At 70.6% G+C, this 56,964-nt stretch carries 50 protein-coding genes and 5 pseudogenes (1 of these 55 cut by a window edge); 40 read left to right on the forward strand and 15 right to left on the reverse strand.

Annotation, left to right across the window (positions count from 1 at the left end; genetic code table 11):
• Positions 1 to 279: 279 nt before the first annotated feature.
• Positions 280 to 846, forward strand: a complete 567-nt coding sequence (locus tag ACF08M_RS15005; RefSeq protein ID WP_392185672.1) for a hypothetical protein — start codon at positions 280 to 282, stop codon at positions 844 to 846.
• Between the two features lie 39 nt (positions 847 to 885).
• Here the strand turns inward: ACF08M_RS15005 and ACF08M_RS15010 are convergent, their stop codons facing one another.
• A complete protein-coding gene (locus ACF08M_RS15010) occupies positions 886 to 1,197 on the reverse strand; it encodes a ferredoxin (RefSeq protein WP_392185673.1) in 312 nt (103 codons plus the stop codon).
• Between the two features lie 241 nt (positions 1,198 to 1,438).
• On the opposite strand from ACF08M_RS15010, the gene arc reads away from it, so the two are divergent.
• The 6 genes and pseudogenes from arc to prcA all read left to right on the forward strand — a co-directional run bounded on the left by arc (position 1,439) and on the right by prcA (position 7,259).
• A complete protein-coding gene (gene arc, locus ACF08M_RS15015; protein WP_392185674.1) occupies positions 1,439 to 3,205 on the forward strand; it encodes a proteasome ATPase in 1,767 nt (588 codons plus the stop codon).
• Between the two features lie 233 nt (positions 3,206 to 3,438).
• Entirely contained in the window at positions 3,439 to 4,950 is a 1,512-nt protein-coding gene (dop, locus tag ACF08M_RS15020) for a depupylase/deamidase Dop (protein ID WP_392185675.1), read from the forward strand.
• Positions 4,951 to 5,070: 120 nt separating this feature from the next.
• Positions 5,071 to 5,289, forward strand: coding sequence for a ubiquitin-like protein Pup (locus tag ACF08M_RS15025; RefSeq protein WP_016325855.1), 219 nt, complete (start codon positions 5,071 to 5,073; stop codon positions 5,287 to 5,289).
• A gap of 99 nt (positions 5,290 to 5,388) precedes the next feature.
• Positions 5,389 to 5,579 (forward strand): annotated as a pseudogene (locus tag ACF08M_RS15030) (endonuclease domain-containing protein); the annotation flags it as partial.
• Positions 5,531 to 6,376: a proteasome subunit beta gene (gene prcB / locus ACF08M_RS15035; protein WP_392185676.1), complete on the forward strand. Its 846-nt coding sequence runs from the start codon at positions 5,531 to 5,533 to the stop codon at positions 6,374 to 6,376. The pseudogene ACF08M_RS15030 and the gene prcB, both read left to right, overlap by 49 nt.
• Positions 6,377 to 6,434: 58 nt before the next feature.
• Positions 6,435 to 7,259 carry a proteasome subunit alpha gene (gene prcA, locus ACF08M_RS15040; RefSeq protein ID WP_392185677.1) on the forward strand — a complete coding sequence of 275 codons (825 nt, stop codon included), beginning with the start codon at positions 6,435 to 6,437 and terminating at the stop codon, positions 7,257 to 7,259.
• A 45-nt stretch (positions 7,260 to 7,304) separates the two neighbouring features.
• Here prcA and ACF08M_RS15045 read toward each other — a convergent pair whose 3' ends face one another.
• A complete protein-coding gene (locus ACF08M_RS15045; RefSeq protein WP_392185678.1) occupies positions 7,305 to 8,411 on the reverse strand; it encodes a LacI family DNA-binding transcriptional regulator in 1,107 nt (368 codons plus the stop codon).
• A 73-nt stretch (positions 8,412 to 8,484) separates the two neighbouring features.
• Here ACF08M_RS15045 and ACF08M_RS15050 point away from each other — a divergent pair, with 73 nt between their 5' ends.
• The 12 genes from ACF08M_RS15050 to ACF08M_RS15105 all read left to right on the forward strand — a co-directional run bounded on the left by ACF08M_RS15050 (position 8,485) and on the right by ACF08M_RS15105 (position 20,568).
• Complete coding sequence (locus ACF08M_RS15050; RefSeq protein ID WP_392185679.1) at positions 8,485 to 9,744, forward strand: MFS transporter; 1,260 nt, start codon at positions 8,485 to 8,487, stop codon at positions 9,742 to 9,744.
• Positions 9,745 to 9,753: 9 nt separating this feature from the next.
• Complete coding sequence (gene pafA / locus ACF08M_RS15055) at positions 9,754 to 11,115, forward strand: Pup--protein ligase (protein WP_072484408.1); 1,362 nt, start codon at positions 9,754 to 9,756, stop codon at positions 11,113 to 11,115.
• 127 nt (positions 11,116 to 11,242) lie between these two features.
• Complete coding sequence (locus tag ACF08M_RS15060; protein ID WP_392185680.1) at positions 11,243 to 12,196, forward strand: FKBP-type peptidyl-prolyl cis-trans isomerase; 954 nt, start codon at positions 11,243 to 11,245, stop codon at positions 12,194 to 12,196.
• A 42-nt stretch (positions 12,197 to 12,238) separates the two neighbouring features.
• The gene (locus tag ACF08M_RS15065) at positions 12,239 to 12,613 is read left to right on the forward strand and encodes an FKBP-type peptidyl-prolyl cis-trans isomerase (protein WP_093894155.1); all 375 of its coding nucleotides are present in this window, start codon (positions 12,239 to 12,241) and stop codon (positions 12,611 to 12,613) included.
• Positions 12,614 to 12,726: 113 nt separating this feature from the next.
• Entirely contained in the window at positions 12,727 to 13,680 is a 954-nt protein-coding gene (locus ACF08M_RS15070; protein WP_392185681.1) for a helix-turn-helix transcriptional regulator, read from the forward strand.
• Between the two features lie 12 nt (positions 13,681 to 13,692).
• Positions 13,693 to 14,649: a helix-turn-helix transcriptional regulator gene (locus ACF08M_RS15075; RefSeq protein ID WP_392185682.1), complete on the forward strand. Its 957-nt coding sequence runs from the start codon at positions 13,693 to 13,695 to the stop codon at positions 14,647 to 14,649.
• 17 nt (positions 14,650 to 14,666) lie between these two features.
• Positions 14,667 to 14,936: a hypothetical protein gene (locus tag ACF08M_RS15080; protein WP_351204547.1), complete on the forward strand. Its 270-nt coding sequence runs from the start codon at positions 14,667 to 14,669 to the stop codon at positions 14,934 to 14,936.
• Positions 14,937 to 14,971: 35 nt separating this feature from the next.
• Positions 14,972 to 15,169 (forward strand): hypothetical protein, encoded by a 198-nt coding sequence (locus ACF08M_RS15085; protein WP_392185683.1) that lies wholly within the window; start codon positions 14,972 to 14,974, stop codon positions 15,167 to 15,169.
• A gap of 283 nt (positions 15,170 to 15,452) precedes the next feature.
• Complete coding sequence (tatA, locus tag ACF08M_RS15090; RefSeq protein WP_392185684.1) at positions 15,453 to 15,746, forward strand: Sec-independent protein translocase subunit TatA; 294 nt, start codon at positions 15,453 to 15,455, stop codon at positions 15,744 to 15,746.
• Between the two features lie 65 nt (positions 15,747 to 15,811).
• Positions 15,812 to 16,762: a twin-arginine translocase subunit TatC gene (gene tatC, locus ACF08M_RS15095; RefSeq protein WP_392185685.1), complete on the forward strand. Its 951-nt coding sequence runs from the start codon at positions 15,812 to 15,814 to the stop codon at positions 16,760 to 16,762.
• Between the two features lie 18 nt (positions 16,763 to 16,780).
• Positions 16,781 to 17,689 carry a diacylglycerol kinase gene (locus ACF08M_RS15100; RefSeq protein WP_392185686.1) on the forward strand — a complete coding sequence of 303 codons (909 nt, stop codon included), beginning with the start codon at positions 16,781 to 16,783 and terminating at the stop codon, positions 17,687 to 17,689.
• 44 nt (positions 17,690 to 17,733) lie between these two features.
• A complete protein-coding gene (locus tag ACF08M_RS15105) occupies positions 17,734 to 20,568 on the forward strand; it encodes a DEAD/DEAH box helicase (protein WP_392185687.1) in 2,835 nt (944 codons plus the stop codon).
• A 65-nt stretch (positions 20,569 to 20,633) separates the two neighbouring features.
• Here the strand turns inward: ACF08M_RS15105 and ACF08M_RS15110 are convergent.
• The 6 genes and pseudogenes from ACF08M_RS15110 to ACF08M_RS15135 form a co-directional block, all read right to left on the reverse strand.
• Positions 20,634 to 20,744: pseudogene (locus tag ACF08M_RS15110) on the reverse strand (alkanesulfonate monooxygenase); the annotation flags it as partial.
• Positions 20,745 to 20,941: 197 nt separating this feature from the next.
• Entirely contained in the window at positions 20,942 to 21,385 is a 444-nt protein-coding gene (locus tag ACF08M_RS15115) for an SPW repeat protein (RefSeq protein WP_392185688.1), read from the reverse strand.
• A gap of 203 nt (positions 21,386 to 21,588) precedes the next feature.
• Positions 21,589 to 23,208 (reverse strand): molybdopterin-dependent oxidoreductase, encoded by a 1,620-nt coding sequence (locus tag ACF08M_RS15120; RefSeq protein ID WP_392185689.1) that lies wholly within the window; start codon positions 23,206 to 23,208, stop codon positions 21,589 to 21,591.
• On the reverse strand, positions 23,205 to 24,641 hold the full coding sequence (locus tag ACF08M_RS15125; RefSeq protein WP_392185690.1) for a cryptochrome/photolyase family protein: 1,437 nt from the start codon (positions 24,639 to 24,641) through the stop codon (positions 23,205 to 23,207). The genes ACF08M_RS15120 and ACF08M_RS15125 overlap by 4 nt, the downstream gene beginning before the upstream one ends.
• A gap of 57 nt (positions 24,642 to 24,698) precedes the next feature.
• Entirely contained in the window at positions 24,699 to 25,463 is a 765-nt protein-coding gene (locus tag ACF08M_RS15130) for an anti-sigma factor domain-containing protein (protein ID WP_392185691.1), read from the reverse strand.
• Entirely contained in the window at positions 25,460 to 26,044 is a 585-nt protein-coding gene (locus tag ACF08M_RS15135) for a sigma-70 family RNA polymerase sigma factor (protein ID WP_392185692.1), read from the reverse strand. Before ACF08M_RS15135 ends, ACF08M_RS15130 begins: the two co-directional genes overlap by 4 nt.
• Before the next feature lie 341 nt (positions 26,045 to 26,385).
• On the opposite strand from ACF08M_RS15135, the pseudogene ACF08M_RS15140 reads away from it, so the two are divergent.
• Both ACF08M_RS15140 and ACF08M_RS15145 read left to right on the forward strand, forming a co-directional pair.
• Positions 26,386 to 27,152 (forward strand): annotated as a pseudogene (locus ACF08M_RS15140) (ABC transporter ATP-binding protein).
• Positions 27,149 to 27,926, forward strand: a pseudogene (locus tag ACF08M_RS15145) (ABC transporter permease). The pseudogenes ACF08M_RS15140 and ACF08M_RS15145 overlap by 4 nt, the downstream one beginning before the upstream one ends.
• A 100-nt stretch (positions 27,927 to 28,026) precedes the next feature.
• Here the strand turns inward: ACF08M_RS15145 and ACF08M_RS15150 are convergent.
• Both ACF08M_RS15150 and ACF08M_RS15155 read right to left on the reverse strand, forming a co-directional pair.
• The gene (locus ACF08M_RS15150; protein ID WP_392185693.1) at positions 28,027 to 28,869 is read right to left on the reverse strand and encodes a siderophore-interacting protein; all 843 of its coding nucleotides are present in this window, start codon (positions 28,867 to 28,869) and stop codon (positions 28,027 to 28,029) included.
• Between the two features lie 81 nt (positions 28,870 to 28,950).
• Positions 28,951 to 29,859 (reverse strand): 5'-3' exonuclease H3TH domain-containing protein, encoded by a 909-nt coding sequence (locus tag ACF08M_RS15155; RefSeq protein WP_392185742.1) that lies wholly within the window; start codon positions 29,857 to 29,859, stop codon positions 28,951 to 28,953.
• A 452-nt stretch (positions 29,860 to 30,311) separates the two neighbouring features.
• Here ACF08M_RS15155 and ACF08M_RS15160 point away from each other — a divergent pair, with 452 nt between their 5' ends.
• From ACF08M_RS15160 to ACF08M_RS15175, 4 genes are all read left to right on the forward strand, one after another.
• A complete protein-coding gene (locus tag ACF08M_RS15160) occupies positions 30,312 to 31,385 on the forward strand; it encodes a glycine betaine/L-proline ABC transporter ATP-binding protein (RefSeq protein ID WP_392185694.1) in 1,074 nt (357 codons plus the stop codon).
• Positions 31,378 to 34,011, forward strand: coding sequence for an ABC transporter permease/substrate binding protein (locus ACF08M_RS15165; protein WP_392185695.1), 2,634 nt, complete (start codon positions 31,378 to 31,380; stop codon positions 34,009 to 34,011). The genes ACF08M_RS15160 and ACF08M_RS15165 overlap by 8 nt, the downstream gene beginning before the upstream one ends.
• Positions 34,012 to 34,173: 162 nt before the next feature.
• Positions 34,174 to 34,719 (forward strand): helix-turn-helix domain-containing protein, encoded by a 546-nt coding sequence (locus tag ACF08M_RS15170; RefSeq protein WP_392185696.1) that lies wholly within the window; start codon positions 34,174 to 34,176, stop codon positions 34,717 to 34,719.
• A 15-nt stretch (positions 34,720 to 34,734) separates the two neighbouring features.
• Complete coding sequence (locus ACF08M_RS15175) at positions 34,735 to 35,442, forward strand: helical backbone metal receptor (RefSeq protein ID WP_392185697.1); 708 nt, start codon at positions 34,735 to 34,737, stop codon at positions 35,440 to 35,442.
• On the opposite strand, the gene ACF08M_RS15180 is transcribed toward ACF08M_RS15175, so the two are convergent.
• Positions 35,381 to 36,532: a TDT family transporter gene (locus tag ACF08M_RS15180; RefSeq protein ID WP_392185698.1), complete on the reverse strand. Its 1,152-nt coding sequence runs from the start codon at positions 36,530 to 36,532 to the stop codon at positions 35,381 to 35,383. The genes ACF08M_RS15175 and ACF08M_RS15180 overlap by 62 nt on opposite strands.
• A gap of 70 nt (positions 36,533 to 36,602) precedes the next feature.
• Between ACF08M_RS15180 and ACF08M_RS15185 the strand changes: the two genes are divergently transcribed.
• A complete protein-coding gene (locus ACF08M_RS15185) occupies positions 36,603 to 37,526 on the forward strand; it encodes a LysR family transcriptional regulator (protein ID WP_392185699.1) in 924 nt (307 codons plus the stop codon).
• A gap of 154 nt (positions 37,527 to 37,680) precedes the next feature.
• Here ACF08M_RS15185 and ACF08M_RS15190 read toward each other — a convergent pair whose 3' ends face one another.
• Both ACF08M_RS15190 and ACF08M_RS15195 read right to left on the reverse strand, forming a co-directional pair.
• On the reverse strand, positions 37,681 to 38,451 hold the full coding sequence (locus ACF08M_RS15190) for a gamma-glutamyl-gamma-aminobutyrate hydrolase family protein (protein WP_392185700.1): 771 nt from the start codon (positions 38,449 to 38,451) through the stop codon (positions 37,681 to 37,683).
• A gap of 120 nt (positions 38,452 to 38,571) precedes the next feature.
• Positions 38,572 to 39,300 carry a FadR/GntR family transcriptional regulator gene (locus ACF08M_RS15195; protein ID WP_392185701.1) on the reverse strand — a complete coding sequence of 243 codons (729 nt, stop codon included), beginning with the start codon at positions 39,298 to 39,300 and terminating at the stop codon, positions 38,572 to 38,574.
• A gap of 77 nt (positions 39,301 to 39,377) precedes the next feature.
• On the opposite strand from ACF08M_RS15195, the gene ACF08M_RS15200 reads away from it, so the two are divergent.
• From ACF08M_RS15200 to ACF08M_RS15210, 3 genes are read left to right on the forward strand one after another with little or no spacing between them, the layout of a single operon-like run.
• Complete coding sequence (locus ACF08M_RS15200) at positions 39,378 to 40,745, forward strand: glutamine synthetase family protein (protein ID WP_392185702.1); 1,368 nt, start codon at positions 39,378 to 39,380, stop codon at positions 40,743 to 40,745.
• Positions 40,746 to 40,753: 8 nt separating this feature from the next.
• Positions 40,754 to 42,133, forward strand: a complete 1,380-nt coding sequence (locus ACF08M_RS15205; protein ID WP_392185703.1) for an aldehyde dehydrogenase family protein — start codon at positions 40,754 to 40,756, stop codon at positions 42,131 to 42,133.
• A 6-nt stretch (positions 42,134 to 42,139) separates the two neighbouring features.
• A complete protein-coding gene (locus tag ACF08M_RS15210; RefSeq protein ID WP_392185704.1) occupies positions 42,140 to 42,931 on the forward strand; it encodes a 3-oxoacyl-ACP reductase in 792 nt (263 codons plus the stop codon).
• A gap of 404 nt (positions 42,932 to 43,335) precedes the next feature.
• Here ACF08M_RS15210 and ACF08M_RS15215 read toward each other — a convergent pair whose 3' ends face one another.
• Positions 43,336 to 44,538 carry an amino acid deaminase/aldolase gene (locus ACF08M_RS15215; RefSeq protein ID WP_392185705.1) on the reverse strand — a complete coding sequence of 401 codons (1,203 nt, stop codon included), beginning with the start codon at positions 44,536 to 44,538 and terminating at the stop codon, positions 43,336 to 43,338.
• 631 nt (positions 44,539 to 45,169) lie between these two features.
• Here ACF08M_RS15215 and ACF08M_RS15220 point away from each other — a divergent pair.
• The 4 genes and pseudogenes from ACF08M_RS15220 to ACF08M_RS15235 all read left to right on the forward strand — a co-directional run.
• Complete coding sequence (locus ACF08M_RS15220) at positions 45,170 to 46,072, forward strand: hypothetical protein (protein WP_392185743.1); 903 nt, start codon at positions 45,170 to 45,172, stop codon at positions 46,070 to 46,072.
• Positions 46,069 to 47,268, forward strand: a complete 1,200-nt coding sequence (gene mycP / locus ACF08M_RS15225) for a type VII secretion-associated serine protease mycosin (protein WP_392185706.1) — start codon at positions 46,069 to 46,071, stop codon at positions 47,266 to 47,268. The genes ACF08M_RS15220 and mycP overlap by 4 nt, the downstream gene beginning before the upstream one ends.
• A gap of 210 nt (positions 47,269 to 47,478) precedes the next feature.
• Positions 47,479 to 48,207: an SseB family protein gene (locus ACF08M_RS15230; protein WP_392185707.1), complete on the forward strand. Its 729-nt coding sequence runs from the start codon at positions 47,479 to 47,481 to the stop codon at positions 48,205 to 48,207.
• Between the two features lie 32 nt (positions 48,208 to 48,239).
• Positions 48,240 to 48,652, forward strand: a pseudogene (locus ACF08M_RS15235) (aquaporin); the annotation flags it as partial.
• A gap of 81 nt (positions 48,653 to 48,733) precedes the next feature.
• Here ACF08M_RS15235 and ACF08M_RS15240 read toward each other — a convergent pair.
• Positions 48,734 to 49,096, reverse strand: coding sequence for a DUF1844 domain-containing protein (locus ACF08M_RS15240; protein ID WP_392185708.1), 363 nt, complete (start codon positions 49,094 to 49,096; stop codon positions 48,734 to 48,736).
• Between the two features lie 343 nt (positions 49,097 to 49,439).
• On the opposite strand from ACF08M_RS15240, the gene infC reads away from it, so the two are divergent.
• The 7 genes from infC to pheT all read left to right on the forward strand — a co-directional run.
• On the forward strand, positions 49,440 to 50,138 hold the full coding sequence (infC, locus tag ACF08M_RS15245; protein ID WP_392185709.1) for a translation initiation factor IF-3: 699 nt from the start codon (positions 49,440 to 49,442) through the stop codon (positions 50,136 to 50,138).
• A gap of 121 nt (positions 50,139 to 50,259) precedes the next feature.
• Positions 50,260 to 50,454, forward strand: a complete 195-nt coding sequence (gene rpmI / locus ACF08M_RS15250) for a 50S ribosomal protein L35 (RefSeq protein ID WP_114243588.1) — start codon at positions 50,260 to 50,262, stop codon at positions 50,452 to 50,454.
• A 110-nt stretch (positions 50,455 to 50,564) separates the two neighbouring features.
• Positions 50,565 to 50,948: a 50S ribosomal protein L20 gene (gene rplT, locus ACF08M_RS15255; protein ID WP_030879305.1), complete on the forward strand. Its 384-nt coding sequence runs from the start codon at positions 50,565 to 50,567 to the stop codon at positions 50,946 to 50,948.
• 125 nt (positions 50,949 to 51,073) lie between these two features.
• A complete protein-coding gene (locus ACF08M_RS15260; protein WP_392185710.1) occupies positions 51,074 to 51,907 on the forward strand; it encodes a TrmH family RNA methyltransferase in 834 nt (277 codons plus the stop codon).
• Positions 51,908 to 52,226: 319 nt separating this feature from the next.
• The gene (locus ACF08M_RS15265) at positions 52,227 to 53,384 is read left to right on the forward strand and encodes an ATP-binding protein (protein WP_392185711.1); all 1,158 of its coding nucleotides are present in this window, start codon (positions 52,227 to 52,229) and stop codon (positions 53,382 to 53,384) included.
• Between the two features lie 200 nt (positions 53,385 to 53,584).
• A complete protein-coding gene (pheS, locus tag ACF08M_RS15270; RefSeq protein WP_392185712.1) occupies positions 53,585 to 54,712 on the forward strand; it encodes a phenylalanine--tRNA ligase subunit alpha in 1,128 nt (375 codons plus the stop codon).
• Positions 54,712 to 56,964 carry the 5' portion of a phenylalanine--tRNA ligase subunit beta gene (gene pheT, locus ACF08M_RS15275; RefSeq protein ID WP_392185713.1) on the forward strand. It continues 300 nt past the right edge of the window, so the window shows 2,253 of its 2,553 coding nt (coding positions 1–2,253); the start codon lies at positions 54,712 to 54,714; its stop codon lies off the right edge, out of view. The genes pheS and pheT overlap by 1 nt, the downstream gene beginning before the upstream one ends.

Consider the following 56,964-nt stretch of genomic DNA (forward strand, 5'->3'; position numbering starts at 1 on the left):
CTCCCCCGGGGGGCCGCCCCCCGGCGCCCCCCCCCCCCCCCGCGCCCCCGCACCCCCGCGGGCCCCCCCCGCCGCCCCCCCCCCCCCCCCGCCACCGGGGGGGCGGGCGCCGGTACGTTGCCAGGAAGGACACGCATCCGCGCCCCCACCGTTCCCCCGTTCCGTGGGGTGTGGCACGATGCTGGCCACCCCACACCACCGCTGAGGTCCCACCGGCGGCACCGCCCACCCGGGCATCCAGGCATCCTCGATTCACAGGAACCACAGGAGACATCCCGCGTGCAGACCTCCGAGCTCCCGGACCTCGCGCACACCGACAGCAAGCCGCTCCACTGGCTCGCCACCGCGACAGCCATGGCCGCTGTCGTCGCAGCCGCCGGAATGCTCCAGCCGGACCCCGTCGCCTCCGCCTCGACCACCGCACAGCACGGCACCGCGCCCGTCGCCGCACCCGATCCGGAGCGGGTGGTCTATCCCCTGGGATGCGGCGGGACGGGGAGCACCGTGGCCCAGCAGGCACCCGGCGACCTCGACGGCGACGGCCTGCCCGAGACCGTCGCCGCGGTCCACTGCGCGGCCGGGTCCGGCACCCCGCCCAGCGGCATCTACGTCCTCACACGTGGAAGCGGGGCCGCACCCAGGATCGTGGCGACCCTGGTGGACCCCGCGCAGGAGATGAGCGTCGGTGATCTCTCGGTGCGTGATGGCGTCGTCTCCGCCACCCTGTTCGGCTACTCCTCGGCCGACGTACCCCGCTGCTGCCCCGACCAGCAGGAGAAGGTCACCTGGCAGTGGAAGGGCGGCGCGTTCGTCCGCAGCGCCCAGGCCGCCCCGACCAGTGCCTGAGCGGTCACCGCACGTGCTCTCCCGCCAGGAACCACCGGGTCAGGCGGCCTCGGGACCGTACACCTCGACCCTGTCCGAAACACGACGTACGTGGATGCAGTCGCCCGGGCACTCCTTGGCCGAATCGACGACATCCTGGAGCAGCGGCAGCGGTACGGGTGTGGTCGCGCCCTTGTCCTGCAACAGCTCGTCGTCGCCGCTCTTCACATAGGCCAGACCGTCGATGTCCAGCTCGAACACCTCGGGTGCGTACTGCACGCAGATGCCGTCCCCCGTGCAGAGGTCCTGGTCGATCCAGACCTCCAGGTCGTGAGTGTCGCTGCCGGTGGGAGCGTCCTGCTGCACGGTCATTTCTCCTGCCGTTCCCTGCGTATCCGAACCAAAAGAAGCCAGCCCTGACGGGTGTTGACCGGTTCGACGATACAACCGGCCGCTTTCCGATGTTGAAGGGTGGGTATTCCCCTCTCACGAGGGGGAACGCAAGGGTGAAGATCGGACACGCCCCGCAGTCTTTGTGATCTAGGGGTTTCAATCATCACCCACCCAGGTAGGGTCAGGAAGCGTCCAGCTCCCCTTGGAGGAGGTGAGGACCGTGGCAGCCCACGACGACGACATCAACCGCGGCATCCGGCCCGGGCGGGGGTCCGAAGACCCAGCCGGCCAGGTCGCCTATCTCGAGCAGGAAATCGCCGTCCTGCGACGTAAGCTCGCCGACTCTCCGCGTCATACGAGGATTCTCGAAGAGCGGATCGTCGAGTTGCAGACCAACCTGGCAGGCGTGTCCGCGCAGAACGAGCGGCTCGCCAACACGCTCCGCGAGGCCCGCGACCAGATCGTGGCCCTCAAGGAAGAAGTCGACCGGCTCGCACAGCCGCCGGCCGGTTTCGGTGTGTTCTTGCAGAGCAATGAGGACGGCACCTGCGACATCTTCACCGGGGGCCGGAAGCTCCGGGTGAATGTCAGCCCCAGCGTCGAGCTCGACGACCTCCGGCGCGGCCAGGAAGTCATGCTCAACGAGGCGCTCAATGTGGTCGACGCCATGGAATTCGAGCGGGCCGGGGACATCGTCACCCTCAAGGAAATCCTTGAGGACGGCGAGCGGGCCCTGGTCATCGGACACACCGACGAGGAACGGGTGGTACGGCTCGCCGAGCCACTGCTGGACGCCACCATCCGCCCCGGCGACGCGCTCCTGCTCGAACCCAGGTCCGGCTACGTCTACGAAGTGGTCCCCAAGAGCGAGGTCGAAGAGCTCGTCCTCGAAGAGGTGCCGGACATCGACTACGACAAGATCGGCGGCCTGGGCGACCAGATCGAGCTGATCCGGGACGCGGTCGAACTCCCCTATCTCCACCCCGACCTCTTCAAGGAGCACGAACTGCGGCCGCCGAAGGGCATCCTGCTCTACGGACCGCCCGGCTGCGGCAAGACGCTCATCGCCAAGGCGGTGGCCAACTCCCTTGCCAAGAAGGTCGCCGAAGTCACGGGCCAGCCCGCGGGCAAGAGCTACTTCCTCAACATCAAGGGCCCGGAACTCCTCAACAAGTACGTCGGTGAGACCGAGCGGCACATCCGCCTGGTCTTCCAGCGTGCCCGCGAGAAGGCCGGTGAGGGCACCCCCGTCATCGTCTTCTTCGACGAGATGGAGTCCCTCTTCCGCACCCGGGGATCCGGCGTCAGCTCGGACGTGGAGAACACCATCGTCCCCCAGCTGCTCGCCGAGATCGACGGCGTCGAGGGCCTGGAGAACGTCATCGTCATCGGGGCCTCCAACCGCGAGGACATGATCGACCCCGCGATCCTGCGACCCGGCCGCCTCGATGTGAAGATCAAGATCGAGCGTCCGGACGCGGAGGCCGCGAAGGACATCTTCGCGAAGTACCTCACGCCTTCGCTGCCCCTGCACGCGGACGACCTCGCGGAGCACACCGGCTCCAAGGAATCCGCCACGCACGCGATGATCCAGTCCGTCGTCGAGCGGATGTACACCGAGTCCGAGGAGAACCGCTTCCTCGAAGTCACGTACGCCAACGGCGACAAGGAAGTCCTCTATTTCAAGGACTTCAATTCCGGCGCGATGATCCAGAACATCGTCGACCGGGCCAAGAAGATGGCCATCAAGGATTTCCTCGACCAGGGTCAGAAGGGTCTTCGCGTCTCCCATCTCCTCCAGGCATGTGTGGACGAGTTCAAGGAGAACGAGGACCTGCCGAACACCACGAACCCGGACGACTGGGCCCGTATCTCCGGCAAGAAGGGCGAGCGGATCGTGTTCATCCGCACGCTCGTCACCGGAAAGCAGGGCGCGGACACCGGTCGCTCCATCGACACGGTGGCGAATACCGGGCAGTACCTGTAGAACGCGGACCGGCTGCGGATGCCCGGCCGGGCATCCGCAGCCGGTTGCTTTTGGACAGCTCGCACGACACCGCAGCAATGACGTAATTGATCTCCCCACCAGCACAGAGGCGCTCTAGGCTCTTGCGTACCGCCCGGTCGCGCAGTGCGTGGACGGGCAGCGCACGCGCACCGACAAGCAGCGGTACTTGAGCGCCGCCCCTCAAGGGAGCGCCGCCGGGCAAGGAGGGCCGCATGACCGTACGGCGAGTAATGGGCATCGAGACGGAGTACGGGATCTCCGTCCCCGGCCACCCCAACGCCAATGCCATGCTCACCTCGTCCCAGATCGTCAATGCCTACGCAGCGGCGATGCACCGGGCGCGCCGCGCCCGCTGGGACTTCGAGGAGGAGAACCCGCTGCGGGACGCGCGAGGATTCGACCTCGCCCGCGAGACCGCGGACTCCAGCCAGCTCACCGACGAGGACATCGGCCTCGCCAACGTCATCCTCACCAACGGGGCCCGTCTCTACGTCGACCACGCGCACCCCGAATACAGCTCCCCGGAAGTGACCAATCCGCGGGACGCGGTGCTCTGGGACAAGGCCGGGGAACGGATCATGGCCGAAGCGGCCGAGCGCGCGGCCCAGCTTCCGGGCGCCCAGCCGATCCACCTCTACAAGAACAACACCGACAACAAGGGCGCCTCGTACGGCACGCACGAGAACTACCTGATGAAGCGGGAAACCCCCTTCTCCGACATCGTGCGCCACCTGACCCCCTTTTTCGTCTCCCGCCAGGTGGTGACCGGCGCGGGACGCGTGGGAATCGGCCAGGACGGTCACGAACACGGCTTCCAGATCAGCCAGCGCGCCGACTATTTCGAGGTCGAGGTCGGCCTGGAGACCACCCTCAAGCGCCCCATCATCAACACCCGCGACGAACCGCACTCCGACGCCGAGAAGTACCGCCGGCTCCATGTGATCATCGGCGACGCGAACCTCTCGGAGATCTCCACCTATCTCAAGCTCGGCACCACCGCCCTGGTCCTGTCCATGATCGAGGACGGCTTCATCAATGTGGATCTCGCCGTGGACCAGCCGGTGCGCACGCTGCACCACGTCTCCCACGACCCGACACTGCAGCACCTGATCACGCTGCGCAGCGGCCGTACGCTCACCGCGGTACAGCTCCAGATGGAGTACTTCGAGCTGGGCCGCAAGTACGTCGAGGAACGGTACGGAGCGGACGCCGACGAGCAGACCAAGGACGTCCTGGCCCGCTGGGAGGACACCCTCAACCGGCTGGAGAACGATCCGATGAGCCTGTCCGGCGAGCTCGACTGGATCGCCAAGCGGGAGCTCATGGAGGGCTACCGCCACCGTGACGGCCTGGACTGGGACGCGGCGCGTCTGCACCTGGTGGATCTCCAGTACGCCGACGTGAGGGCCGAGAAGGGTCTGTACAACCGTCTCGCGGCGCGCGGCAAGATGAAGCGCCTGCTGGACGACGGCGACGTCGAGAAGGCCCGTACGGCCCCGCCGGAGGACACCAGGGCCTACTTCCGGGGCCGCTGTCTGGAGCAGTACGCCGACGATGTGGCCGCGGCCTCGTGGGACTCGGTCATTTTCGATCTGCCGGGCCATGACTCGTTGCAGCGGGTGCCCACCCTGGAACCGCTCCGGGGCACCCGCAATCACGTCAAGGAGCTCCTGGACCGCTGCCGCACGGCGGAAGAGCTGGTCCAGGTGCTGTCGGGCGGCTGAAAGGGCCGCGATCGGGGAATCATGGGGATGACCCCCGGACGTTGAGACAAGTACCGGGCCAATGTCGGACCCCGTGGGTAGGGTCTGATCAAGTGCTTCGAACCGAGCGGGGTGAGCTATATGGCGACCAAGGACACCGGCGGCGGACAGCAGAAGGCGACGCGCTCCACGGAGGAGGTCGAGGAGCAGGCGCAGGACGCGCAGGCGTCCGAGGACCTCAAGGAGCGCCAGGAGAAGCTGAGCGACGATGTCGACTCGGTTCTGGACGAGATCGATGATGTGCTCGAGGAGAACGCGGAGGACTTCGTGCGTTCCTTCGTTCAAAAGGGCGGACAGTAGTTCACGGACGTGAACGCGGGGGAGTGGAACGGTGCGCGCGGTACGGGCGAAGTCGGCCCGTGCCGCGCGGGCACAAGCGGCACCGCGAGCGGTGCCGCTGCCCCCGCAGTTCATGTGGATCACTGCCACGGGGCGGGTAGGGTCCGTGGCGTAACCGCATCAACTGCAATTCGGCCATCGGCGTGTCGGGAGACGATCCTGACACCTTCCGCGGAGCCGTCGCATACCTGGAGGGAAACGCGTGGAAGCCAACACTCGTAGCACCGGGCGTCTACCAGCTGCCTTCCTGACGCCGGGATCCTCTTCGTTCATGGATTTCCTGTCCGACCACTCTCCCCGACTGCTCCCCGGCAACCGGAACCTGCCACCCCTGCAGGGTGCCATCGAGGCGCCGCACGGGACGACCATCGTCGCGGCGACGTTCGCCGGCGGTGTGGTCCTGGCCGGCGACCGGCGGGCCACCATGGGGAACATGATCGCGCAGCGCGACATCGAGAAGGTCTTCCCGGCCGACGAGTACTCGGCGGTGGGCATTGCCGGCACGGCCGGGCTGGCCGTGGAGATGGTCAAGCTCTTCCAGCTGGAACTGGAGCACTTCGAGAAGGTCGAGGGCGCCCAGCTCTCCCTGGAGGGCAAGGCGAACCGGCTCTCCACGATGATCCGCAGCAATCTGGCCATGGCCATGCAGGGCCTCGCCGTCGTGCCGCTCTTCGCCGGATTCGACGTCGACCGCGAGAAGGGCCGGATCTTCTCGTACGACGTCACCGGCGGCCGGTCCGAGGAAGCCGGCTACGCGGCCACCGGCTCCGGGTCGATCTTCGCCCGCGGGTCGATGAAGAAGCTCTACCGCGAGGACCTGACGGAGCAGGAGGCCCTCACCCTGGTCGTCCAGGCGCTGTACGACGCCGCGGACGACGATTCGGCGACCGGCGGTCCCGATGTGGCCCGGCGGATCTACCCGATCGTCACCGTCATCACCGACGAGGGCTTCCGGAAGCTGGCCGAGGCGGAATCCTCGGAGATCGCCCGCTCGATCCTGGAACGCCGCCTGGAGCAGCCCGACGGCCCGCGCGCCGCGCTGCTCTGACCGCCGTTCCGCTGCTTCTTCGATGCTCTTGTCACTGACAGAAAGGGACGGATAACCGGTGTCGACGCCGTTCTATGTCTCACCTCAGCAGGCCATGGCCGACCGGGCGGAATACGCCCGGAAAGGCATCGCCCGTGGTCGCAGCCTGGTTGTGCTGCAGTACGCCGACGGCATTGTGTTCGTCGGCGAGAACCCGTCCCGTGCGCTGCACAAGTTCAGCGAGATCTACGACCGGATCGGTTTCGCCGCCGCCGGCAAGTACAACGAGTACGAGAACCTCCGCATCGGCGGTGTGCGCTACGCCGATCTGCGCGGGTACACCTACGACCGCGACGATGTGACGGCCCGTGGGCTGGCCAACGTCTACGCGCAGACGCTGGGCACCATCTTCTCCAGCGCGGCCGAGAAGCCGTACGAGGTGGAGCTGGTGGTCGCCGAGGTGGGCGTCGAGCCGGAGGGCGACCAGATCTACCGGCTGCCGCACGACGGCTCGATCGTCGACGAGCACGGCTCCGTCGCGGTCGGCGGCAACGCCGAGCAGATCAGCACCTTCCTGGATCAGCGGCACCGGGACGGGATGACGCTCGCCGAGGCGCTCAAGCTGGCCGTGCAGGCGCTGTCCCGCGATCCCAACGGCAGCGAGCGGGAGATCCCCGCGGAGCGGCTGGAGGTCGCGGTCCTGGACCGTACGAGGCCGCAGCAGCGGAAGTTCAAGCGGATCGTCGGCCGACAGCTGGCCCGGCTGCTGGAGGCGGACGGCGGCGCCGCGCCGACGGACGCCCCTTCCGACATCGAGGACGGCGAGGAGCCCGGGTCTTCCTCGAGCACGACGGACGTCACCAAGTCCACCGATTCCACCGACTCCGGTGGGGACGTGGAGTAGTTCTCCGGTGCCCCGGTCCGCCCTTCCCGGCGGGCCGGGGCACCGTCATGTCCGCGGTCCGTCCGCGGGCGGAGGCGCCGATGAGCCGCGTGCCACCAGCCGCACGGGCAGGCTGCCGGGCTCGGCCGGGCGGCCGTCCAGGACCGCCAGCAGGGCGGCCATGCCGCGTTCGCCGACCTGCTCGGCGGGCAGCTGCACAGTGGTGAGCTCCGGTTCGACGGCCGTGGCCAGGGCCAGATCGTCGAAGCCGGTGACGGAGAGGTCGTCCGGGACGCGCAGCCCGAGTCTGCGGGCGGCCTTGCAGGCGCCCGCGGCGAGGATGTCGTCGTCGCAGACGAGGGCGGTGGGCCGGGGGCCGGGGGCGCCCAGCGCGTGCTCCGCCGCCTCGCGGCCCGCGTGTGCGTCGAGCGCCGCGGCGACGGTCCGTACGGAGGTGCCGGGCACCGCGGCCAGGGCGTCGTGGAGCGCCCGGGCGCGGGCGACGAAGGTCCAGGAGTCGACCGCCGACGCGAGGTGCACGAAGCGTCGGTGACCGAGCGTGAGCAGATGGTCCGCGACCTGCCGCATGCCGTCGGCGATGTCGAGGTTGACCCGGGCCGCGACACCGGTGTCCGCCGGGTCGCTGTCGAGCATGACCAGCGGCAGACCGGCGCCGCGCAGTGCGTCGAGAGCGCCGGCGGCCATGGATGAGGCGATCACCCCGTCGAGGGAGGCGCGCGCCGAGGCGAACGGATCCCTGGCCGGACCGGTGCCTTCGGGCGACGGGTAGAGGACGACCCCGAAGCCGTGTTCGGCGGCGACCGCGGCGGCGCCGGTGTAGACGCGGGCGAAGAACTCGCTCGTGAGCGCGGGCACGACGAGCAGAGCGGTTCTGGTGCGGCCGAGGCGGAGGCTGCGGGCGGCGAGGTTGGGCTGGTAGCCGAGACCGCGGGCGGCGTGCCGTACGCGCTCGGCGGTGGCCTCGGAGACCCGGCCGCGCCATTTGTCGCCGAGTACGAGGGAGACGGTGGCCTGCGAGACCCCGACGGCCCGCGCGACATCGCGGCTGGTGGGCCGGGGCGGGTCGGGGCGTGACGGTGATGCGCTGGTCACTCGGGGCCTCCGGGCCGGTCGGGGCAGGCGCCGTGAGGTGGACCTGCGGACTGGGCACATGGTACGTATGAACCTCGACGTTATACGTAAAACCTCGGGGTGCCGGAGAGCGCCCGCAGGAGAAGGGCGGGACATGGCCGCGGGATATCTGGACATCCTCCGGGCGCGGCATGCCGCCCGGCTGCTGACGGGAACCCTGGTGGGGCGGCTGCCGAACGGCACCGCCCACATCGCGATCGTGCTGTTCACCCGGGCCGAGGGTGGCAGCTACACCCTCGCCGGCGCGCTCGCGGCCGTGTACGGGCTGTCCACCGCGGTCGGACAGCCGCTGCTGGGCCGCGCCGTCGACCTGTACGGCCAGCCGCGCGTCCAGCTGCCGGCCGCCGTGGCGTCGGCACTGGGCATGGCCCTGCTGGCTCTGGTGGGCCTGGGGTCGCTGCCGCTGGCGTACGGGGCGGTTGCGGTGGCCGGTGTCTTCACCCCGCCGCTGGAGGGCGGTCTGCGGGCCCTGTGGCCGAGCGTCCTGGGCAGCGAGGACCGGGTGCACCGGGCGTACGCGATGGACGCCATCGCCCAGGAGGTCATGTTCACCGTGGGCCCGCTGCTGGTGACCCTGCTCGTCTCCCTGTGGTCGCCCGCCGCCGCCCTGCTCGTGATCAACGCGATCGGGGTCCTGGGGGCGCTCTCCGTCGTCCTCTCCGAGCCCTCCCGCGCCTGGCGTTCCGCGCCCCGCGAGGCGCACTGGCTGGGTGCACTGCGCTCGCCGGGGCTGCTGGCGCTGCTCGGTTCCTTCTTCTTCGTCGGGCTCGCGCTCGGATCCATCACGGTGGCCGGTGTGGCGTACGCCGACGACCACGGCCGGGAGTCGGTGTACGGCTGGCTGATGGCAGCGCTCGGCCTGGGTGCGCTGGTCGGGGGCGCGGTGTACGGGGCGCGGCAGTGGGCCGGGGCTCCCGAACGCCGGCTGCGGGGCATCGTCGCACTGCTGGCACTGGGCTACCTGCCGCTGATGCTGACCCCGGGAGTGGTCGCCATGACCGCTCTGGCGGCAGTGGCCGGAGTCTTTCTGGCGCCCGCGATCGCGTGCTCGTTCATCGTGGTCGACCGGCACGCCCCGCGGGGCACGGTGACGGAGGCGTTCTCCTGGCTCGTGACGACGTTCGGGGTGGGTGCGGCGGCGGGAACGGCCGTGGCGGGCCCGGCCGTCGAGCTGGGCGGTACGACGTGGAGCTTCGCCGTCGCGGGGGCCGGTGGGGTGGCGGCGCTGCTGGTTCTCCTGGCCACGGGAAGGGTCCTCGCAGTTCCCGGGCGCACGGCAGTTGCTGCACAGGGGCCGGAAAATGATCGAAACGGTGCTGTCGAACCCGGTTTCAGCTCAGGCCATCAGGCGTAATGTTCAGTCATGGACCGCCGCATTTTCGGGCTGGAGAACGAGTACGGCGTCACGTGCACGTTCAGGGGACAGCGCCGACTGTCCCCTGATGAAGTGGCGCGCTACCTCTTCCGCCGTGTTGTGTCATGGGGCCGCAGCAGCAATGTCTTTCTGCGGAACGGCGCCCGCCTCTACCTCGACGTGGGATCGCATCCGGAATATGCAACCCCCGAATGCGACAACCTGACCGAACTGGTCACCCACGACAAGGCCGGCGAGCGCATTCTCGAAGGTCTGCTCGTCGACGCCGAACGCCGCCTGCACGAGGAGGGAATCGCGGGCGACGTCTATCTCTTCAAGAACAACACCGACTCGGCGGGAAACTCCTACGGGTGTCATGAGAACTATCTCGTGGCGCGGCACGGAGAATTCTCCCGGCTCGCGGACATCCTCATTCCATTCCTCGTCACGAGGCAGCTGATCTGCGGTGCGGGCAAGGTGCTGCAGACACCACGGGGCGCCGTCTACTGCGTCAGCCAGCGCGCCGAGCACATCTGGGAGGGCGTCAGTTCCGCCACGACCCGTTCCCGCCCGATCATCAATACGCGTGACGAACCGCACGCGGACGCGGAGCGGTACCGCCGCCTCCACGTCATCGTCGGTGACTCCAACATGTCCGAGACGACGATGCTGCTCAAGGTCGGCGCGACCGATCTGGTGCTCCGCATGATCGAGGCGGGCACCGTGATGCGGGATCTGACGCTGGAGAACCCGATCCGGGCGATCCGCGAGGTCAGCCACGACACCACCGGGCAGCGCAAGGTGCGCCTGGCCAGTGGCCGTGAGGCGTCCGCCATCGAGGTGCAGCGCGAGTACTACGAGAAGGCCGTGGACTTCGTCGACCGCCGCGGCATCCGCACCGGAACCGTCGCCCGGGTCCTGGAACTGTGGGGCCGTACGCTCGACGCGGTCGAGGCCGAGGACCTCGACCGGATCGAGACCGAGATCGACTGGGTGATGAAGTACAAGCTCATCGAGCGGTACCGGGCCAAGCACAACATGACCATGTCGCATCCGCGGGTCGCCCAGATAGACCTCGCGTACCACGACATCCACCGCCGTCGCGGCCTGTACTACCTGCTGGAGCGCAAGGGACAGGCCGCCCGTGTGTGCAACGACCTGAAGATCTTCGAGGGCAAGTCCGTGCCCCCGCAGACGACCAGGGCGCGGCTGCGCGGAGACTTCATCCGCAGGGCCCAGGAGCAGCGGCGGGACTTCACCGTCGACTGGGTCCATCTCAAGCTCAACGACCAGGCGCAGCGCACGGTGTTGTGCAAGGACCCGTTCCGTTCGGTGGACGACCGGGTGGAGAAGCTGATCGCGGGTATGTGAGCCGGCGACAGGACGACCCCGGCCTCCGACGCGACGCGGGCCCCGTACGTTCCTCGTACGGGGCCCTGCGTACGCCCTAGAGTGTCGGGGACTCAACCAACCGTGCCGTCTGAGATCTGAGGAACAAGTGCGCCGACTTGCCGGCCTTCTCGTCGTCCCCCTGTTGCTGCTGTCAGCGGCCTGTGGCAACGAGAAGGGCTCCGCTTCCGAATCAGCTTCCGCCTCCGCCCCGTCCAAGGACGGGTTCCCCGCGATCACCGCGGGCGCGAAGTTCGGCGAGAAGCCCACCCTGGCCAAGGGCACGGGGAACCCGCCCAAGGAGCTGAAGACCCGGGTCGTCAGCGAGGGGGACGGCGCCACGCTCAAGAACGGCGACGCGATCCAGGTCAACTACCTCGGGCAGGCCTGGGACTCCGACAAGCCGTTCGACAACAGCTTCGACCGCAAGCAGCCGTACGACCTGACCCTCGGCGCCGGCATGGTGATCCAGGGCTGGGACAAGGGCCTGGTCGGCAAGAAGGTCGGCAGCCGGGTCCAGCTGGTCATTCCGCCGGAGCTCGGCTACGGGGCGCAGGGCCAGGGCGACATCAAGCCGAACGCCACACTCGTCTTCGTCGTCGACGTCCTGAAGGCTACGCAGATCCCGGCGTCCGCCAAGGGCACCGAGGTCGCTCAGGACAACATCGACCTGCCCAAGGTCGGTACCAACACGGACGGCAAGGCCCCGAAGGTCACCATCCCGACCAAGACCGACCCGCCGAAGAAGCTCGTCTCCAATTACATCCTGGAGTCCAAGGGCGACGTCGTGAAGGACACCGACAGCGTCGTCGTGAACTATGTGGGTCTGCTGTGGAAGGACGGCAAGACGTTCGACAGCACCTACACCGCCGGCAAGACGCAGACCTTCCCGCTCGCCCAGGTCACCCTCAAGGGACTCAAGAACGGCCTGGTCGGCAAGAAGATCGGCAGCCGGGTGCTCCTCGTCATCCCGCCGGACCAGGGGTTCGGCGACAAGGCGCAGCAGACGATTCCGGCGAAGTCGACGCTGGTCTTCGCCGTGGACATCCTGGCGAAGATGTAAGACTGTCCCGGTTGCGCAGTCATCATTAAGAGGAGCAAGTCAGTGAGCATCGAGAAGCCCGAGATCGACTTCCCGGGTGGCGAGCCGCCGGCCGACCTGGAGATCAAGGACATCTGGGAAGGCGACGGCGCGGTCGCCGAGGCGGGCGCCACCGTCTCCGTCCACTACGTGGGCGTGGCCTTCTCCACCGGCGAGGAGTTCGACGCCTCCTGGAACCGTGGCACCCCGCTGCAGTTCCAGCTCGGCGCCGGCCAGGTCATCTCCGGCTGGGACCGGGGCGTGCAGGGCATGAAGGTCGGCGGTCGTCGCCAGCTGACCATTCCCGCGCACCTCGCCTACGGCGACCGCGGCGCCGGTGGCGGCCGTATCGCCCCCGGCGAGACGCTGATCTTCGTCTGCGACCTGGTCGCCGTCTGATCCGCATCCGTGCGATGCGAGGGCCCGTGCCGCAAGGCACGGGCCCTCGCTTTTGTCCGGACACCGCGTAGCGGTACGGTCGACGGTCGTAGAGCAAAACAGAAAGGGCGTCGATGGCGATCGCCAAGGCCGAGCGGCTGATGAACCTGGCTCTGTGTCTGCTGGGGACCCGGCGCCCGCTGAGCAAGCGCGAGCTGCGCGGTTCCATCGAGGCCTATCTGGAAGCCGGTTCCGACGACGCCTTCAACCGGATGTTCGAGCGCGACAAGGACGATCTGCGCGAGCTCGGTCTGGTCATCGAGACCGTGGAGAACCTGGACGGCGACACGGGATATCTCGCCCGTCGCGACCGCAACCGGCTGCCCCCGATCACGCTGGACGCCGAGGAGGCCGCCGCCCTCGGACTGGCCGCCAAGGTCTGGCAGCAGGCGCGGCTGGCCGGTGCCGCCAGCGGCGCGCTGCAGAAGCTGCGGGCCGCGGGCATGCCGGAGGCCGAGGACGCGTACGAGGTGCACAGCGCCCTCGAACCCCGTATCCCCGTTCATGAGGCGGCCTTCGAGCCGTTGATGCTGGCCTGCCGGGACCGTCGCCCGGTGACCTTCGACTACCGCAAGGCCAACGCCGCCCGGCCCGAGCAGCGCCAGGTCGAGCCATGGACGCTGGAGTGCTGGCGCGGCCACTGGTACCTGGCCGGCTGGGACCGGGAGCGCGGCGCCGAGCGGGTCTTCCGGCTCTCCCGGATCACCGGCCGGGTCCGCTCCCGGGCCGGAGCGTTCACCGCCGAGGTGCCCGACGTCGTGACCGTCCGGGAGACCGTCGAGAGCTGGGCGGGGGAGACCGCGACCCGGACCGCGCGCATCAGGCTGCGCACGGGCGCCGGATACCCGCTGCGCTCACGCGCCCTGTCGGTCCGGGAACTCGGGGACGGGTGGGACGAGTTGGAGATTCCGTACGGGCACGGTCTGGATGCCTGGCTCGTCGAGTTCGGTCCGGACGTCGTCGTGCAGGAACCCGCAGATCTGCGGGCCGACGTGGTGGACCGGCTGCGCGCCGTGGCCAAGGACTGAGGGGACCCATTCATGGCCACGAACGCGATCGACCAGACCCGCCGGATGCTCTCCCTGGTGACGTATCTGCGCGAGCGCCCCGGCGCCCATGTCCAGGACGTCGCCCGCGCCTTCGGGATCACCGAGGACGAGCTGATCTCGGACCTCGATGTGCTGCCCATGTGCGGTACGAGCTTCCGTGGCGGCGACCTGCTGGACATCGACACCGACGGCGACCGGATCTGGTGGCACAACCCGGACGATGTCGCGGAGCCGCTGCGGCTCGCGGCCGACGAGGCGACGGCGCTGCTGGTCGCCGCCCGCGCCGTGGCCACGCTGCCGGGGCTGCGCGAGAGCGACCGGCAGGCGCTGCTGCGCGCCACCGCGAAGCTGGAGACCGCGGCCGGCGAGGTGGGAGCGGCGAGTTCACGGCTCTCGGTCACCTTCGAGTCCGAAGGCGGCGTCTTCGCCGATGTCGACCGGGCGATCTCCGAGCGGCGCAGGCTCTGGCTGCGCTACTACTCGCCCGCGCGCGACGAGCTGACCGAGCGCGAGGTCGACCCGATCCGGCTGTTCGCCGTGGGCCATACCTACATGGAGGCCTGGTGCCGGTCCACCGAGGACCGGCGTACGTTCCGGCTCGACCGGGTCGCCGAGATCCGGCTGCTGGACGAGCCGGCCGCGCCGCCCGAGCTGGAGCTGCGGGACCTGTCCGCAGGGCTCGTCCAGCCGTCGGCCGAGGACCCGGAGGTCGTCGTCGAGGTGGGCCCCGGCGGCCGGTGGGTCGCCGAGTACTATCCGCACGACAGTGCCCAGGAGCTGCCCGACGGCGGGCTGCGGATCACCCTGCGCACCCCCGACCCGGCCTCACTGCGCAGGCTCGCGCTGCGGCTCGGCGGAGAAGGCCGCATCGTCTCCCCGCCGGAGCTGGCACGAAGCGCACAGCAGGCGGCCCGTGCGGCGCTCGCTGCCTACGACAGCCCGGCCTGAACGAGGACCTGAGAGATATGAGCAATATGTCCGTGGTGTCAGGCGTGCCGACCGTGGTGGTGCCCGAGTCCGTACGGTTCAAGGCCGCCTGCCCGGACTGCCGCGAACGGTTCGAGCTGGCGGCGGGCGCCATCCGCCTCGCCGTGGGTGCCAGCCGCCGGACGACGTTCTACTCCTTCACCTGCCCCGCGTGCGGCGCGGCCGTCCGTAAACCCGCCGGGGAGCGGATAGTCGAGCTCCTCACCGGCGGAGGCGTGCGGACGCTGCGCCTCCACACCAGCCTTTAGAACTCCGGACATCTACACACATCGAGGCTCTGCGCATGTTCTGGCCCATGCTCGCCATCGCCCTGGGGTTCCTCGGGATCGCCGTCCTCGGGGTGCTGGCCGTGAAGGTCTTCGTCGAGGCCCGGCGTCTGGGGCGTCAGGTGACGCGAACCACCCAGCGCATCAACCGGGCGGCGGAGGACCTCGAACGCGCGGCGACGGATCTCGCCGCCACCGGTGAGGCGTTGCGCTGAGGGCCGCTCCCACATTCGGGTGACCCCGCTACTCCGTGACCGTGCATCCGTGTGAGCAGGGACAATCGAACCCGGCGGGCGCGGCCTCCAGTTTCCCGGGCTCGGGGGGTACGCTGCTGAAGGCGGCCCTGAGAGCGAGGCATGGGCCGTAATCGCAAGGATGCATGGGTATTGCCCTGCGTTTACTCCTGCGGGATACGATCGCTGACAGTACGACGATCGGACGTCCGTCCGACGTTCGATCCGCCCCACCCCTGCTGCCTCGGTGAGAAGGTACACGCATATGTTCGGAAGGCTCGGCGCTCCCGAGATCATCCTGATCCTCGTCGTCATTGTTCTGCTGTTCGGCGCGAAGAAGCTTCCTGACATGGCTCGCTCGCTCGGCAAGTCGGCCCGCATCCTCAAGAGCGAGGCCAAGGCCATGAAGTCCGAGGGCAGCCCGTCGGCCACCCCGGCCGAACCGGCGAACGACACCGCCGCCCAGGACCAGGCCGTGCCGCGTACCATCAAGGCCGCGCCCGGTGACGTGACCAGTTCGCGGCCGGTCGCCGAGCCGACCGACTCGACCAAGCGCTGACAAGAACCGGGCCGACGCAGGCGCCGTGACCGGTGGCGGCCTGCTGCACGAGATGAGGACGTGGGTTGCTCAAGTCTGCCCGCAAGCAGGAGACGGACCCAGAGGGCCGCATGCCCTTGGTGGAGCACCTGCGTGAGCTGCGTAACCGGCTGGCAAAAGGCCTGCTCGGGGTCGTCGTCGTCACGATCGTGGCCGCGTTCTACTACAAGGGGATCATCGAGTTCTTCACCGACCCGGTGCTGAAGTCGGTCGGGTGCGAGTCCAGCTTCGCCGAGCTCGCCAAGCAGAAGGACGGTACGTGCGCGCGTATCGTCCTGAACGGTCTGCTCACCCCGTTCACCCTTGCCCTCAAGGTCTCCTTGATGGCGGGCGTCGTCCTTTCCTCGCCGGTCTGGCTCTACCAGTTGTGGGCCTTCATCGCACCGGGGCTGCACAAGCACGAGAAGAAGTACTCGCTCGCCTTCGTCGGTGCCGGGTTCCCGCTCTTCCTCGCCGGTGGCTTCTTCGCGTACAAGACCCTGCCCACGATGGCGCGGGTGCTCCTGGAGTTCTCTCCGGCCGACCTCGACAACCAGCTGCCGCTGGACGAGCTGCTGGACCTGATCACACGCATGGTGGTGGTCTTCGGGCTCTCCTTCGAACTACCGCTGCTGCTCGTCATGCTGAACTTCGGCGGGGTCATCACCGGCAAGCGGATGCTCGGCTGGTGGCGGGGCATGATCATGGGCATCACGGTCTTCGCGGCGGTGGCCACTCCCAGTACCGACCCGGTGGGCATGCTGATGCTCTCCGGACCGATCTGGGTGCTGTACTTCGTGGCCACGGCGATCTCGCTCCTCAACGACCGCCGCAAGGCGCAGCGTGCGGCGGCGGGGCCCGCCGATGACGAGGCGTCGGAGCTGGATCTCACCCCCGAGGACATCGGTGAGATCGAACCGGTCTCCTCCAACCGGTCGTTGCCCACCCAGGCGAGCTCGGACCGTGACCGGGACAACGGTTACGACGACATCACCTGACCTTGTAGGGTCCCCCGGGTGACCAGCGAGATCACCCTTTTCGTCAATCCCACCGCAGGACGCGGCCGGGGCGCGCACGCCGCGCAGCCGGCCGCTTCCGCGTTGCGGGACGCCGGATTCTCCGTGCGCACGGTTCTCGGCGAGGACGCCGACGACGCCCTGCGGCGGGCACGGGAGGCCGTCGCCGGTGGCACCGGTGCACTGATAGCCGTGGGCGGGGACGGCATGATGTCCCTCGCCCTGCAGGCCGTCGCCGGCACGATGACTCCGCTCGGCGTCGTCGCCGTGGGTACCGGGAACGACTTCGCCCGCGCCCTCGGGATGCCGATACGGGATCCGGTCGCCGCCGGGCGGCTTGCCGCGCAGGCGCTGAAGAGCGGTGCGGTCCGTGCGGTCGACCTCGGCAGGGTCGGCGAGCGGTGGTTCGGGTCCGTGCTCGCCTCCGGCTTCGATTCACGGGTCAACGACCGCGGCAACCGGATGCGCTGGGCCGGCGGACGGTTCAAGTACGACCTCGCGATCCTCGCCGAGCTCGCCGCGTTCAGACCCATCCCGTACCGCGTCAGGCTGGACGGGGGACCGGTCCGGGAGATCGAGGCGACGCTCATCGCCGTCGGCAACGGATCGACCTACGGCGGTGGCATGCGGATCTGCGCGGACGCCGCCATGGACGACGGGCTCTTCGATGTGACCGTCGTCGGGGACTGCAGCCGCACCACACTCCTCAAGGTCTTTCCCCGCGTCTACAAGGGAACGCACCTCGGCCACCCCGACGTCACCTCGTACCGGGTCTCCTCGATCGAACTGGCAGCGGCCGGTGTCACCGCGTACGCGGACGGTGAACAACTGGGGGCGCTGCCGCTCACCGCGACCTGCGTACCGGGTGCGGTGAGGGTGCTCGCACCGGGTTCTCCCACCGTGATTTAAAGATCGCGTCGCTGTCAGAGGTGGCGGGTAGTCTCGTAGACAAGATGACAGAGGACCTCTCACCAGCTGAGCGATACCAGGCTTCTCGGATCCGCGCCGCCGAGCTGGCCACCGCACTCGCGCCCTTCCGCGAGTTGTACGAGTTCGATCTGGACCCCTACCAGATCGAGGCATGCGAGGCGCTGGAGGCCGGCAAGGGGGTGCTGGTCGCCGCTCCGACCGGCTCGGGCAAGACGATCGTCGGCGAGTTCGCCGTGCACCTCGCGCTCGCACAGGGCCGCAAGTGCTTCTACACCACCCCCATCAAAGCCCTGTCCAATCAGAAGTTCGCCGATCTGGTCAAGCGTTACGGACCGGACAAGGTGGGCCTGCTGACCGGCGACAACAGCCTCAATGGCGATGCGCCGGTGGTCGTCATGACCACCGAGGTGCTGCGGAACATGCTCTACGCCGGGTCGCAGACGCTGCGTGGCCTCGGCTACGTGGTGATGGACGAGGTGCACTACCTCTCCGACCGCTTCCGGGGCGCCGTCTGGGAGGAAGTGATCATTCACCTCCCGGACTCCGTGACCCTGGTGTCGCTCTCGGCGACCGTGTCCAACGCCGAGGAGTTCGGCGACTGGCTGGACACCGTCCGCGGCGACACCCAGGTCATCGTCTCCGAGCACCGCCCCGTGCCGCTCTGGCAGCACGTCCTGGCGGGCCGGCGGATGTACGACCTCTTCGAGGAGGAGACCGACCACGGCGGCCGCGGCACCGGACGCCGCGAGGTCAGCCCCGACCTCGTCCGGCTCGCCCGGATGGAGAACCAGCGGGGATACAACCCGCGTGACCGCCGCCGCGGCAAGATGGTCCGCGAGGCGGACCGTGAGCGCGAGCGCCGCCAGCGCAGCAGGATCTGGACCCCCTCCAGGCCCGAGGTCATCGAGCGGCTGGACGCCGAAGGGCTGCTCCCCGCCATCACGTTCATCTTCAGCCGGGCCGCCTGCGAGGCCGCCGTGCAGCAGTGTCTGCACGCCGGACTACGGCTGAACGACGACGCCGGGCGACGGCTGGTCCGCGAGATCGTCGAGGAGCGGACCGCGTCCATCCCCGGCGAGGACCTCCATGTCCTCGGCTACTACGAGTGGCTCGAAGGACTGGAGCGTGGCATCGCCGCGCACCATGCCGGGATGCTGCCCACATTCAAGGAAGTTGTCGAGGAACTGTTCGTACGAGGGCTCGTCAAGGCCGTGTTCGCGACGGAGACCCTCGCCCTCGGCATCAACATGCCCGCACGCTCGGTCGTGCTGGAGAAGCTCGTCAAGTGGAACGGCGAGCAGCACGCCGACATCACCCCCGGCGAGTACACCCAGCTGACCGGGCGGGCCGGACGGCGCGGGATCGACGTCGAGGGCCACGCGGTGGTGCTGTGGCAGCGCGGCATGGATCCGGGCGCGCTGGCCGGACTCGCCGGTACGCGGACGTATCCGCTGCGGTCCAGCTTCCGGCCCTCGTACAACATGGCCGTCAACCTGGTGCATCAGTTCGGGCGGCATCGCTCGCGCGAGCTGCTGGAGACCTCGTTCGCACAGTTCCAGGCCGACCGGTCGGTGGTCGGGATCTCCCGCCAGGTCCAGCGGAACGAAGAGGGGCTGGAGGGCTACCGGGAGGGCATGACCTGCCACCTCGGCGACTTCGAGGAGTACGCGCGGCTGCGCCGCGACCTCAAGGACCGGGAGACCGAGCTCGCCAAGCAGGGCGCGTCGCAGCGGCGAGCCGCGGCGGCGGCGTCCCTGGAGAAGCTCAAGCCCGGCGATGTCATCCACGTGCCCACCGGCAAGTTCGCCGGACTGGCACTCGTCCTCGACCCCGGGCTGTCCGCCGGACGGACCAACGGGTACGGGCACCGCGGTCTCGAATACCACGACGGGCCGCGGCCGTTGGTGCTGACCGCCGAGCGGCAGGTCAAGAGGCTCGCCTCGATCGACTTCCCGGTTCCGGTGGCAGCGCTGGAGCGGATGCGGGTGCCGAAGTCGTTCAATCCGCGCTCACCCCAGTCGCGTCGCGATCTGGCCTCCGCGCTGCGGTCGAAGGCCGGGCACATAGCGCCCGAGCGGCACCGCAAGGACCGGTCTCCCGCGGCCGACGACCGGGAGATCGCCCGCTACCGGGCGGCGTTGCGCGCACACCCCTGCCACGGCTGCGACGAGCGCGAGGACCACGCTCGATGGGCCGAGCGGTACCACCGGCTGCAGCGCGACACCAAACAGCTGGAGCGGCGGATCGAGGGGCGGACGAACACCATTGCCCGCACCTTCGACCGCATCGTCGCGCTGCTCACCGAGCTCGACTACCTGCGGGGCAATGAGGTCACCGAACACGGGCAGCGCCTCGCACGGCTCTACGGTGAGCTGGATCTGCTGGCCAGTGAATGCCTGCGGGACGGAGTGTGGGAGGGTCTGAACCCTGCCGAACTCGCCGCGTGTGTCTCGGCGTTGGTGTACGAGGCGCGGCAGGCCGATGACGCCGTGGCGCCCAAGCTGCCGTCGGGGCCCGCGAGGACCGCGATGGGCGAGATGGTCCGGATCTGGGGTCGGCTCGATGCCCTGGAGGAGGAATTCAAGATCAACCAGGCGGAGGGGGTCGGGCAGCGCGAACCCGATCTGGGATTTGCCTGGGCGGTCTACATGTGGGCGTCGGGACGGACGCTGGACGAGGTGCTGGGCGAGGCGGACATGCCGGCCGGGGACTTCGTGCGGTGGTGCAAGCAAGTGATCGACGTGCTGGGGCAGATCGCTGCCGCGGCTCCGCGGGAGGGGAGTTCTGTCGCGCGGAGCGCGCGCAAGGCGGTGGACGCGGTGTTGCGGGGGGTCGTGGCCTACAGCTCCGTGGGGTGACCGGTCCGCGGGGTGCGGTGAGGTGCCGGGCGTGGGTTCGCCGGGGCGTCCGGCACCTCTTGGCGCTACGCGGCCGCGCGAGCCGTGTCGCGCTCGGCCACTCCCTCGCGGACGATCGGGATGACATGGCGGTCGAAGTCGATCGCGTCGTCCAGCAGGTCGTAGCCGCGGGCGCTCGTGCTGCGCGGCTTGCGCGCCATGGGCTGGGCCGCGTTCGTCACCGTGCCCGCCTTCCTCGGCCTCGCGGGCTGGGCGATGACGGTCGAGTTCTCCCGGCACGGCATCGGGGGTCTGATGACGTCCGCACCGTTCGGCGCCCACATGTCCGCAGACGGCCGGTCCGCTTCACGCGGACCGGCCGGGGCGCCTTGTCTCAGACCGTCTTCCTGCCGATCTTCATCGAAGCGCCCACGCAGACCAGACCCAGCAGCAAGGTCAGTCCGCCGATGATGACGTTGTTGAGGATGACGCCGAGGCCCGGGCCGCTGCCGACGACCCATGTCGAGGCGATCATCCAGGCACCGATCGCGCAGATGGCCCAGCTCAGGCCGTACATCCGCTGCGGCATGACGGTGAACCCGAGGCCCAGCGCCGCGATCGCGATGCCCATGATCAGGTTGTGCGCCACGAGGGTGGGCTGAGTTGCCGTGAAGTGGAGCACCCAGGGCGAGATGGCGCAGTACAGACCGATGAGAAACACCGGTGCGTCCACGAGGGCCACGTCACGGCCACCGAGCATTCGGGCGTAGCGGTCGCGCATTTCGGAAACATCGGGGTGAGTGGCCATGTCACGGCCGGTGTGCGAGAGGTTCGACATGAGTTCGTCTCCTTCGCTCGTGCAGACCTGACTTCCGTTCTGTGCGCCGGATGGCCTACATGTCCATTCTGCTCTTATCTCACCCTTATGTGTAGATTCAGGGCGTGTGGATGTCCGTCGGATCCGCGACGGACGGGCCGCGTCCAGTCGTCGGGCGAGGGCCGCCGGATCGGCCGCCCGATCAGAGGTCACCCGGCAGGCTCTCAGGGCACGTGGACCGCCACCGAGTGCCAGCCGGTCGCACCGTTGGGCACGGTGCCGACGCGATCGCCGGTCTGGGTGGCGCCGGTTCCGTCGGTGGCGCGGACCTCAAGGGTGTGGTCGCCGGATGTGGCGGGCCACTCCCACACCCACTGGCGCCAGGTGTCCCGGGTGTCCGCGGCGGCCAGCCGGGCCGTGTGCCACTCCCTGCCGTCCACCCGGACCTCGACGCGGGAGATGCCGCGGTGCTGGGCCCAGGCCACCCCGGCCACCGGCACGACGCCGGCCTTCGGCGAGGCGAACGGACGGGGCGTGTCGATCCGCGACTCGGTCTTGACCGGCGCCTGCTGGGACCAGGACCGCTCGACCCAGTAGGCGTCGTACGCAGCGAACGTGGTGAGCTCGATGTCCTTGATCCACTTGCAGGCCGACACGTATCCGTACAGACCGGGAACGACCATCCGGACCGGGAAGCCGTGCTCGAAGGGCAGCGGCTCGCCGTTCATGCCGAAGGCGAGCATCGCGTCGCGCCCGTCCATGACCGCCTCGACCGGGGTGCCGATCGTCATGCCGTCGACGGAACGCGCCACGATCTGGTCGGCGGGGCCGCCCTTCGACGGGGGGAGCACGCCGGCCTCGTCCAACAGCTCCGCCAGACACACACCGAGCCACCGGGCGTTGCCGACGTAAGGGCCTCCGACCTCGTTGGATACACAGGTCAGCGTGATGTCGCGCTCGATGACCTCCCTTCGCAGCAGGTCGTGGAAGCCGACGGTGACGGGCCGCGCCACTCCCTTGCCGTGGATCCTCAGCCGCCATGCGCCGGCATCGACGCGCGGCACGACCAGAGCCGTGTCCACCCGGTAGAAGTCCTTGTTCGGGGTGATGAAGGAGCTCAACCCCCGGATCCTCAGATCGGCGCCCGCCGGAATGGCAGGCGCGGCGGACCGGGGTACCGGGAGGACCAGGTCGTGCCGCGAGGCGGTGGCCCCGGCCTGGACGGAGGACGTGAGCCGCCGTCCCAGATACCCCGCGCCCGCCGAGGCCACCGCCGCCACCGTCGCCGCGACCACGAAACCGCGGCGGTCGGAGGCGTCGGACGGCTCACCGTCCCCCTCCCCGGCCGCGGGAGAGGGGCGGCGAGCCGGTGCGAGCCGTCCGGCCAGGAGGTACAGCACTGCGGCGGCCACCACGGCACCCACCACCGAAGGCAGCGCGTCGGCCGGTGCGCCTTCCGGACGCCCCACCGCAGACACCGCCCCGATCAGGCCGAAGACCAGGACGGCGCCGGAACCGAGCCGCCGGTGCCGCAGCGCCAGCATGCCGATGCCCATCGCGAAGAGCGCCAGGAGAACCAGGATCCCGAGCCGGAGCGCCCATTTGTCGTTCGTGCCGAAGTTCCGTACGGCGAAGTCCCGCACGGCCGGGGGAGTGTGGTCGATCACCGCACTCCCCACCGCTGTGACCGGGCCCGCCTCGGGACGTACGACCGCCGCGGCCAGTTCGGCCACGGCGAGGGCGCAGAATCCGGCGACCAGACCGCCGAGCGCGGCGAGAGCAATGCGTGGCCGGCGGGCCGGGGAGGCCCCGGGCCGGTGCGAGTCGTTCCCGTCTGCTGTCACATGGGGGATTCGTCGCCGGGGGTCCCGGGGATTGGTCCGTCATCCGATCGGATCAAGGCCGGCTCCGGTCGGCCGGGACGCCGGGCCCGCTCGAAGCGGGCGCGGGCCTCGGCGAGATCCACGAGCGGCTCCGGGTAGTCCAGCACCGCCCGTTCCGGGCCGGGAAGCGTCCATGGCTCGTGGACGGCGCGGCCCTCCAGCCCGGCCAGTTCGGGGACCCAGCGGCGTACGTAGTCGCCCCGCGGATCGAACCTCCTGCCCTGGACCACCGGATTCAGGATCCGGTGGGGCCGGGTGTCGGTCCCGGTACCCGCCATCCACTGCCAGTTGAGCTGATTGTTCGCCAGGTCGCCGTCCACCAGCAGGTCGAGGAAGTGCCGGGCGCCCACCCGCCAGTCCATGTACAGCGTCTTGGTGAGGAAGCTCGCCACCACCATCCGGCCCCGGTTGTGCATCCAGCCCTCGTGCGCGAGCTGTCGCATCGCCGCGTCGACCAGCGGATAGCCGGTGCGTCCCGCGCGCCAGGCTCCGGCCTCGTCCTCGTCGGTCCGCCAGCGGTCCTGGCGCGGACGGTAGTCGTCCCAGGCGGCGTCCGGCCTGGCGGCGAGCACCTGGTGGTGGAAGTCCCGCCATGCCAGCTGCCGGACGAACGCGTCGGCGCCGGGAGTGCCCTGGCGCCGCGCCCGATGGATCGCTTCGGCCGCCGAGAGACAGCCGAAGTGGAGGTACGGGGAGAGTCCGGACGTGGCGTCACCGCCCAGGTCGTCGTGGGAGCTCCCGTAGTCGGCCACAGGGCCGTCCAGCCACGACGACAGCAGTCGGCGTCCGGCCCTCTCGCCGCCCCTGGCGAGTCCGGGGGAGGTCCCGGCCACCTCTTCCCGTCGCGGCAACGGCTCGGACGTCACGCCCGGCGGCAGCCGCACCGCGCGCGGAGCGGCCAGTGTGCCCCTCACTTCCGTTGCCTTCCAACGGCGGTAGTAGGGGGTGAACACCGCGTAGTGATCACGGCCCGACGGGACGATCCGGCCCGGCGCGAGCGCGGTGACAACGGCGTCATGGACGTACAGGGTGCAGCCGACGGCTGCCAGAGCCGATCGCAGCCGCTCCTCGCGGTGCACTGCGTACCCGCTCACCCCGCCCGCGATGTGCAGGCTGTGCGCGCCGGTCTCCGCGGCAACGGCGCGGGCACCGGCCACGACATCCTCGTCGCGGACCACCAGCCGGCCGCCTCGCCGGCGCAGCTCCGCGTCCAGATCGGCCAGGCAGTCGGCGAGGAACGCCTGCCGATTGGGGGCGTCGAACCCGGTCCGACGGATGCCGGAGTCCCGTACGAACAGGGGGACGACGTGGTCCGCGTCGCGCAGCGCGGCATGCAGCACGGGGCTGTCGTGCAGCCGTAGGTCGGAGGTGAACAGTGCCACCGAAACGGTCATGGTCGAGCACCTCTCGGGCCGCGCGGGGCGGTGGTCGGGCCGGGGCAGGGTGTCGGGTCAGGCGTTCGGGAAGTCCAGCAGGGCCATCGGGACGGACGTCGGCTGTGCGGATCCGCGGGCCGGTTCCATGGTGACGCGCACGCCTGTGGCGCTGTCGACGGGACCGTCCAGCAGCGTCGCGTGCGGCGTCGGCGAGGTGTCCGCCGCCGCTATGAGGCCCGCGGAACGCATGGTGCCGCCGTCGTCGAACCACAGTTGGTACACCTTGCCGCCAGATGGTTCCCGCATCCCCGACGCCAGGAATACGGCGCGGTTCTCCTTCTTCGAAACGACTACGGTGCCCTTCGCCCCGTTCCCGAGCGGGCGGGATCCGGTGTGGGCATCGGGTGCCGCCAGGACCAGGGCCGGCTCGGCGTTCTGCCGCTGCGCGGCGCGGGCGTCCTGCTGGGCGGTCCGGGCCTCCTGGTTCTGCCACACGGCGATTCCGCCGAGGCACGCTGCGGCCGCCAGGCATGCGGCGAGGGCGAATCCCGGCCACCGGCAGGCCTTCTGCGTACCTCTCCCGGTGCATGACGGCCGGTCGCGCGAGGGGGACTCCTGACGCACGGTCGCGATCTCCCGCAGTACCCGGTCGCGCGGCGCACGCGGCGGAGCCTCGGCCACCGCGATCCCGAGCCGGGTGGCGGTCTCCGGCAGTTCGCGCACCTCCACGGCGCAGGCCGCGCAGTCGCCGAGATGCCGTTCGAAGTCCCGCCGCTCGGCCTCCGACAGGGCGTGCAGGGCGTAGGCCCTGGTCGGCGTATGCAGTTCGGCATGGCTCATGCGCCCACCCCGAGGCAGTCGCGGAGCCGGATCAGTCCGTCGCGCAGGCGTGTCTTGACCGTCCCGAGCGGTACGGAGAGCAGCTCCGACACCTCGCGACACGTCAGCCCCCGGTAGTAGGCGAGGTCGAGGGACTGCCGTTGCAGCTCGGAAAGCGTCCGCATGCAGCGGCGTACCTGTTCGCACTCCAGCCGGCTCTCGACCTGCTCGGTGACCTCGTCGAACGCGGGCGTACGGTCCAGCAGCGCCGCGCTGTGTTCACGCGCCGCCGACGCCTCGGCCGCACGCACCCGGTCCACGGCGCGGCGATGGGCCAGTGTCAGCACCCAGTTCATCGCGCTGCCGCGGGCCGCCCGGAAGCGGGGGGCGGTTCGCCACACCTCGACCAGCACCTCCTGCGCGACCTCCTCCGACTGGGCGGGATCGCGCAGTACGCTCCGGACCAGCCCGAGGACAGGGCCGCTGACCGTGTCGTACACCTGGGTGAAGGCATCCTGGTCGCCCCGGGCGACCATCCCCAGAAGCTCCTGGAGATCGGGCCCCGCCGAGGGTGCTCGGCCGATGTGCACGACTTCCTTCACGCGGGCTTCCTTCCTGATCGCACATCGGTCCGCCGAAGTGATCCGGAGCCGATGGCGGTACGGATTGGTCGGTGCGCCGGATACTTCCACGCCTCCGGATATTTCCACGCCTCCGGGATTTCGCGGTACACATCGTCCTGAACCTGGAACGGAAGGACCCCGGCGGGAGCTGTTGGAGCAGCGACCGCCGGGGTCTCGAACCCCGGACCGGCCATGCCGTGAAGGCGAGCCGGGCGATCGAGGTGCGGCAGGATAGCCCGGCGCTTTTCACGCGGATCGGCTCGGCATGCCCGAGTGCTCGGTGCGCCCGAGCACCCCGCTGACCACAGGAGAGCTCTGCCATGAGCACCCGTGCGCCCGCAGTGACGGCGCGACAGCTGATCAAGACCTACCCCGGCGGCGTCACCGCACTGCGCGGCATGGACCACGACGTCGACGCCGGTACGGTCTTCGGACTCCTCGGCCCCAACGGCGCCGGAAAGTCCACCACCGTCAAGATCCTCACCACTCTGGCCCGCCCCGACTCGGGCACCGCGAGCGTCGCCGGACACGACGTCCTGCGCCATCCCGACCGGGTCCGCCGCGCGATCGGCGTCGTCGCCCAGAAGTCCGGCGCCGACCCGGTCGCCACCGGCCGCGAGAACCTCCTGCTCCAGGGCAGGCTGTACGAAATGCGGGGCGCCGCCGTCCAGCGCCGCACCGACGAGCTGCTGGACCGCTTCGATCTCGCCGATGCCGGGAAGCGCCCGGTCCAGGGGGTATTCCGGCGGAATGCAGCGGCGTCTCGACGTGGCGCTCGGCCTCGTCCACCGCCCCGAGGTGCTGTTCCTCGACGAGCTCACCACCGGCCTCGATCCCGAAGCCCGCACGGCCATGTGTCGACGGCCGACGGGTGAGCGTACGCGCCGAGGACGGCGCCGCTGCCGTCCCCGTCCTGCTCGCCGCCCTGGAGCGGGCCGGTGCGGCGGTCGCCTCCGCCACGGTGGCCCGCCCCTCCCTCGACGACGTGTATCTGCGCCATGCCGGACGCCGATTCTCCGAGGCCGAAGCCGCGGACGCCGGGCAGCTCCCTGCCCCTGCCCCCGCTCCCGCAGGAGGCGCCCGATGAACAGTCATGTGCTCGCCCAGACCTGGTACATGACTCAACGTCAGCTCATGGAGATCATCCGTCAGCCGGTCTTCCTGGCGATCTCTCTGGTCCAGCCGGTCATCTGGCTGTTCCTGTTCGGCAACCTCTTCAGGAAAGTCGTCGAGCTCGGCGGTTTCGGCACCACGTCCTATCTGGACTACCTCGTCCCCGGCATCGTGGTGATGAGCGCCCTCGGATCGAGCATGTGGGCCGGTATGGGCACCCTGGAGGAGATCGAGCGCGGCACACTCAACCGCTTCCTCACGACACCGGTCAGCCGCAACGCGCTGATGAACGCCAACGTCGTGCAGAACGGCATCAGCATCGCCGTGCAGTCCGTCATCATCGTGCTGCTCGGCCGGGCCGCCGGCCGACTACCCGGGCGGTGCGGCCGGGCTGCTGATCCTGGTCGTCGCGTCGACCCTGCTCGATACGGTCTTCGGCGCGCTGTCCAACGCCCTCGGCATACTGGTCCGCCGGCGCGAGTCGATCATCGGCATCAACACCTTTCTGCTGCTGCCGCTGACCTTCCTCTCCTCCTCCTTCATGGCGCCGAGTCAGATGCCGTCCTGGATGCGGCACATCGCCGACTTCAATCCGGTCAACTGGGCGATGGTGGCGGGCCGGTCGGCGCTGACCGCCGATCCCGACTGGGGCCTGGTGCTCAGCCGCGGGGGAGCCCTGACGCTCCTCGCGGCGGCGGCGGTCCGGCTGTCGACCCGTACGTTCCGCTCGTACCAGAAGTCCGTCTGACCCCGGCCCCGTCGCGGCGACGCGCGGTCGGCCCGGTCCGGGACTCCGCTCCCGGGCCGGGGCGTACGGAGGTGAGCCGGTGCACGGAAGTGAGCCGGTGCTACGCGGCGTTCTCCTGCTCGCGCTCCACCTGTGCGTTCCATTCGCGCTTGACCGAGCGCCAGGCGTCGTCGTTCTGGCCGAGCCGCCAGTAGCCCGAGATCGACAGCCGGGGGAGCGGGATCTTACGGTCCAGGCGCAGATGGCGGCGGATCTCCTTCACGAAACCCGCCTCACCGTGGACGAACGCCTGGACCTCGCCCGCCGGGAATTCCAGTTCCTTCACCGCGGCGGTCAGCGCCTCGCCGACCGGGCGCTCCCCGCGGTGCAGCCAGGTCACCTCGACGCCGTCGGGCGTCACGATCTTCTGCTCCTCCGCCGCGTCCGCCACCTCGACGAACGCGCGCACCACCGCGCCCGCCGGCATCTGCTCCAGGGCCGCCGCGATGGCCGGGAGGGCGCTCTCGTCGCCGGCCAGAAGGTGCCAGTCCGCCGAGGCGTCCGGGCCGTAGCCGCCGCCCGGGCCGAGGAACGTCACCTGGTCGCCGGGGGCCGCCCGCAGTGCCCAGGGACCGGCGAGGCCCTGGTCACCGTGGACCACGAAGTCGATGGCCAGTTCCCGGGCGACCGGATCCCAGGAACGCACCGTGTATGTCCGGGTGGTGGGCCACAGCTCCCGCGGCCGCTCCTCGCGGATGCGCTCCATGTCGAACGGGTGCGCGTAGTCGGCGCCCTCGGGGGCGAAGCAGAGCTTGACGTAGTGGTCGGTGAACCCGGCGAGCCCGAAGCCGGCGAGACCGTCACCGCCGAGCACCACGCGGACCATGTGCGGAGTGATCTGCTCGGTGCGCAGAACGTGGGCTCCCTGCGCCTTCGGTGCCTGCCGTGCCGGTCGTTCTGCCACGAGGTTCTCCCTGCTCCGATTGCTTAGGCTTACCTAAGTTAGCATCTCGGCCGGGTGCTGTGGAGGGGCGGAGGGGCGGAGTCAGGCGCGCAACGCGGAGAGCAGTCGTTGCAGCGCACCGCCCAGTCCCCACTGCTCCGCGAGGGCTTCGAGTGCGACGGGGTCGCGCGGCTCGGACGGCAGTACCGGGGTGAACTCCGGCAGGGGGACGTCACCGGCGACGCGGACCACCTTCGGTGCGACGGCCACGTAGTCCCGTGCCTCGTCGAGCCGCTTGCGCTGCGAGGGTGTCAGCCCGGCGGACGGATCGTCCACGGCGGCCATGATTCCGGCCAGATCGCCGAAGGAGTCGAGCAGCTTCGCGGCCGTCTTCTCGCCGATGCCCGGGACGCCGGGCAGCCCGTCGCTCGGGTCGCCGCGCAGCAGGGCCAGGTCGGCGTAGCCGGGGCCGTCCACCCCGTACTTCTCCCGCAGCCACGCCTCGTCGGTCAGCTGGAGCGAGCCGACCCCCTTCAGCGGGTAGAGCACCCGGACCCCGCGGTCGTCGTCGACCAGCTGATAGAGATCCCGGTCCCCGGTGACGATGTCCACGGGGCCGGTGGCCAGGCCGGTGAGCGTGCCGATCACGTCGTCCGCCTCGTAGCCCGCGACACCGACCCGGGCGATGCCGAGCGCGTCGAGCACGTCCTCGATCACCGGTACCTGCGGGGCCAGGGTGTCGGGGGTCTCCTCCTGGTCGGGCAGCCCCTCGCCGGTCTCCACCGCGACCCGGTGTGCCTTGTACGAAGGGATCAGCTCCACCCGCCAGTGCGGCCGCCAGTCCGCGTCCATGCAGGCGACCAGGTCGTCCGGGCGGTGGTCCTGCACCAGGCGCCCGATGAAGTCGAGCAGCCCGCGCACGGCGTTGACCGGTGTCCCGTCCGGGGCGCGCACCGAATCGGGGACCCCGAAGTAGGCGCGGTAGTAGAGGGAGGCGGTGTCGAGGAGCATCAGGCGTCGCGTCACACCCCGATGATGCCGCACCCCACCGACACCGGCCGCCGCACCTCACCGACACCGGCCGCCGCACCTCACCGACACCGGCCGTCGCACCTCATCGGCGCGGGCCGCGACGCCTCGCCGGTGCCGGTCGCCGCGCCTCACCGCTCCGGCATCGGCTGTGGCGGGTGTCCGCGCCGAAGAGTGACGCCAGAAATCCCCGTTCATATGTGACTTGAATCACTCTTGTGTTTGGCTCGTGTAAGTGGGGGCAGGCGCGCAGCCGGAGCGGATCACGTAGCAGTTTCAACCAATGCACGTGCCATGCGGGCCGACCCCGTGTCGCTCCACGGTCTGCCGGAGGGGGTGGCAGACCGTTTTTCCGTTCAACGCGCGAGGTGTATGTGTCAAGGCTGCAAGCCGAACACTTGTACAAAGTGTTCGGCAGACGACCCGATCAAGCCGTGCAGAGACTCGAAAACGGCGCCGACCGTGACGAGCTGCGCGCCGACGGAACGACCGCAGCGGTGATCGACGCCTCGTTCACCGTCGAACCGGGACAGATCTTCGTCGTGATGGGTCTGTCCGGGTCCGGAAAGTCCACGTTGCTGCGCATGCTCAACGGACTTCTGGAGCCCACAGCCGGTCGCGTGCTGTTCGACGGCCAGGACCTGACCGCCCTGAGCCCCGCCGAGCTGCGTCATGTCCGGTCCTCCAAGATCAGCATGGTGTTCCAGCACTTCGCGCTCTTCCCCCACCGGAGCGTGCTGGAGAACGCCGCGTACGGCCTGGAAGTACAGGGTGTGCCGCGCGCCGAGCGCGAGAAGCGTGCCGCCGAGGCGCTGGAGCTGACCGGCCTCGCCGGCTGGGAGAAGTCCTGGCCCGACGAGCTCTCCGGCGGTATGCAGCAGCGTGTGGGCCTGGCCCGCGCCCTGGCCACCGACGCCGACCTGCTGCTGATGGACGAGTCCTTCAGCGCGCTCGACCCGCTGATCCGCCGCGACATGCAGGACCAGCTGCTCGAACTGCAGAAGCGCCTGAAGAAGACCATCGTCTTCATCACCCACGACCTCAACGAGGCCATGCGCCTCGGCGACCGCATCGCCGTGATGCGCGACGGGAGGATCGTCCAGCTCGGCACCGCCGAGGACATCCTCGTCACCCCGGCCAACGACTACGTCGCCTCGTTCACCCAGGACGTCGACCGCACCCGGGTGCTGACCGCGGGCGCCGTCATGGCCGAGCCGCACACCGTCATGGGCACCACCACGGACGACGGCGAGGAGCTGCGCAATGCCGCCGACGTCCTCAGGGCGGCTCCGGCCACCGTCACCGAGTCCACGCCGATCATCGACCTCTTCACGCCGTGTTCGCGCAGCGGAGTCGCGGTCGCCGTGGTCGACGCCCAGGGCAAGCTGGTCGGCGTCGTGCCCCGCGCCCGGCTGCTCGCCGTCCTCGGTGAGCCGATGACCCCCACCGAGCCCCCGCAGGACGTCAGGCCCCCAGCGGCCGGCACGAAGAAGGTGGCCAATGTTTAGGCTGCCTCTCGGTGACTGGGTCGACTCCGCGGTCGACTGGCTGCAGACCCACCTGTCCTGGCTGTTCGACGCGATCAGCTCGGTCGTCAGCGGCATGTTCGACGGCATAGCCGCCGTGCTCTCCGCCCCCGCGCCGCTGATCTTCGCGGGCATCGTCGCCGTCATCGCCTGGTGGCTGCGCGGTCTGCTCGCGGGGGTGCTCGCCTTCGTCGGCTTCGCGGTCATCGACTCCGTCGAGCTGTGGGACGAAGCGATGGACACCCTCACGCTGGTGCTCGTCGCCACCATCATCGCGCTGGTGCTGGCCGTACCGCTGGGCATCTGGGCGTCCCGCTCCAAGACCGTCAGCGCGGTGACCCGGCCGGTCCTGGACTTCATGCAGACCATGCCCGCCATGGTCTATCTGATCCCCGGCGTCATCTTCTTCGGCGTCGGCGTGGTGCCCGGCATCATCGCCACCATCATCTTCTCGCTGCCTCCGGGCGTCCGGATGACCGAGCTCGGCATCCGCCAGGTCGACAGCGAGCTCGTGGAGGCGGCCGAGGCCTTCGGCACCACCCGGCGCAACACCCTGCTGCGGGTGCAGCTGCCGCTCGCCCTGCCCACGATCATGGCGGGCATCAACCAGGTCATCATGCTGGGCCTGTCCATGGTGGTCATCGCCGGCATGGTCGGCGGCGGCGGCCTCGGCGGCGCCGTCTACCGCGCCATCGGCAACGTCGACGTCGGCCTCGGCTTCGAGGCGGGCATCTCCATCGTCATCGTGGCGATGTACCTGGACCGCATGACCGGCGCGCTCGGCCGCGAGGTCTCCCCGCTCGCCCGCCGCGCGCTCGCCAGGGCGCAGGCGATGTCCGGCGGACTGAAGATCTGGAGCCACCGCCCGCAGCCCGTCGTCGCGGTCGTCGGCGTCGTCGTCCTCGCGCTCGTCGCGGGCGGCATGGGCCTCTTCGGCTCCTCCGACTCGGGCAAGGCCACCGCCGGCGGTGCCTCGGACGTCGGTAAGGGCAAGAAGATCAGCATGGGTTACATCCCGTGGGACGAGGGCATCGCCTCCACCTTCCTCTGGAAGGAGATGCTGGAGCGGCGCGGCTTCGAGGTCGACGTCAAGCAGTACGAGGCCGGTGCGCTCTACACCGGTATGGCCAACGGCCAGATCGACTTCGAGACCGACTCCTGGCTCCCGGTCACCCACGCCAGCTACTGGAAGAAGTACCAGGACCGCCTGGAGGACGTGGGCTCCTGGTACGGCCCCACCTCGCTGGAACTGGCCGTGCCCTCCTACATGAAGGACGTCCAGTCCCTGGACGACCTCAAGGGCAAGTCCGCGCAGTTCAAGGGCCGGATCGTCGGCATCGAGCCGAGCGCCGGCGAGATGGGCCTGCTCAAGGACAAGATCCTGCCGGGCTACGGCCTGGACAAGGAGTACAAGGTCGTCGACGGATCCACGCCGTCGATGCTGGCCGAGCTGAAGCGGGCGTACGCCAAGAAGGAACCGATCGTCGTCCCGCTCTGGTCGCCGCACTGGGCCTACAACCAGTTCGAACTGACCAAGCTCAAGGACCCCAAGGGTCTCTGGGGCAAGGGCGACGGCATCCACACCCTGGCCCGCAAGGGCTTCTCCGCCGACAACCCCGAGGTCGGCAGCTGGCTCAAGAACTTCAAGATGAGCGAGGACCAGCTCACCAGTCTTGAGGCGGAGATCCAGAAGGCCGGCTCCGGCAACGAGCAGACGGCCGTCCGTACCTGGCTGAAGGCCAACCCGGGCGTCGCCGACAAGTGGACCCCCGTCGCCGGGGCTCCCGCGGCCAAGGGCGCGAGCGGCAAGGACGAGCGGAACCGCGCCGTCGAGATGGCCTGGTTCCCGTGGGAGGAGGACATCGCCGCCACGTACCTGTGGAAGGCGGTCCTGGAGGAGCGCGGCTACAAGGTCAACCTCAAGCAGTTCGAGGTCGGCCCGATGTACGCCGCGATGTCCCGTGGCCAGATCGATGTGCAGTTCGACGGCTGGCTGCCGTACACCCAGAAGAACTACTGGGACAAGTACGGCTCCCGGCTGACCGACATCGGTTCGTGGTACGGCCCGACGTCCATCGAGGTCGCGGTGCCCTCGTACGTGAAGGACGTCAAGTCCCTCGCCGACCTCAAGGGCAAGTCCGCGCAGTTCAAGGGCCGGATCGTCGGCATCGAGCCGGGCACCGCCACGATGGAGAACCTCAAGAAGAACGTGCTGCCGGCGTACGGCCTGGACAAGGAGTACAAGGTCGTCGACTCGTCGACGCCCGGCATGCTGGCCGAGCTGAAGCGGGCGTACGCCAAGAAGGAGCCCATCGCGGTGCTGCTCTGGACGCCGCACTGGGCGTACAACGAGTTCGGCATGACCAAGCTGAAGGACCCGGAGAAGGCCTTCGGCGACGGCGACCGGCTGCACACCATCGCCAGCAAGGACTTCCCGGAGAACTACCCGCAGCTGACGAAGTGGTTCAAGAACTTCAAGCTGAGCGAGGACCAGCTCGCCGGCCTGGAGAACCAGATCCAGAAGCTCGGCGCGGGCCATGAGGAAGAGGCCGTGAAGGCCTGGATGCAGAAGAACCCGGGCATCGTGGACACGATGGCTCCGCAGTAGGGCCTGAACAGAGCCCGGAATACGAGAAGGGGTGGGCGCCGCCGGTGGCGGGCCCGCCCCTTCCGGCTGTCCGGAAGACGTCCATCCGTCGGCCGACCTTGCGCAACCGTGTGCGTAATGTGCTGGCAGCCGGAAGGATGACGAGTCGGGAGGGAGCCGGACATGGACGAAAAGGAAGCACTCCGCGTGGGCGCCGCGGTCCGCCGACAGCGCAGATCCCTGGGGCTCACACTGGCCGTGGTCGCCACGCGCAGCGGCCTGTCCGTGCCGTTCCTCAGCCAGATCGAGAACGAGCGGGCCCGGCCCAGCGCCCGCTCGCTGGACCGGGTCGCCGAAGCCCTGGAGACCACCACGGCGCGGCTGCGTGCCGCGGCGGACTCGGCGCGCGCCGTCGAAGTCGTACGGGCGGACGAGGGCGACGGGGTGCGCAGGGTGGTGCGCGGGCGCCATCAGCTCAGCGCCTTGGAGTTCACCGGTGAGCTCGACCTCGGGCGTGAGTTCCAGCACCGCAACGACGAGGTGATGTACGTGGTGCACGGGGCCGTGGAAGTGGAGGCCGAAGGGCAGGCGTACCGGCTGGAGCAGGGCGACACGCTGTTCCTGTCCGGTGGGGTGCGGCATCGCTGGCGGGCCACGGTGCCCGGTACGCGGCTGCTGGTCGTCGCCGTCGCCGAGCACATCGACGCCACCTTCGACCCGCGTCGCTGAGAGGGGCTGTCCGCCGTGCGAGCCGTCTCCCTGGTTCCCTCGCTCACCGAGGCCATCGCCGTCACCGCCCCCGGCCGGCTGGCCGGAGTCACCGACTGGTGCACCCACCCGGCCGGCCTGACCGCCGCCCGCATCGGCGGCACCAAGAATCCCGACGTGGCGGCGATCGTCGCGCTCCGGCCCGATCTCGTCGTCGCCAACGAGGAGGAGAACCGGGCTCCGGACCTCGCGGCGATCGGGGCCGCCGGGATCGAGGTGCTCGTCACCACGATCCGCACCCTCGACCAGGCCTTCGAAGAGCTGGAACGGGTCCTGGCAGCCGTCTGCGGCCGGCCCAGGCCGCGCTGGCTGGACGAGGCCGAGGCCGCCTGGGCCGCGCTCCCGCCGCCCCGCGCCCCGCGCCGTGCGGTCGTGCCGGTCTGGCGCAGGCCCTGGATGGTGCTGGGCCGCGACACCTTCGCCGGGGACCTGCTGGCCCGGCTCGGCGTGGAGAACGTCTACGCGGGCCACGCCGAGCGCTACCCCCGCATCCCGCTCGACGTGCTCAACGCGGCGGGCGCCGACCTCGTCGTCCTGCCCGACGAGCCGTACCGCTTCACCGTGGACGACGGGCCCGAGTCCTTCCCCGGACTGCCCGCCGCACTTGTCGACGGGCGGTATCTCACGTGGTACGGGCCGTCACTGGCGCAGGCGCCTGCGGTGCTGCGAGCAGCGCTCCGCTGAGCAGCCCGCGCAGCGTCCGGAGCCCGGCCACCGCCCACGCCGTCACCAGCAGCACGTACAGCGCGACGGCCAGCCAGGTGTACGCCGTGAGGCCGGTGTGCCGGGCCAGGCCGGCGGCGCCCGTGACACATGTGCCGACGGGGAAGGTGAAGCCCCACCACGTCATGCTGAAGGTCATGCCGTTCCGTACGGCCCGCACCACCAGTGCGACGGCCAGTGCCAGCCACATCAGCGCGAAGCCCATCACGGGCACCCCGTACAGCACCGCGAACGCCTCCAGGCCCGAGGCGTACGGCGCCCCGATCGCTCCCGGCGCCACATCGGCGAGCTGGTTGACCGCGGTGGTCGACTGGCCCAGCGGGCCGAGGACCAGGAACAGCGTGGGGGTCAGCGCGAGCGGCAGCGGGCCCTGATGGACGAGCCGGGCGAAGATCAGCGGCAGCATCACCAGCGTGGCGAGCAGGCTCAGACCGAACATCATGTAACAGGCGAGCAGCATCGCCTCCCGCCACTGGCCGGCCGGGAGCTCCGGCACCAGCAGCGGACCGAGTGCCGCGGAGACCATCGGTGCCACCACCGGAAGCAGCCACACCGGTGACGCGGTGCCGGGCTCGACCCGGTGGCGTACGACCATCAGGTACGGGATCGCGACCGCGGCGGCCAGCCCGATCACCGTGCCCGCCGTGTACAGCACCACATCCAGGGCCAGGGCCGCCCCGTGCCCGATGACGTCCTTGCCGACCACCATGGACGAGCCGCCGACCGCCAGCAGGGCCATCGAGAGACAGCCGTAGAACGGGGCGACGGCGGGGTCGAGCAGATGGGCGCGGGCCTGGTCGCGATGGGCGATCCAGTGCCCGGCACGGGCCGCGAGTACGACGGCGAGCATGATCGTTGCGAGTCCCCACACCACCGTGCAGGCACCCCGGAGTCCCGGGATGTGGACGGGCAGCGCCGCACCGGCGCTCGCGACGATCGCAGTGCCCATGACGCTCGCGTACCAGTTGGGGCCGAGGTACCGCAGCTGAGGAAGGCGCAAGGCGGCCGGGTACGGGGCTGGGGACTGCTGTGTCTGCGGAAAGATGGCCATGCCACGATTTTCGCGGTGCGGCCGGGGCCCCACCAGGGACGCCGTGTCTATGAGGCCATAAGGTGGCTTTATGACCGGTGAAGAACATGTCCCCCTCTTCCACCGGGTCCCCGACCTCGGCGCGCTGGAGCTGCTGCTCGCGGTCGCCCGGCACGGCAGCCTGGGGCGTGCGGCGCGGGACGTCGGCATCACCCAGCCCGCGGCCAGCAGCCGCATCCGGTCGATGGAGCGGCAGCTCGGCCTGGCCCTGCTGGACCGTTCGCCGCGCGGCTCCCGGCTCACCGACGCGGGCGCGCTGGTCACCGACTGGGCACGCAGGATCGTCGAGTCGGCCGAGGCGTTCGACGCCGGCGCGCAGGCACTGCGCGACCGGCGGGACTCCCGGCTCCGGGTCGCCGCCTCCATGACCATCGCCGAATATCTGCTGCCGGGCTGGCTGATAGCCCTGCGGGCCGAACGGCCGGACACCGCGGTCTCGCTGCTCGTCGGAAACTCGGCGGCGGTCGCCGGGCGGCTGCTCGTCGGCGAGGCCGACCTGGGCTTCGTGGAGGGCCTGTCCGTGCCGGCGGGTCTCGACGGCACGGTCATCGCCCACGACCGGCTGGTCGTCGTGGTCGCCCCGTCCCACGCCTGGGCCCGCCGCCGTGCGCCCCTGAACCCGCAGGAGCTGGCCGCGACCCCGCTGATCCTGCGGGAGCACGGCTCGGGCACCCGTCAGGTGCTGGACGCGGCGCTGGCCGCGCACGGCGGTCTCGCCCAGCCGCTGCTCGAACTCTCCTCGACGACCGCGGTGAAGGGAGCGGCGGAGAGCGGTGCCGGGCCGTGTGTTCTGAGCGAGCTGGCGCTGGGCGAGGAGCTGTCCGCCAGGCGCCTGGTCAAGATTCCGGTCGCCGGGGTGCGGCTGAGGCGGCAGCTGCGGGCGGTCTGGCCGTCCGGCCACCGCCCGACAGGGCCGGCGCGCGATCTGCTGTCGCTGACGGGACAGGACAGGTAGCCGACGGGACGGGATGGGACGGGTGGCGGGGTTGCGCGCCGGTGCGTTCCGCTTCCGCTTCCCGAAGCCGCGTGCGCTTCCCCGAGCCGGGGTGCCCCTCAGAGCCTGCCGGGTGACCTCGGCCACGCCCGATCAGAGGTCACCCGACAGGCTCTCAGGGCCGTGAGCGTTCGCCGGCTCCCGCCCCCCGCGACGGCGCGAGGTCCTCGAACGGCGTACGGGCCGGGACCAGCCGGGCCGTCGAGGCCGACACCAGTGCCTGCGCCAGCCGTGTGTCGTCGCCCATCTCCGGGTGCCACTGCACCCCGAGCACCCACCGCGGCCCGGGCAGTTCGATCGCCTCGACCGTGCCGTCCGCCGCGTGCGCGGACGCCACCAGGCCCGGCGCGAGCCGCTCCACGCACTGGTGGTGGTAGGTGGGCACGGCGGACTCCTCGGGCACGATCGACGCGTAGAGCGTGCCCCGCACGGGTGTCACGGGGTGCGCGCCGAGGATTCCGGTCGCGCCCAGCGGGCCGGCGTGGCCGTCGAGATGCTGGGTCAGCGTGCCGCCGAGCGCCACGTTGAGCAGCTGCATGCCCCGGCAGACGCCGAGCACCGGTGTGCCCGATTCCAGCGCGGCCTCGATCAGGGCCAGCTCCCAGACATCGCGTTCCCGTGCGGGCGGGCCGGTCCGGAAGTCGCGCTCCGCGCCGTACAGCCCGGGTTCCACATCGGCGCCGCCCGCGATCACGAGGCCGTCCAGCCGGGCCACCGCGGCCGCGGCCCGGACGGGGTCGTCCGGCGGGAGCAGCGCGGCCAGGCCGCCGGAGCGCTGGATCATCCGTGGATAGGCGGCCGGGAGAAGGGCGGCGGGCAGCTCCCAGACACCCCAGCGGGCCACGGGCTCCAGATAGGTGGAGACGCCGATGAGAGGTTCGGACACGGGGCGGTCCCTCCGGTCGGCCGCCTGCGCGGGCGGGCTCGGTTGCATGGCTTCAATGGTGGCAGAGATTACCTTTGTATTTCCGGGAGTTGCGCACCAAAGCGGAACCGGCGGCCCCGGTCAGGCCAGGAATCCGCGCAGGAGCGCGGCCGTACCGGCGCAGTGCTCGCGTATCACGGCACGTGCGGCCTCCGCGTCCCCGTCGAGAACCGCCTCGACGAGGCTCGCGTGCTGATGCTGCGAATGCTCCAGATTCCGTACGAGCAGCGGTATGCAGTCCAGAAGGTCGTTCAGGGTGGCCCGGACGGCGGCGTACTGCGCGGTCAGGGATGCGGAGCCGGAGAGTTCGGCCAGGGTCAGGTGGAACAGGGTGTCGCGCCTGCGGTACTCGGGCAGAGGTGCTTCGTGAGTCGCCGTCAGAGCCGTGCGCAACCGGTCCGCACCCTCGTCCGTCAGTCCCTGTGCCGCGCACAGCCCGGCCGCCCCGGCCTCCAGCACCTCGCGGAAGCGCAGCACGTCCTCGATGTCGACGGACTCCACCTTCCGGCGCAGCTCGTCCTCGCCGGGGCTGCCGGCGCGGGGCAGCACGAACGTGCCGCCGTACCGCCCGCGTCTGCTCTCCACCAGGCCCTGGTCCTGGAGGACCTTCAGTACCTCGCGCAGCGTGACCCGGCTGATCCCCAGCAGCTCGGCCAGCTCGCGCTCGGCGGGCAGCCGCCCGCCGTCGGGCACCAGCCCGAGCCGGACCACCTGGAGGATCTGCTCCAGCGCCTCCTCGAAGCCGTTGCCCGCCCGGACGGGCCGAAGTACGGGCATCAGGCGGTCGGTGAACCCGCTTTCCTCGGCCATGTCCCCGTTTCCCCTTCACAATTAATGGTTCTCTCACATACCTTAAGCCTTCCGGCTGACCGAAGGAGGAGTATCCCGTGGCAGACCGAACACCACCGCTGGGGATCGAGGAGCTGCGCGCCCTCGTCGCGAGCGGTGAGATCGACACCGTCGTCCTCGCCTTCCCCGACATGCAGGGACGGCTGCAGGGCAAGCGGTTCGCCGCCGGCTTCTTCCTCGACGAGGTCCTGGAGCACGGCACCGAGGGATGCAACTACCTCCTCGCCGTCGACACCGACATGAACACCGTCGACGGATTCGAGATGTCCTCCTGGGAACGCGGCTACGGCGACTTCGCCATGCACGCCGACCTCTCCACCCTGCGCCCGGTGCCCTGGAACGAGGGCACGGCCATGGTCATGGCCGACCTCGCCCAGGACGACGGCTCGCCCGTCGCCGCCGCACCCCGCCGGATCCTGACCCGCCAGCTGGAACGCCTGGCCGGGCTCGGCTACACCGCACACGTCGGCACCGAACTCGAATTCATCGTCTTCAAGGACACCTACGAGCAGGCATGGGACCGCAACTACCGCGATCTGACCCCCGCCAACCAGTACAACATCGACTACTCCGTCCTCGGCACCGGCCGCGTCGAGCCGCTGCTGCGCCGCATCCGCAACGACATGGCCGCCGCGGGCCTCACCGTCGAGTCCGCGAAGGGCGAGTGCAACCCCGGCCAGCACGAGATCGTGTTCCGCTACGACGAGGCCCTGGTCACCTGCGACCAGCACGCCGTCTACAAGACCGGCGCCAAGGAGATCGCCGCCCAGGAGGGTGTCGCACTCACCTTCATGGCCAAGTTCAACGAGCGCGAGGGCAACTCCTGCCACATCCACCTCTCGCTCCGGACCGCCGACGGATCCCGGCCCGGCGCCATGGCGGGCGAGGACGGCGGCATGTCCCCCGTGATGCGCCACTTTCTCGCCGGGCAGCTGGCCGCCCTGCGGGACTTCTCCCTCCTCTACGCGCCGAACATCAACTCCTACAAGCGTTTTCAGCCGGGTTCCTTCGCCCCGACCGCCGTCGCCTGGGGCCACGACAACCGGACCTGCTCGCTCCGCGTCGTCGGCCACGGCCGCTCGATGCGCTTCGAGAACCGGCTGCCCGGCGGCGACGTCAACCCGTACCTCGCCGTCGCCGGAATGATCGCGGCGGGCATCCACGGCATCGAGAAGGGCCTCGAACTCCCCGAGCCCTGCGAGAACAACGCCTACACCGCCGACTACGACCACGTCCCCACCACCCTGCGCGAAGCCGCCGAACTCTGGGAGCGGAGCGAGATCGCCCGGGCGGCCTTCGGCGACGATGTCGTGGCGCACTACCGCAACATGGCCCGCGTCGAACTCGAAGCCTTCGACGCCGCAGTGACCGACTGGGAGCTCCGCCGCTCCTTCGAACGCCTGTGAGGCACTGAGTGACCGCACCCGACCACCCGGTGGAACACCACGTACTCAACCCGGCGACGGAAGAACTCCTCGCCACCGTCCCGGCCACCCCCGCCGCCGAGGTCGACACGGCGGTCGTCCGGGCCGCGGCGGCCCAGCGCACCTGGGCCGCCCTCGCCCCCGCCGACCGCGCCCGGCTGCTGCGCCGCTTCGCCGCCGCCGTCGACGGCGAAGCCGAACAACTGGCCCGACTGGAGGTCCAGGAGGCCGGCCACACCCTCGGCAACGCCCGCTGGGAAGCGGCCAACGTCCGCGACCTGCTCGACTACGCCGCCGGGGGAGTGGAGCGACTCGCCGGCCGGCAGATCCCGGTCCCCGGCGGACTCGACGTCACCCTCCTCGAACCCCTCGGCGTCATCGGCGTGATCGCCCCGTGGAACTTTCCCCTGCCGATCGCCGCCTGGGGTCTCGCACCCGCGCTCGCCGCCGGCAACGCCGTGCTCCTCAAGCCCGCCGAGACCACCCCGCTCACCGCCCTGCGGCTGGCCCGGATCGCCCTGGACGCGGGCCTTCCCGAACACCTCCTCCAGGTGCTGCCGGGCGCCGGTGACGTGACCGGCAACGCCCTGGTCGAGCACCCCGGAGTGGCCAAGATCGTCTTCACCGGCTCCACCCGGATCGGCAAGCGGATCATGGCCAGGTGCGCCGACCGGGTGAAGCGGCTCACCCTGGAACTCGGCGGCAAGAGCCCCAACATCGTCTTCGCCGACGCCGACATCGAGGCCGCCGCTGCCGCCGCGCCCATGGCGTTCCTGGACAACGCGGGCCAGGACTGCTGCGCCCGCACCCGCATCCTCGTCCAGCGGTCCGCGTACGACCGCTTCCTGGAACTCCTCGCCCCCGCGATCGAGGCGGTCGTCGTGGGCGACCCGTCCGACGAGAACACGCTGATGGGCCCGCTGATCTCGCGGGAGCAGCGGGAACGGGTGCGCGGTTACGTCCCCGAGGACGCGACCGCCCTCAGGGGCAAGGCGCCCGAAGGGCCCGGCTTCTGGTTCCCGCCGACCGTCCTCACCGATGTCCGCGCGGACTCGCCCGTCGCCACCGAAGAGGTCTTCGGGCCGGTCGCCGTCGTCCTTCCGTTCGAGGACGAGGCCGACGCCGTCCGGCTCGCCAACGCGACGGAGTACGGCCTCGCCGGCTCGGTCTGGACCCGTGACGTGGGCCGCGCGCTGCGCGTCTCACAGGCGGTCCGGGCCGGGAACCTCTCCGTCAACTCCCACTCCAGCGTCCGCTACTGGACCCCTTTCGGCGGCTACAAACAGTCCGGGCTGGGCCGCGAACTCGGCCCCGACGCGCTCACCGCATTCACCGAGACCAAGAACGTCTTCATCAGTACGGAGGCCTGAGCCGGCATGACCACCACCGACAACGAGAACATCTGCCGCCGCCTCGTCGGCCGCACCGCCGTCATCACCGGAGCCGCCGGCGGCATCGGCCTGGCGACCGCACGCCGTCTGGCCTCGGAGGGTGCCCACATCGTCTGCGGCGACATCGACGAGAACGCGGGCAAGGCCGTGGCCGAGGAGGTCGGCGGTACCTTCGTACGCGTCGACGTCACCGACCCCGAACAGGTCGAGGCGCTGTTCCGGACCGCCTTCGACACCTACGGCTCCGTCGACATCGCCTTCAACAACGCCGGCATCTCCCCGCCCGACGACGACTCCATCCTCACCACGGGCCTGGAGGCGTGGAAGCGCGTCCAGGATGTCAACCTCACCTCCGTCTACCTCTGCTGCAAGGCCGCCCTGCCCTATATGCGCCGCCAGGGCCGCGGCTCGATCATCAACACCGCGTCCTTCGTCGCGGTCATGGGAGCGGCCACCAGCCAGATCTCGTACACCGCTTCCAAGGGCGGTGTCCTCGCCATGTCCCGCGAACTGGGCGTGCAGTTCGCCCGTGAAGGCATCCGCGTCAACGCGCTGTGCCCGGGGCCGGTCAACACCCCGCTGCTCCAGGAACTGTTCGCCAAGGACCCGGAACGCGCGGCCCGCAGGCTCGTGCACATCCCGGTCGGCAGGTTCGCCGAGGCCACGGAGATCGCGGCGGCCGTCGCGTTCCTCGCGAGCGACGACTCCTCGTTCGTCAACGCCACCGACTTCCTCGTCGACGGAGGGATCTCCGGGGCGTACGTCACACCTCTCTAAGGGCTGTCCCGTAATCCCTGGTGGATCAGCGCGCGGCGTCAGATGCGGTGCATCGCAAGGCGGAGGGACGTCCGCATACTGGATGTATTCGGGCGTTCCGACAACGCGGCGAGGATGGGGCCTCCCCTGCTCGAGCGCAGCCGAGAGCTTGGGGAAGTAGCTGTCGTTGTGCGCCCGCCGGGGATTACGGGACAGCCCTTAGTGCCGCGACGGGGCAAAGCTCGCCGGGAGGGGCACCAGGACCTGTCGAGATGCCACGGACGCACGCCGACGGAGGCCCGGCCGGGCCTCCGTCGGCGGCAGAACCCTGGAGTGGGGATGAGCGGCGCGACGCCGCACGCCCGGTGTACGGACGCGGCGTGGCAGCTCCGCAACTCCCCGAGTTCCTCGGCGGTTCCCCGCGCTCAGAGGAACGTACGGCCCTCGCCCCGGTACGTCGGCACGGTCGCTGTGATCCGGTCGCCCTCGATCAGCTGCAACTCATCGAAGCGTTCGCACAGTTCACCGGCCTTCGCGTGCCGGAACCACACCTTGTCGCCGATCAGCAGATCGTCGGCCGGGGCGCCGAGCAGCGGGGTCTGCACCTCGCCCGGCCCCTCCTGCGGGTCGTAGCGCAGTCCCTCCGGCAGATACGGGACGGGCAGCCGGTCCGCCCCCGCGGGCCCGGACGCCGGATAGCCGCCACCGAGGACCGTCACCACACCCACACCCGGCCGGCGCACCACCGGCTGGGCGAACAGCGCCGCCGGACGCGCCGTGAACGAGGTGTAGTTGTCGAACAGCCGCGGCACATAGAGCCCCGACCCGGCGGCGATCTCGGTCACCGCGCGCTCCGCCGCCGTGTGCTGCACACTGCCGGTGCCGCCGCCGTTCACGAACTCCAGGTCCGGCGCCACCGCCCTGACCGCCCGCACCACCTCGGCCCGCCGGGCGATCAACTCCTTGCGGCCCGCGGCCTGCATCAGCCGGATCGCCCGGGAGCGCAGCGGCCGCCCCGCGACCGAATCCCCGACCCCGGCTATATGCCCCTCGTACGCCATCAGCCCCACCAGGCGGAAGCCGGGCCGGCGCGCCACCGAGCGTGCCAGTTCGGCCAGTTGGGCGGGGGAGCGCAACGGTGAACGCAGCGCGCCGATCCTGACCCGGCCGCCGAGCAGCCGCAGCGAGGTGTCCAGCTCCAGACAGACCCGGATCTCCTCGCGGCCACCGGCCCGCGCCGCGTCGATCAGCTCCAACTGCGCGTGGTCGTCCACCATCACCGTCACGGCCGCGGCGAGCTTCGGATCCGCTGCCAGTTCCGCGAAGGCGGACCGGTCGGCCGACGGATAGGCCAGCAGTACGTCCTCGAATCCGGCCCGTGCCAGCCACAGCGACTCGGCCAGCGTGAACGACATGATCCCGGCGAACCCGGGCCGCGCGAGCACCCGCTCCAGCAGGGCCCGGCAGCGCACCGATTTGCTCGCCACCCGGATCGGCTTCCCGGCGGCCCGGCGCACCAGATCGTCGGCATTGGCATCGAACGCGTCCAGGTCGACCACGGCGATCGGGGCGTCCAGGTGGGCGGTGGCGCGGTTGTAGCGGGTCCGGTCAGCGGCGCGGGCAGTCATGGCCGCAGCTTGCCAGACGTCCGTACCGCTGGGTAGGGGGATGATCCGTGCAGATCGTCCGGGGGCAGTGCGGCCCGCTCCCACCGGGGCCGTTCCACCCCGTAGAGTGACGAGCACGCGGCAACCAACGGGCCTGCCTGTGACGTCGATCCGCGCACGGTACGGAAAAGGACCAGGGGGGCGGATGAGTACCGAGGCGCAGCGGGCTCCTGTTCCGCCCCGCCCCACGGCCCCACCGGTGCCCGCAGACCTGATGCGGAATCCTGTCGAACCCTCCACGAGCGCGTCCGCCCCGCCGCGTCCGGAGATCCCGCACACCGCGGCAGCCGCTCCCGCCGCTCAGTGGCCCGAACCGAAGAACGAGCCGAATAACGAACCGAAGAACGAGCCGGAGCACGCGTCGAAGGCGGTAGCGGCACCTCGCCCGGCGCCCGCGTCCGAAGTCCCGCCCGTGGTTCCGCCCGAAGTCCCGTCGGTGGTGCCGCCCGTGGAGACCACGGTCCGGCTGCGGCCCGTGCCCGCGGCACCCGCTCCTGCCCCTGACGCGCCTGTGCCCACCTCCGCACCGGCCGTGATGCCGCCCCGTCCCGAGCAGCAGCCCGCCGCCACGCGGCGCCGGCCCGTCGGAGCCGTGGACCTCACCCCGCGTCCGGGCGCGACCCCGCCACCGTCCGGCCGGACGCCCGTCCCGCCCACGTACCAGCAGCCGTACCCGTACCGCTCTCCGCTCCCCGAGACACCCGTCGAGACCACCACCCGGCTGCGCCCCATCCGGCCACACCACCGCGTCCGGACCGCGGCCGCCGCGGCCTGTGTGGTGCTCGGGCTCGGGCTGATCGGCGGCGCGGCCACCGGCGCCTGGCTCACCAGCGACTCCTCCGCCGACCCCGCCGCCCACAGCGCCTACACCCTGGGTCGCTCCGCCTGGCACAGCGTCCCCGTGGAGACCCTCTTTCCCCGCACGCTCAGCGGTGAGGGAGCGGGCCCCGGCGGCGCCGACCGGGTCTGGGTCCGGGTCGCCGTCGCCCCGGACAGCGGCTGCAAGGCCGGGCTGGACCCGCTGCTGGCCAGGACCCTCGGCCCGGTCGGCTGCGAGCGCATGCTCCGTGCCACGTACACGGACGCCACCAGCAGCAGCGTCACCACGGTCGGGTTGATCTTCACCGAGGGCGACCCCGAGGCCATGCGAGCGCTGAGCACCCGCTTCACCGACCAGCACCTCGGCCTGCGCGCCGACCTGATGCCCCGTGCGTACCCCGTCAGGGGCACGGCCGCCGCCGGGTTCGGCGACCGGCAGCGCGCCAGCTGGACCGTCCGCGTACTGACCGAGGTCCCCGTCGTCGTGTTCTCCGTCTCCGGGTTCGCCGACGGCCGTGCGGTCACCGATCCGCAACCCGTCGAAAAGGCTGTGGCGGCGAACGCGACGACGGCCGCGGCCCAGGCCGGACTCGGCCACGAGGCCAGGGGAATCGCGGACCGGATCGAGCGCGGCCTGCGCCGGACCGTCACCGACCTCACGGAGAAGCCGGAATGACCCGCCGCGCCCGCCGCCATCGCCGAGCCCTGGGCGCGGTCTGCGCCGCCACCGCGTTCGCCCTCCTGCCCGCGACGCCGGCCAGGGCCGACGCCATCCGGGACCAGCAATGGGGCCTCCAGGCGCTCCACACCGAGCAGGCCTGGCGGACCACCAAGGGCAGGGGAATCACTGTCGCCGTCGTCGACACCGGGGTCGACGACAGCCTCCCCGACCTGGCCGGCCGAGTGCTGCCCGGCGAGGACATGATCGGCTTCGGCGCCGGCCGCGGTGACCCGGCCTGGGCGCGGCACGGCACCGCGATGGCAGGGATCATCGCAGGTCATGGTCATGGTGACGGCAACAGCGACGGAGTTTTGGGCATCGCGCCCGAAGCGAAGATCCTCCCGGTCCGGGTGATCCTCGAAGCCTCCGACCCGGCCCGCGCCAAGGCCCGGGAGTCCCGCGGCACCGCCCTCGCCGACGGCATCCGCTGGGCCGCCGACCACGGCGCCGACGTCATCAACCTCTCCCTCGGCGACGACAGCAAGTCCGCGCACCCCGAGCCGGGCGAGGACGCCGCCATCCAGTACGCGCTGAAGAAGGGCGCCGTCGTCGTCGCCTCATCGGGCAACGGCGGCGAGAAGGGCGACCACATCTCGTACCCGGCCGCCTACCCGGGCGTGATCGCGGTCGCGGCCGTCGACCGGTACGGCACCCATGCCGCGTTCTCCACCCGCCGCTGGTATGCCACCGTCAGCGCCCCCGGGGTCGACATCGTCGTCGCCGCCCCCGACCGCCAGTACTACGTGGAGTGGGGCACCTCCGCCGCCGCCGCGTTCGTCTCGGGCGCGGTCGCGCTGGTCCGTGCCGCGCATCCGGGACTGACGCCCGCCCAGATCAAGCAACTGCTCACGGACACCGCTCGCAGCGCCCCGGCCTCCGGCCGCGACGACGCACGCGGTTACGGCATCGTCGACCCCGCCGCGGCGATCCGGGCCGGGGCCGCGCTCCGCCCCGCCGGTCTGCGCGCCGAATCCGCCGAGGCCGGTTACCGGAAGCGGTACTTCGGCCCCGGCCCCACCCCCGAGCACCGTGGGACCGGCACCACGGGCTGGCTCGCCCCCGCCTCGGGCGGCCTCGGAGCGGTCCTGCTCGCGCTGGCCGTGGTGCTGTGGCGGGGCAGGAGCGGCGGGCCGGCCGGCGTACGGCGTTGACCGCGGCCATCGCGTGATCCGCCGTCCGGCCGGACCACTGCCACCCCGCCACCGAACCCGCCACCAGGACCGTGGCCGTCACGGACGCGGACGGGGCAGCACGGCGGAATCCTGTCCGGGACACGGCCCCGACGGCAGGAACGGCCCCTGGGAACCAGCTGGGTCCGACCTGTCGGCACGGCAGGAAACCCGAGGTACTACGCTCGCCGTGTGGCGCAGAAGAACATTCCGGACCCCGGTTACTCCGACGACGACGGCACGGCAGATCCGGCCCTGGCCGCGGCACTCGCCGCCTGGGCAGAGGACCGGAAGGCCATCGGCCCGGTACTCGAAGCCCTCAAGGGCACCCGGCTCCTGGTCCCCGTCGTCGCCGTGCTCGGGGAAGTGGAGGAGGACGAGAAGGGGCTGCGCCGCGAGAAGACCAGCGACATGGCCGTCCCCACCCTTCAGGCAGGGGACCGCCGGGCCCTGCCCGCCTTCACCTCGACCGCCTCGCTGGCGCTCTGGGATCCGCAGGCCCGTCCCGTCGCCGTACCCCTGCACCAGGCGCTGCAGGCCGCCGCGCACGAGAAGGCGGACACGGTCGTCCTGGATCTCGCCGGTCCGGTGGCCTTCGAACTGACCGGCTCCGCGCTCCTGGCCCTCGCCGAGGGCCGTACCAGCGCCGACCCGCTGGACGATCCCGCGGTCACCTCGGCGGTGCGGGACGCGGTCGCCGCCGAGCCCGCGGTGCTCCGCGCCCACCTCGGCCCCGGCCGGGCCGACGGCACCCTCGCCCTCGTGCTGGCCCCCGGCGCGGACCCCGGCGGCGCGGCCCGCCGGGTCGCGGAACGACTGGCAGCCGATGACGTCCTGCGCGCCCGCCTGGTACGTGGCCTGGACCTCGCGCTGCTCCCGGCCGACGCGAACACACTGGGTGAAGCGCTGTTCACTCGCTGATCACCCGATCGGTCCAGCGTGCGCGATCGCGCATCGGATATGCGCCCGGGCCGGTGTCCGGCTGCCATGTGAACCCCGCGGTGACGCTGGGGATGCGGGTCGCCCGCCGGATCGACGTACGGACGGCCGTCTCGTACTGGGTGGCCCAGCTGCTCGGTGGCATCGCCGGTGCCGCGCTGCTGTTCCTGCTGGCCGGGCAGGTGCCGGGGCTGAAGACCGAGGGGGCGTTCGGCAGTAATGGCTACGGCGAGTGGTCGGCATTCCGCTCACCGGCACCTCCGTCAACCCGGCGCGCAGCCTCGGACCGGCGCTGTTCGAGGGCGGTGAGGCGCTCTCCCAGCTCTAGCTGTTCCTGGTCGCCCCGCTGGTCGGCGGAGTGATCGCGGCACTGGTGCACCAGCTGACGCACCCGGTCCAGGGGCAGGTCCGGCTCGGCACCGTCTGACTCCGGTGCGACGCCGTGAGCCCCCGCCCGGGACGGGCGGGGGCTCACGGCCGTGGAAAGCCGGTGGGGGGAGGGGCGGGGTCAGCCGAAGACGGGGCCGGTGTACTTCTCGCCGGGGCCCTGGCCGGGCTCGTCCGGTACGAGTGACGCCTCGCGGAACGCCAGCTGCAGCGACTTCAGGCCGTCGCGCAGTGGCGCCGCGTGGAAGGAGCTGATCTCGGTGGTGCTGGCGTCCATCAGGCCGGCCAGCGCGTGGACCAGCTTGCGGGCCTCGTCGAGGTCCTTGTGCTCGTCGCCGTCCTCGGTCAGTCCGAGCTTCACGGCGGCCGCGCTCATCAGATTGACCGCGACCGTCACGATCACCTCGACCGCGGGCACCTCCGCGATGTCGCGGGCCATGTCGTCGAAGCCGGGGGAATCACTGGTGGGGGTCGCGTCACTCATGCGCCATACGATAGGCCCACGTCCGCGCGCCCCGTCCGCGGGAGCGGTGGGCGACAGCTGGTTAGCGCACGCCCGGGGGAGCTGCTAGCCTGGTGTAACGACCGGCTGGGCAGCTATGTGCTCAGCCCACAAGTGGAGGCTCCGATCTCCCACCTGGCTGTCCATGCGGACAGCGGGTCACCGGTCAGGTGGCGCCCATCGTTCCGTACGGACGATGGAGCCGCCCGATGCGCCCCGCGGTTGACCGCGGCGGTGTTCCGGTTGTTCCAGGAGCCCCGCCTGTGTCCCGTCCGGGGCATTTTTCTTGGCCTGGTGCGGTTGGTCTGACGAAAACAGACGTTACGTGGCTGTCCGCCAGGCGGCCGCGTGGTGCTACCGAGGAGGATCCATCAGCGCCGAGCCCCGCATCAACGACCGGATTCGCGTTCCCGAGGTGCGACTTGTCGGTCCCAGCGGCGAGCAGGTCGGGATTGTTCCGCTTGCCAAGGCCCTGGAACTCGCACAGGAGTACGACCTCGACCTGGTCGAGGTGGCGGCGACCGCCCGTCCGCCCGTGTGCAAGCTCATGGACTACGGGAAGTTCAAGTACGAGTCGGCCATGAAGGCCCGTGAGGCGCGCAAGAACCAGGCGCACACGGTCATCAAGGAGATGAAGCTCCGGCCGAAGATCGACCCGCACGACTATGACACCAAGAAGGGTCACGTCGTCCGGTTCCTCAAGCAGGGCGACAAGGTCAAGATCACGATCATGTTCCGTGGTCGTGAGCAGTCCCGCCCGGAGCTGGGCTTCCGACTGCTCCAGCGTCTCGCTTCGGATGTGGAGGAACTCGGCTTCATCGAGTCCAACCCGAAGCAGGACGGCCGGAACATGATCATGGTTCTGGGCCCGCACAAGAAGAAGACCGAAGCCATGGCCGAGGCCCGCGAGGCCCAGGCCGCCCGCAAGGCGGGGCGTCAGGGTTCCACCCCCGACGCCGAAGCCGCGGGCGGGGCTGCCGAAGCGCAGCCCGAGGCTCCGGGCGACACACCTTCCGAGGCATGACCTCAGGGGGCCGCCATCCAGGCGGCCCCGGGTCTGCACGGAATTCCCACCAAGATCTGACGCCCCTGCTGTCCGGTGCCCGCACCGAGAGGGGCGCCACTGACGAGGAGAGAACGGCGCGATGCCGAAGAACAAGACGCACAGCGGTGCCAGCAAGCGCTTCAAGATCACCGGCTCCGGCAAGGTGCTCCGTGAGCGCGCCGGCAAGCGCCACCTGCTTGAGCACAAGTCGTCCAAGAAGACCCGCTCGCTGACCGGCACGGTCGAGCTGGCCCCGGCCGACGCCAAGAAGGTCAAGAAGCTTCTCGGCAAGTGAGGCAGCGGCCCCCGGTGCATCCGGGGGCGGCGACCTCGACTTCAGACCGGGACCAATTCGTTTCCGGGCCGTGTGAGTCCAACCACGGCCCCGCTACAAGGAGTTAAAAAGTGGCACGCGTCAAGCGGGCAGTAAACGCTCACAAGAAGCGCCGGGCGATCCTCGAGCAGGCCAGTGGCTACCGGGGCCAGCGCTCCCGCCTGTACCGCAAGGCGAAGGAGCAGGTCACCCACTCCCTCGTCTACAACTACAACGACCGCAAGAAGCGCAAGGGCGACTTCCGTCAGCTGTGGATCCAGCGCATCAACGCCGCTGCCCGCCAGAACGGCATGACGTACAACCGCCTCATCCAGGGTCTGAAGGCCGCCAACATCGAGGTGGACCGCAAGATGCTGGCCGAGCTCGCGGTCAACGACGCCAACGCGTTCGCCGCCCTCGTCGAGGTTGCCCAGAAGGCCCTCCCGAGCGACGTCAACGCCCCGAAGGCCGCCTGATCCAGGTCGCACTTCGTGTCTTCTGAGCCGGACCCGCAGGCGCTCGTCGTCTGCGGGTCCGGTGCGTTGCACGACATGTTCCGTACGTCCGTCACCTCCGTACGCAGAGAGGCTCGCCGCCGACCATGGGCACCCCCGAACTGATCTCCCCGCGATCGCCGCGCGTCATCGCCGCCCGGCGGCTGGCCAAGCGCAATTTCCGCGGCAAGGAGCGCAGGTTCATCGCCGAGGGGCCGCAGGCCGTGCGCGAGGCCGCCGAACACCGCGGCAGCGACGGCGAACCGACGCTGATCGAACTGTTCGCCACCGTCGAAGCGGCCGATCGGTACGCCGACATCGTCGACGCCGCCCACGCGGCGGGTGCGCGGGTGCACCTCGCCGACAGCGGTGTGCTCGCCGATGTGTCGCAGACCGTCACCCCGCAGGGACTGATCGGTGTCTGCCGCTTCCTCGACTCGCCGTTCGACGCCATCCTCGCCGCGAGGCCGAAGCTGGTCGCCGTCCTCGCCCATGTACGCGACCCCGGGAACGCCGGTACGGTGCTGCGCTGCGCCGACGCGGCGGGCGCGGATGCCGTCGTGCTCACCGATGCCTCGGTGGACCTGTACAACCCCAAGTCCGTCCGGGCCTCCGTCGGCTCGCTCTTCCATCTGCCGGTCGCCGTCGGTGTCCCGGTCGAGCAGGCGGTCCAGGGGCTGAGGGACGCGGGCGTACGGATTCTCGCCGCCGACGGCGCCGGCGACGACGACCTCGACGACGAGCTCGACGCGGGGACCATGGGCGGGCCGACCGCCTGGGTCTTCGGCAACGAGGCCTGGGGCCTGCCGGAGGAGACCCGCGCGCTGGCCGACGCCGTCGTGCGGGTGCCGATCCATGGCAAGGCGGAGAGCCTCAACCTGGCGACGGCAGCGGCCGTGTGCCTGTACGCCTCCGCCCGCGCCCAGCGCACTCGCCCCTGAAGGGCCGTCCCGCAGTCGCCGGCGGGCGACCGGCGCGGCGAACGACGCCTCGTGGGGTTTGCGGCCTGTTCCTGATGGCGATCGCGGCCTGTACGGCCGCCGGATCGTTCGCCTCCGGATCGCTCGTGCGGCGTGTGCGGGCGGCCCGGCCGACCGGGGGCCGCGGAGAGGTGGCCGTCCGGCCGATGCCATGCCCGTACCCCGCCGGACGGTGCACGGGTGCGGTGCGCCCCCGCAGGGTGTCGCTCCGTCACCGACGACTAGTAGGGTGACGGACTCGGGGGCCCACTGCACCGGTTCGAGAGGTGGGGTACGGGATATGGCTGTCGGCATGAGCAGGCCGCGCGGGACGCACACGGCCGCCGTGCGCGTCTGGGAGGGCCCCGGTATCGCGGGTGAACCGGACGACGGCCGGGACGGCGCAGCCGTCCATCCCGACGACCTCCCCGACGGCCTGGTCATCGCCGACGAGACCGGCCGGGTCATCTGCTTCAACTCCGCGGCGGCCCGGATCACCGCCGTGCCCAGCGCCGCCGTTCTCGGCCGCTCCCTGGAGCACGCACTGCCGCTGGAGGACCTCAAGGGCCGCCGCTGGTGGGCGCTGACCGATCCGTACGGCGGCCTCGCCACCCGGGTCGGCCAGCCCGAGCGCAATCTGCTGCTGCCCGGCGGCCGCGAGGTCCTGGTCTCCGCACGGTACGTACGCGAGTACCCGACCGGTCCCGTACGCCGCGTGGTGATCTCGCTGCGCGGCACCGAGGCACGCCGCCGCACCGAACGCAGCCACGCCGAGCTGATCGCCACCGTCGCCCACGAGCTGCGCTCCCCGCTGACCTCCGTCAAGGGTTTCACCGCGACCCTCCTCGCCAAGTGGGAACGGTTCACCGACGACCAGAAGCGCCTGATGCTGGAGACCGTGGACGCCGACGCGGGCCGTGTCACCCGGCTCATCGCCGAACTGCTCGACATCTCCCGGATCGACTCGGACCGGCTGGAGCTGCGCCGGCAGCCCGTGGACCTCTCCGCCGCCGTCGAGCGCCACATCCAGGCCCTCACCGCGAACGGCCAGACCCCCGACCGCTTCCTCGTCCGCACCTGCCAGCCGCTGCCCGCGGTCTGGGCCGACCCGGACAAGGTCGACCAGGTGCTCGGCAACCTGCTGGAAAACGCGGTGCGCCACGGCGAGGGAACCGTCACCATCGAAGTCGCACCCGCATCCGTGCCCGAGAAGAGCGACGAGAAGGGAACGGCCGTCACCGTGAGCGACGAAGGCCCCGGCATTCCCGAGGAGTCGATGGTCCGTGTCTTCACCCGCTTCTGGCGGGGCAGCAAGCGCGGTGGCACCGGCCTGGGCCTCTACATCGTCAAGGGCATCGTCGAGGCGCACGGCGGTACGATCACAGTCGGTCGCGGCCCCGGCGGCGGCGCGGAATTCCGATTTATTCTGCCCGTGAGCGCACCGGCCTACTTGAGATAAGAGGGCTTGCGGAGCAATCAGGCAGGAGGGTGGTGGTGGGCGACGGGAGGGCCTGAGCAGTCCACGGGCCTCCCACCCACCCGGTGACCCTTAGAATCGACCTTTGGCACCTTTGCGTCCTGTCGCCGTCGAGCGGGGCCGCGGGGTCCGGGGTGTCCCCGGTTCAGAGCAGTATCAGCCAATCGGAAGCACGGGAAGAGATGTCGGCACCGAACAAGTCGTACGACCCAGTCGAGGTCGAGGCACTGAAACCGGAAGAGATCGAGCGCATGCGGGACGAGGCGTTCGCCGCCTTCGCCGCCGCCGGTGACCTCGACGCGCTCGCCCAGGCGAAGACCGCGCACACCGGTGGTACCTCGCCCCTGTCGCTCGCCAACCGGGAGATCGGCGCACTGCCGCCGCAGGCCAAGGCCGAGGCGGGCAAGCGTGTGGGCCAGGCCCGCGGCGCCGTGAGCAAGGCCCTCGCCGCCCGCCAGGCGGAGCTGGAGGCCGAGCGGGACGCCCGCGTGCTGGTCGAGGAGGCGGTGGATGTCACGCTGCCCTACGACCGCACCCCGGCCGGTGCCCGCCACCCGCTGACGACCTTCATGGAGCGTGTCGCGGACGTCTTCGTGGCCATGGGCTACGAGGTCGCGGAGGGCCCCGAGGCCGAGGCGGAGTGGTTCAACTTCGACGCCCTGAACTTCGTGCCCGACCACCCGGCCCGGCAGATGCAGGACACCTTCTTCGTCCGGGGCGCCGACGGCGCCGGGAACGACGAGTCGGGTGTCGTGCTGCGCACGCACACCTCGCCGGTCCAGGCCCGTACCCTGCTCGACCGCGAGCCCCCCGTCTACGTCGTCTGTCCCGGTCGCGTCTACCGCACGGACGAGCTCGACGCGACGCACACCCCGGTCTTCCACCAGATCGAGCTGCTCGCCGTCGACGAGGGCCTCACCATGGCCGACCTCAAGGGCACCCTCGACCACATGGTCCAGGCGCTCTTCGGCCCGGACATGAAGACCCGGCTCCGGCCGAACTTCTTCCCGTTCACCGAGCCGTCCGCCGAGATGGACATGGTCTGCTACGTCTGCCGCGGCGCCTCCGTCGGCAACCCGGACCGGCCCTGCCGCACCTGCGGCAGCGAGGGCTGGATCGAGCTCGGCGGCTGCGGCATGGTCAACCCCAAGGTGCTCGTCGCCTGCGGCGTCGACCCCCAGAAGTACAGCGGATTCGCCTTCGGGTTCGGCATCGAACGGATGCTGATGTTCCGCCACAACGTCGAAGACATGCGAGACATGGTCGAGGGTGACGTCCGGTTCACCCGGCCGTTCGGGATGGAGATCTGATGCGCGTCCCGCTTTCCTGGCTGCGGGAGTACGTCGACCTGCCGGCGACGGAGACCGGCCGTGACGTACAGGCCAAGCTCGTCGCCGTGGGTCTGGAGGTCGAGACCGTCGAGCAGATCGGCGCCGGCCTCAGCGGCCCGCTGGTCGTCGGACAGGTACTGACCATCGAGGAGCTGGAGGGGTTCAAGAAGCCCATCCGCTTCTGCACCGTCGACGTCGGCCACGCCAACGGCACCGGCGAGCCGCAGGAGATCGTCTGCGGAGCCCGTAACTTCTCCGTCGGCGACAAGGTCGTCGTGGTCCTCCCGGGCGCCGTCCTGCCCGGCGACTTCGCGATCGCCGCGCGCAAGACGTACGGCAAGACCTCGCACGGCATGATCTGCTCCACCGACGAGCTCGGCATGGGCGACGACGGCACGCACGGCATCATCGTGCTGTCGCCGGAGCACGAGGCCGGCACCGACGCGATCGAGCTGCTCCAGCTCGTCGACGAGGTCCTCGACATCGCCGTCACGCCAGACCGCGGCTACTGCCTGTCCATGCGCGGCGTCGCCCGCGAGACCGCCATCGCGTACGGGCTGCCGCTGCGCGACCCGGCGCTCCTGGACGTGCCCGCGCCGAACGCGTACGGCTACCCGGTCAAGGTCGCCGACCCCATCGGCTGCGACAGGTTCACCGCCCGCACCGTCGTCGGCCTCCAGCCCGAGGCACGCTCCCCGATCTGGCTGCAGCGCAGGCTGCAGAAGGCCGGGATGCGCCCGGTCTCGCTCGCCGTCGACGTCACCAACTACGTGATGCTGGAGCTCGGCCAGCCGCTGCACGCCTACGACCGCTCCCGGCTCGACGGGCCGATCGGGGTGCGCCGTGCCGAGCAGGGCGAGAAGTTCACCACCCTCGACGGCACGGCCCGCGTCCTGGACGCCGAGGACCTGGTCATCACCGACGACCGCGGGCCGATCGGCCTCGCGGGCGTCATGGGCGGAGCCAACACCGAGATCGCGGACGTCCAGGAGGGTGCGCACGGCACCACCGAGGTCGTCATCGAGGCCGCGCACTTCGACCCGATCTCGATCGCCCGGACCGCGCGTCGCCACAAGCTGTCCTCCGAGGCGTCCAAGCGCTTCGAGCGCGGCTGTGACCCGCAGGCCGCGGCCGCCGCCGCGCAGCGCACCGTCGACCTGCTGGTCCTGCTCGCCGGCGGCACCGCCGAGGCCGGCGTCACCGAGGTCAGCGCCCCGTCCGCGCCCCGCACCATCGCGATGCCGGCGGACCACCCCGACCGGGTGGCCGGCGTCGTCTACGGCCGGGAGACCGTCGTACGCCGTCTCCAGGAGGTCGGCTGCGACGTCTACGGGCAGGACGAACTGATCGTCACCGTGCCGTCCTGGCGTCCCGACCTCGGCGAGCCCAACGACCTCGCCGAAGAGGTCATCCGGCTGGAGGGTTACGAGAACCTCCCGTCCACCCTCCCGACGCCGCCGTCCGGCCGCGGGCTCACCGACCGCCAGCGGCTGCACCGCAGGGTCGGCCGGGCGCTCGCCGGGGCCGGCTACGTCGAGGCGCTGAACTACCCGTTCATCGGTGACGCGGTCCTCGACCAGCTCGGGATCGAGGCCGACGACGCCCGCCGCCGCACGGTCGAGCTCGTCAACCCGCTCTCCGACGAGGAGCCGGCGCTGCGCACCACGCTGCTGCCGGGCCTGCTCGGCGCACTGCGGCGCAACGACGGCCGTGGCAGCCACGACCTGGCGCTCTTCGAAACCGGCCTGGTCTTCATTCCCCAAGCTCTCAGCTTCGTTCGAGCAGGGGAGACCCCACTGACCGGCAGCGAGACCAAGGCCGTACAGCTGCCCGTCGACCGCCGTCCCACCGACGAGGAGATCGCCGGGCTCAACGCCACGCTGCCGCGCCAGCCGCGCCACGCCGCGGTCGTCCTCGCGGGCGCCCGCGAGCAGGCCGGCTGGTGGGGCAAGGGCCGCCCGGCCGACTGGGCGGACTCCATCGAGGCCGCCCGTACGATCGCCCGCGAGGCCGGTGTCGAGGTGACCGTCCGCGGCGGCCGGCACGCGCCGTGGCACCCGGGCCGCTGCGCCGCGCTGTATGTCACGGTGAACGGCGCGGAGACCCTCTTCGGGCACGCCGGTGAGCTGCACCCGCGCGTCATCAAGGAGCTGCACCTGCCGGAGCGCACCTGCGCCATGGAGGTCGAGCTCGATGTCCTGGAGCAGGCCGCCGACGGCGCGCTCCAGGCG

This window comes from Streptomyces sp. NPDC015032 (assembly GCF_043080425.1).
Classification (GTDB): domain Bacteria; phylum Actinomycetota; class Actinomycetes; order Streptomycetales; family Streptomycetaceae; genus Streptomyces.

Bases quoted from the DNA above. Each gene is read 5' to 3' on its own strand.
- ACF08M_RS15045 (WP_392185678.1), bottom strand. From the start codon at position 8,411: ATGTGCCCAGTCCGCAGGTCCACCTCACGGCGCCTGCCCCGACCGGCC.
- ACF08M_RS15080 (WP_351204547.1), top strand. From the start codon at position 14,667: ATGAGCAATATGTCCGTGGTGTCAGGCGTGCCGACCGTGGTGGTGCCC.
- ACF08M_RS15125 (WP_392185690.1), bottom strand. From the start codon at position 24,641: ATGACCGTTTCGGTGGCACTGTTCACCTCCGACCTACGGCTGCACGAC.
- ACF08M_RS15165 (WP_392185695.1), top strand. From the start codon at position 31,378: ATGTTTAGGCTGCCTCTCGGTGACTGGGTCGACTCCGCGGTCGACTGG.
- ACF08M_RS15085 (WP_392185683.1), top strand. From the start codon at position 14,972: ATGTTCTGGCCCATGCTCGCCATCGCCCTGGGGTTCCTCGGGATCGCC.
- mycP (WP_392185706.1), top strand. From the start codon at position 46,069: ATGACCCGCCGCGCCCGCCGCCATCGCCGAGCCCTGGGCGCGGTCTGC.
- ACF08M_RS15010 (WP_392185673.1), bottom strand. From the start codon at position 1,197: ATGACCGTGCAGCAGGACGCTCCCACCGGCAGCGACACTCACGACCTG.
- ACF08M_RS15155 (WP_392185742.1), bottom strand. From the start codon at position 29,859: ATGCTCCTCGACACCGCCTCCCTCTACTACCGCGCCTACTTCGGGGTC.
- ACF08M_RS15240 (WP_392185708.1), bottom strand. From the start codon at position 49,096: ATGAGTGACGCGACCCCCACCAGTGATTCCCCCGGCTTCGACGACATG.
- ACF08M_RS15025 (WP_016325855.1), top strand. From the start codon at position 5,071: ATGGCGACCAAGGACACCGGCGGCGGACAGCAGAAGGCGACGCGCTCC.
- ACF08M_RS15180 (WP_392185698.1), bottom strand. From the start codon at position 36,532: ATGGCCATCTTTCCGCAGACACAGCAGTCCCCAGCCCCGTACCCGGCC.
- ACF08M_RS15170 (WP_392185696.1), top strand. From the start codon at position 34,174: ATGGACGAAAAGGAAGCACTCCGCGTGGGCGCCGCGGTCCGCCGACAG.
- ACF08M_RS15210 (WP_392185704.1), top strand. From the start codon at position 42,140: ATGACCACCACCGACAACGAGAACATCTGCCGCCGCCTCGTCGGCCGC.
- pheS (WP_392185712.1), top strand. From the start codon at position 53,585: ATGTCGGCACCGAACAAGTCGTACGACCCAGTCGAGGTCGAGGCACTG.
- ACF08M_RS15215 (WP_392185705.1), bottom strand. From the start codon at position 44,538: ATGACTGCCCGCGCCGCTGACCGGACCCGCTACAACCGCGCCACCGCC.
- dop (WP_392185675.1), top strand. From the start codon at position 3,439: ATGACCGTACGGCGAGTAATGGGCATCGAGACGGAGTACGGGATCTCC.
- ACF08M_RS15260 (WP_392185710.1), top strand. From the start codon at position 51,074: ATGGGCACCCCCGAACTGATCTCCCCGCGATCGCCGCGCGTCATCGCC.
- pafA (WP_072484408.1), top strand. From the start codon at position 9,754: ATGGACCGCCGCATTTTCGGGCTGGAGAACGAGTACGGCGTCACGTGC.
- ACF08M_RS15075 (WP_392185682.1), top strand. From the start codon at position 13,693: ATGGCCACGAACGCGATCGACCAGACCCGCCGGATGCTCTCCCTGGTG.
- ACF08M_RS15185 (WP_392185699.1), top strand. From the start codon at position 36,603: ATGACCGGTGAAGAACATGTCCCCCTCTTCCACCGGGTCCCCGACCTC.
- ACF08M_RS15195 (WP_392185701.1), bottom strand. From the start codon at position 39,300: ATGGCCGAGGAAAGCGGGTTCACCGACCGCCTGATGCCCGTACTTCGG.
- ACF08M_RS15115 (WP_392185688.1), bottom strand. From the start codon at position 21,385: ATGTCGAACCTCTCGCACACCGGCCGTGACATGGCCACTCACCCCGAT.
- ACF08M_RS15105 (WP_392185687.1), top strand. From the start codon at position 17,734: ATGACAGAGGACCTCTCACCAGCTGAGCGATACCAGGCTTCTCGGATC.
- ACF08M_RS15265 (WP_392185711.1), top strand. From the start codon at position 52,227: ATGGCTGTCGGCATGAGCAGGCCGCGCGGGACGCACACGGCCGCCGTG.
- tatA (WP_392185684.1), top strand. From the start codon at position 15,453: ATGTTCGGAAGGCTCGGCGCTCCCGAGATCATCCTGATCCTCGTCGTC.
- ACF08M_RS15050 (WP_392185679.1), top strand. From the start codon at position 8,485: ATGGCCGCGGGATATCTGGACATCCTCCGGGCGCGGCATGCCGCCCGG.
- ACF08M_RS15130 (WP_392185691.1), bottom strand. From the start codon at position 25,463: ATGAGCCATGCCGAACTGCATACGCCGACCAGGGCCTACGCCCTGCAC.
- ACF08M_RS15070 (WP_392185681.1), top strand. From the start codon at position 12,727: ATGGCGATCGCCAAGGCCGAGCGGCTGATGAACCTGGCTCTGTGTCTG.
- rpmI (WP_114243588.1), top strand. From the start codon at position 50,260: ATGCCGAAGAACAAGACGCACAGCGGTGCCAGCAAGCGCTTCAAGATC.